Genomic DNA, 57,671 nt, shown 5'->3' with positions numbered 1-57,671 from the left:
GCGCTGCTGCTTGTTGCACTGGAGAGCGGTTACCTAAAAGCGGATTGCGCAGCATGATATCAATAAACGGGCTACGCGAGACGCTATTGGCACTGGTGATGGCAAGCGTGGCATCACCCATCACGATGCCAGGAATGCCAAGATTGTTGTACGGGCGAGCAAGCGTCGCATTGCGAAAAGCGGGATTGTTGGGTGGTGGCTGACCATTGCCAGTCGGTGAGGTGTTCGTGAAAGTGATAGGCGTACCCGTGCTACTAAATCCACCAAGTTCAATTCTGCCACTGGCAAGAACGGTGTTCGTGCCAACGCTAACAGCCGCCCCGAAGCCGGGCTCTGCGATAATCGGCATCTGGAACTTAGATTGACCGATGCCATTTTCACTCTTGCCATGTGCCTGACGCGCAATGAGTGCAGGATAACTATTGACTTGACCAGCCTCATAGAGTGAATTAGAAAGAAATCCTGCAGTGATGCTGTTGCCAATAGCGACATATCGGCTGGCATCAAAACTGCCAAGCGTGCCTGTGCCGGGCTCACCGCCTTCAGTTGGGAAGGTTCGCTCCGGTGTGCAACTCAGATAGGTTAAAGAAAAAGTGAAAAGTAGAACGGCGAGTAGAAGACGCTGCATAGACAGGTAGATAAAGTTATTGTGATCTCATTATCAAAGTTTTTCGGAACTTACAAAGCAAGAAGCACAAAATCAAAATCAAGTGACTTTTGTTAGCTCACGGTCACGTTGCTGGAAAAGACATCGAGCACACCGTCTTTCATTTGCAAGCATCGGTCGGAAAGTGAAGCGTAGCGAGCATTATGCGTGACGATAACAAACGATGTGCGACTCTCACGTGAGAGTCGTGCAATAAGCTCATAGAGTTTGTCACTGTTGTGTGAGTCCAAGTTACCTGAGGGTTCATCGGCAAGCACGAGCGGCGGTTGATTGATGAGCGCACGTGCAACCGCAACACGCTGCTGTTCTCCCCCTGAAAGTTCTGACGGCAAGTGATGCAAGCGGTCTTTAAGACCTACACTGGCAAGGAGATCTTCAGCATGTGCTTTTGCGCGCTTGAGGTCGCCGGTAGCGATAAATTGCGGCATGGCAACGTTTTCGAGTGCGGTGAAATCTTCAAGCAAATGATGAAACTGGAACACAAAGCCGATGTTGCGGTTGCGAAACGCTGCAAGTTCATCAGCTGAAAGCAAAGTGCGTGTGCCGCTGGTGATGGTCTTGCCTTGAAAGCGTATTTCACCACTGTCGGGAAAGTCGAGTGTGCCTAAGATGTTGAGCAGCGTGGTCTTGCCGCTGCCTGATGCGCCGACGATAGTGATGATTTCATTTTCGCCTACGGAGAGTGAAACACCTTTTAGAATTGCAATAGGCTCTCGCCCTTTAGGCAAATAAGTCTTGAAAATACCTTGGGCTTCTAAAATTGGGTGAGTCAAAGCTCTTTTACCTCCGCAGGTTTGGTCTCTTCAAGTTGTACCTCGCCATTTGGCAGGGCAGTAGCTATTGCTTGAGCAGCCTCACGCTTTTCTAAGTAACGACGCAGAACGGCGACAAGAAACGCTGAAAGTGGCACAGCCAGCAATACACCAAAAATCCAAAGAAATAGCCGAAGAGAAAAATTGCAAGGAAAAGCACAATCGGGTTGAGTTTGACACGATCGCCAATAATTTTCGGAGCAAGCACAAAGTTTTCTAGGGCGTGTCCTGCAGCGTAAATGATGGCAATGAGCAAGATGGTGCGCGCAACATTTTCTCCAAAGACAGCAACAAGCACGCTCGAGAGAAATGCAATGATGCCGCCGATGTAAGGTACAAAGGACATGATACCGTAAATGATACCGACCAAGAATGAGTAGCGCAATTTGATAAGCGAGAAGGCAACGGAGTAAAACATAATCAGAATAAACACGACGATAAGTTGACCGCGCAAGTATTGTCGGACAATGTCACCGCCAAGCGTGGCATAGTCCTGCGCCATATTGCGATACTGTGGCGGCACCAATTGCCGAATGGTCTCTTTGATGCCGGGCAAATCACTCAAAAAGTAATAAGCAAGGAAAGGAATTAATACAATATCAATGATGGCAGAGAGCAATTGCGGAAAACTGCTTGCGATAGCCGAAATAGCGTTTGCAGAAATTGAGCCAATATCATCTGAGCGTGTCCGTAGCCACTCAACCACCGACTCTTGTATGTCTTGACTGTTCAGACCAAGTTGTACAGCAAGTGGATGTGAGAGAATCTCTTGGACAAGCGCTTCGGCTTGTTCAGGCAAAGTCGAAAGTGAAGAGGCAAGGGCACTTAACTGCGCGGTAATGAGCGGTGTAATAAAAATAACTGCCAAAATCACACTGCCTACGCCAAAGAGGGTAATGATAAGTGCAGCCATGCTGCGTGTAATGCGCGCATGAAGGCGCATCAACAGCCCAATTAAAGGCTCAAAGAGATAGGCAAGCACAAAGCCAATAATAAACGGCGCAAGCAGTCCAGAGAGCGTTTTAGCAAACCACGCAACAAACAAAATCACACAAATCCAAATCAATCGATTGGCATAAAAATTCTCGCTAATCGGATAGAGCATGAACACAGCAAGGATAAAAATCAGCAACGGCGAGAGCACTTCGCGCACTTCGTAAGCAAAAAAGATAACAAGCAAACTTGCCAGAGCAAGCAAAAAGTATTGGGTCAATCTATCGGACATCTTTCATTTCTGGCACTGAATTACGAACAAAATGCATCAAAACTGTTAAGCCTGAAAAGGCATTGATGAAGCGAAGCCGGGCAAGTTCGAGGGATGAGCCACGCCACTTGGCATGGAGTCGGCGCATGCTGTCGAAACGATACACCGCTAAACTGCGCTCCACAAATCCACAGGCAGAACGACGACGAATTGAGATGGCAGCCTCATAACCAGCTTCTCGACATGCTTCAAGCACAACCTGATTAAACATACCAAATGGAAAGGATATTCTTTTGACCGGCACACCCAGTGCATCTTCTAAGTAGTGTTTAGACCCCAAGAGTCTTGACGAAGCGCATGGCGTGAGAGCGTGGTCAGAGCGCGATGTGTAGCGCCATGACTACCGATTTCCCAGCCTGCTGCAGCCAATTGCCGCAAGTGGCAAAGTGAAATATGCTGAAATGTACCGAAAAAATTGGCGTCCCAGTGGTTTGGCTTGCCAATCCAGTTGGTAATCACAAAAAGTGAGGCACGCAGCCCAAGCGCATCCAAAATCGGGTAGGCAACCTCAAACGTGTCTTCATAGCCATCATCAAAAATGATGTGCGGACGCTGTTCGCATGGAAGAGACGCTATCCAGCTGGCATCGTACTGGAAATCTTCAGGCGTGCGTGTGCAGATACCAAAATCAAGGTGAGATGTAATTTTGTGATAACAAAAAATCACGGTCGCATCGAGCAAAAAACTTATCATAAAGAAAAAAGAAAATTTCTTACCAGACAAACCGGCCTGAATGCCAAGCGCATAAAAAGCCTCTACAGGTGATGGCGCTGACAAACTTTCGGCAGCAAAAAATGCGTTTCGTATCTTGACGTTCCTAATAGACGCAACGACACAAAGTTCTATGCCAAAGCAATTTTCTGAGCAAAACGAGATGGAATTTTTAGATCATCTCGAAGAACTACGCTGGCGACTCATCAAAGGGCTAATTGCAGTAGTACTGATTGCTGCCGTATGCACTTACTTTGCAGACTTCATCGTGTCTGAGATTTTGATTGGACCGCTCAAACGCACAAGCCCAAACGCAAAGTTGCAAAACCTGATTCCTTACGGGCAAATTTCGCTGTATTTGCAAGCGATATTCTTTTCTGCTGTGGTCGCAGCATTCCCAATTTTTGCCTATCAAATCTGGAAATTTGTTGAGCCCGGCTTAGAACCACACGAAAAAAGTGCCACACGCTTCGCAGTAGCATTTGTTTCGCTATGTTTTTTTGCAGGCATCGCATTTGGTTACTTTATACTTCTGCCCGTCTCACTCAACTTCTTTGCAGGGTTTGGCACGTCGCTAATTGAAAATAACATTTCGGTCGATCACTATGTCTCATTTTTTGTGGGAACACTGCTCACATGCGGCTTAGTGTTTGAACTTCCATTTGTGTCGTATGTACTCTCAAAAATTGGATTTCTCACGCCCCCTTTTATGCGCCACTACCGCAGGCATGCCATTGTCGCCATTCTCATTCTTGCGGCAATCGTAACGCCTTCGACCGACATCGTTACGCAATTGGTCATTGCCGTGCCGATGATATTGCTCTATGAAGTGAGCATCTGGATTTCAGCTGTTGTGCAGCGCCAGCGTGAAAGAGCAGAACAAGCAGAAAAAGAAGCGGAGCCATACTTACAATCTTGAGACTTGCTCTGGCGGGGTGTTGGCATTGAGCAAGAAAGTGCACACAACAATTCACTGGTGCAGGTCAATCAAAGCGCACCGATTTTTTCGCCAGATTGAAATTGCTCAATAAACTCCTCTTTCCACGCCTTGAAGGTGCCATCGAGAATGCGTGCGCGTGCAGTGTGTGTGAGCCAAAGAAAAAATGACAAATTTTGAAGCGAACAGAGTTGAAGCCCTAAAATTTCATCGACATTGAAAAGATGACGGATGTAAGCTCGAGAAAAGTTTTGACAGACATAGTTCTCAAAGCCTTCGTCAAGCGGGCGGAAGTCTTCGGCATACTTGGCGGCACGAATGTTGAGGGCGCCATAGCGTGTGTAGACTCTACCATTTCTGCCTTCACGAGTTGGTAGAACACAGTCAAACATATCGATGCCACGCTCAATTGCATTGAGAATGTTGATAGGTGTGCCAACGCCCATCAGGTAACGCGGTTTATGTTCGGGCAATAACGGATGCGAGAGTTCTAAGACACGATACATTGCTTCTTCAGGCTCGCCAACTGCAAGTCCACCAATAGCATAACCCTCAAAATCCATTTCAACCAGACGCTTGGTGGATTCGGTGCGCAAATCATCAAATGTTCCGCCTTGCGTAATTGCAAACAGCGTTTGCTCGTAGCCGTAGAGGGGCGACGTTTTGGCAAAATGGGCTTGCGCTCGTGCTGCCCAGCGAATCGTAAGTTCACTTGAGGCTTTGATATACTCTCGCGCTGCATGGTGCGGTGGACATTCATCTAAGACCATCATGATATCGCTGCCGATGCATCGCTGCGCATCTACGACACTTTCAGGTGTAAAGAAATGCTTTGAGCCATCCAGATGCGATTTGAATATCACGCCCTCTTCGCTCATCTGACGCAGTTCTGAGAGTGAAAAAACTTGATAGCCACCGCTATCGGTCAGAATAGGTCTGTGCCAGCTGATGAAATTGTGCACGCCGCCAGCTTTGACGAGCAGCGCTGTTGAGGGTCGCAAATAAAGGTGATATGTGTTGGCAAGAATGATTTGGGCACCAATCTCAAGAAGTTCACGTGGCTCAACGGCACGTACGCTGCCACGCGTACCAACAGGCATGAAGACAGGCGTTAGAATCTCCCCGTGCGCCGTCGTAATTTTGCCCGCTCGAGCCGCCGAATGGACGTCTTTTTTTTGCAGTTCAAATTGCATATCACATGTTTTGAAAATGCCCAAAGATAATGCAATAGCAAGAGCCCTTTTATGAATTGAAAATCTCAGATAATAAATTGCAAAAAGATGCACGGCACACTTACCTGCACAAAGCTAAGTTCTGCAGAAACTCATACCCTGCAATATCTGATGCTGAAGCAGCCTGCAGTGTCGTTGCTATTGATGATTGTTCAGAGCAATTCCTCATAATAAATCTTACTTTTGTATATTGCCGGAGTGCAAAAATGTTAAGCATTTAGAGCGTTTAGAAGTTGATGAAGCGAGTAATTATCGACGGCTATAATCTGGTGCATAAGTTGGGTAAAGCGCTTTCCCCGCAAACATTATCACTTGTTAGAGAAAAACTTGAACAGAAATTGTACCGTTATGCGGCAAAGCATAAGACTGAGATAACGCTTGTGTATGATGGACGAGGCGTACTGGGCAGTTCAGAAAAACAGGGATACTTAGATATTATCTTCACAGCAAGCGGTGAGAGTGCGGATGCATACATCAAATCGCTCATAGACAAAGCACATTCGCACAAGCTCTTGATTGTGAGTTCTGACAGAAGCATTCGCGATTATGCGCGTGTCTCTGGTCTAAAGAGTGCTTCAAGTGAAGAATTTTTGTCCTGGTTGTCAGAAGCAGAGCCAAAAAGCGAGCAGGCACACGGTGCAACAGCAAATCGTAAAGAGCGTGATGACAAAAAGCCTGCAATGCTCTCGGAACATGAAATAGAGGAGTGGAAAAAACTGTTTGGCGCATAATGCCGTGCAAGCAAAATGCGTGACAGAAGCCCTAAGAAGCAAACGCACAGCAATTATCTATGAAAAGTGCCCAAGCTATCTTGTTTAGCCTCGATGTGCTAACAAGGCAAAAGACCGAGTGCGAGGAAACAAACGAACTCTATATGGATATTTCTGCTCTGCAATTTCCTCATCTGCACCAACATCTTACCCTTCACGACATTCAAAAAATTGCCGAATCGTCACTCATTGTCTTCAATGCCTGTGTCGAGCAAACAATGTTGCGTGAGCTGCAAACTCCGAACTTTGCATTTGTGGTCTCTCGTGCTATCGCACAAGCCTTGCAGCGCGAGCCGAGCATCGATGAAATCTCCGAAATTATGATGGTGCTGCGCCGTATGACAAATCTATCAATCTCGCGCAGACTCTCCGCTTGCTTGATTGCCTTGCAACGCAGCGGCTATATGCTTGGCATTCTTGCCAATACCCCGCTCTCGGCGTTTATTTTGGCAGACGCGCTGGACGATCTTGGACTTGTGCGCCGATTTGAAACCATCATCACCTCGAGCGATGCAGGATACTTCAAGCCAAACCCAAAAGTGTTTGAACTTGCCATTGAATCGATACGATGCGAGCCAGAGAATGTCATTGTCGTCGGCTCAGACTTAGAGCGCGATTTGCTGCCCATTGAACATCTCTCAGTAAAAAAGTGTATATCAACAATCACCGCAAGCGCCAAAAACTGCCAAAAGGCTTTTATCGTATATCCACGCTAGAAGAATTGCCTGAACTCGACCTCAAAAAAATTCTGCGCGGCGACTAAGGTTGCCTATTCACATTTAACGCCCTGAACATGATGCAGATATTCTGGCGTGTAACTTCAAAATTATTGTTCTTGCTCTTTATGCTCGGCACTGTTGCACTGGGCTTTGCGTACATGTATCTGTTCAAATCCTCACTGAATTCTGGACGCTATGATGAGCCCAAACTGGTCAAAATTCATCGTGGCATGACTTTTATGCAGATTGCAAACGAGTTGCAAAAAGAAGGTGTCATCAAACACACTTTGCCCTTGCAAATTGTGGCGCGCTTCATGCCAGAACTTACAAACATCAAGCCTGGGCGATACTACATCCCAAGCGGAATGACCAGTGCGCAATTGCTGCGCTTTATGTGCACTCGCAAACAAGATGAAGTCAAAGTCCGCATCCCTGAAGTCTCGCGTGGCACACAAGTGGCTCAAATCATTGGACAAAGTCTCGACACCGATTCGGCGACATTTATGAAAGCCTTCTCTGATTCTGCATTACTCAAGGAACTGGATGTGGATGCCCCGAACTTCGAGGGCTACTTTTTGGCAAATACTTACACGCTGCCGTGGTCCATGACTGCCGAAGATGTGATTCGCTATTTTGTTAAGGAATTACGAAAAGTGTTCAACGATAGCCTACGCGAGCTGGCACGTAAGCGTGGCTTGAGTGAAGTCGAAGTGCTTACCTTAGCCTCGATTGTGGAAGCTGAAACCGGATTAGCTTCAGAGCGAGTGCTTGTGGCAGGGGTCTATCTCAACCGTTTAGAAAAAGGCATGCTGCTGCAAGCCGACCCGACTTTTATCTACGCTGCCATTCTGGATAATGACTACGATGGCAATCCTAACAACCCTAAACATCGCAAGCGTGATTCACCTTACAACACCTATCTTTATCGCGGATTGCCACCTGGACCTATCGGCAACCCTACAAAAGAATCTATCTTAGCCGTACTCAATCCAGCTAAAACAAAGTATCTCTATTTTGTGGCAACAGGCTACGGTGGGCATCGCTTTGCCGAAACTGCTGAGCAACATGCCGTCAATGCGGCACTCTACTACGCTCGCCGAAAAGAACTGCGCGACAGTCTCAAAGCGGCAGCACAACAGTCGCTCAAAGAATAACCCTTAAACCAAATCGCCATGGCTCGCTCACTCTATCAAGAAGATTGCATTTTCTGCAAAATCGCAGCAGAACGCATTCCATCAAAGAAAGTGCTTAGCACCGACAAAATTTTCGCCTTTCACGACATTAACCCTGTAGCCCCAACGCACATTCTCATTGTCCCGAAAGTCCATATCGAGACGCTCAACGACCTTACAGCAGATGATGCTGAACTGGTCGGGCATCTTTTTGTGGCTGCAAAAGATATTGCAAAATCGCTTGGTCTGGATGAGCGTGGCTACCGGACCGTGATCAACTGCAACCGTGAGGGCGGGCAGACGGTCTTTCACCTGCATGTGCATCTGATTGCAGGTAAGCCAATGGGCTGGCCACCGTTCCCACTTGCCTAAGCACATAAATATTTTGCAAATACCCGCGAATTGCTATCTTAGCCGAAAACTTTAAGCATGAGTAATCCTCGCATCGTGCAGTTGAAAAAATTCTTGGAAAAGGATCCAACCGATTCTTTTTCACGCTATGCACTTGCGCTGGAATATGCGAATGCTGGGCTTGCTTAAAGAGGCGCAAACTGAATTTGAAACCCTTCTGCAAAACGACCCAAACTACACAGCAACCTACTACCACTTAGGTAAGCTTTACGAAAAGCAAGGTGAAAGTCTCAAAGCAAAAATGCTCTATGAAAAGGGCATTGCATTGACAGCAAAGCTTGGTCAGACGCACGCAAATAAAGAGCTGCGTGAAGCCCTGTTTATGCTGACAGGCGGCGATGACGACTAAGCCAATTCAAACAAATAAGGAGGAAAAAGATGATCCTGTGGCGCCTTTTAGGAACCCTTTGCTTTTTCTTGCTCCCGCTTGCTGGTGCACTTGCACAAGAGCGTTTGCTGAACATTACCACTTCACCAGCTAAAGAAGGCGAGCCCTTCGAAGTGCGCATCGAGCCACCGCAAAATGTCTCCATCAGCCGTGCCATCGTGCGTTTCCGTGTCTATGGCACATCAGAGTATCGTATTGTGGAAGCGCAGCCTGAAGGCAATCGTTATGTGGCGCGAATTTCAGGCGAGGAAGTCGAACCGCCAGCCATTGAATTCTATGTCATTGCACAATTGACCGATGGCTCGCGCCTAACTTTCCCTGCACTCACGCCTGAGACAACACCAGCAAGTATAACTGTTATGCCAAAGCCTGAAAACGATCAGCTCATTCTCATTTCGCCAGAGCGTGGTGCCTTTATCTCGGAAGATGAGCTTGTGATCTCTTTCTCTTTCTATCGCATTAGCTCGAAGATTGATAGAAGCAAACTTCAACTGTTTTACGACGGCACAGATGTAACGCCTCGCGCAATCATCTCAGAGAATATGATTACCTATGTGCCAGATAGACCGCGTCCGGGCAGAAGCAAGGTAACGGTTGTAGCACGCGATAGTAACAATGTTGTGATCACGACCAATAGTGTAACCTTTACGGTCATCAGCCGCCTTGATGTGGGCAAGCCTGTACGTTCAGAAATAGAACAGCGAAAACCGCGCTTTACCTCACAGAATGCTGCGGAAGTGCGCAGCGAACGCATCAACGACTCGACGATTAACTATGCGCGACTGAATGTCAATTTTGATGCTACACTCGATTTTCTCAGCGTTGGGGCGCAAGTCTATATCACAAATGAAAATCAAGCGTTTCGTCAGCCAGCCAACCGTTTCCTTGGACGCATCGGTCTGCCTTTTGTAGAAGTCAAAGCTGGTGATGTGTTCCCTGAATACACCTATTACCTGAGCAATGGCGTGCGTGTGCGTGGTGTAGAATTCAACGCCACGCCCGGATTCATCCGTACAACCGTGCTGGTGGGTAACGCCGCAGATGGATTTGATGCGCAATTTGTCGGTGGCAGAGTTACGATTCCAGTAAATTCGCCCAATCGCTCCGACTCTATCACAGCACTCTTGCAGCGTGGGTTTGTGCGCATTGACTCGAGTGCAGCAGGCGAAACGTTCCAGCAACGAACTGCGCTGGGAGCATTCTCGCGTAATATCTTTGCTGCGGTTGCAGGTGTCAAGACTGATCTGGTCAGTTTCAACTTGCAAGTGCTACGTGGCAGCGATGACATTACAGGCTTAAACCGATTTCAAATTCTTCAGCGCGGTGTAGCACCACAGCAGAATGTCGCTATCGGTGCTGGACTAAAAGTGATCCCAGTGGCAGGATTAGCAGAAATCTTTGCCGATGTGGGCTTTTCACTAAGCAACCGCGACATTACTAACGGCAGTCTGACACCGCAGCAACTCGATGAACTTACAGGTAACGTAGGAGTTGCAGAGCGGCTGCAGAGCATTCCAATCATTGGAAGCTATAACAATCTGACAAACCTTATCACCATCAACCAGAACCTAACACCGCTGCTGCCGATTGACCTCTCTTCACTGGCATTTCGCTTCGGTGGTGAACTTAACATCAGAGAAATTGGCAATACAACACGCTTCGAGTACTTGCGCCAAGGCTCACAATTTAACTCCTTCGGTCTGGCATTTTATCTGCCCGACGTGCAAGGCTTTCGCATAAGCGATAGGCTCCGCTTGCTTGACAGCCGACTGATTTTTACGGCGGCATTTGAATCGCTAAGCGATAACTTGCTGCGTCAGCGCGACCGCGTGCTCCGCGTAGGTGGCACATTGGATGCAACCACCACACGCTCGCTCTTCCGATTCGGCGCTGCAGCCTTCCCCGGTAATCAACTGCCTAATGTACGCTTGGAAGTGCAATTTCAGGGCAATAAAAACAACATTGGCGCAACATTCCGCGACAGCGTCGAGGTCAATTCAATCATTCAAGTTGCCACACTAAGCGGACTTGCTCTGCAAAACGACAATACGACATTTACGTTCTTAGGCGATATTCAAAAAGCATTTGACCTGCAAAATCAAATTACGCTTACGCTGGGACTGACAGGAATTTTTACCAACCGCAACGACAACCGTGATCTAAGCCTAAGCCGAACAGATGTGATTTATTCACCGCTGGATAGCCAGCAAGTCTCACAAAATTTTTCAAGTCGTGCAATCGTCCTCTCAAGCAGTTTTGCATTTGCAATTCCGCTTCGGCTCAATGTCAATTTCACCAATCAACAAAGCGAATTTTTTGTTCTAGACCCCGCTCAAGCTGGCAGTCGACCTGCTCCACGGAAACAGACACAAACTTTTACCGCAATTGATATTGGTGTCGGCTATGCCTTTCTCAACAGCACACTCCGCCCGACCATACGCACTGCCCTAAACTTCGGTGATTTTCCGCGCACGCAATTAGGGCTGAACTTAGCCTACGATGTAGCACAGTCCGTCCAGCTCTCTGGTGATGTGGCAGCATTTTTCGTACAAGCCACAAATGTCAACGGCGTGGTTATTCGGGCATCAACCGATATTGTGGCGGCACTCAGGCTACAAGCTAATTTTGGCAACTAAAGCCTCAAGGCAGCCAAGCTAGCTTGGATTTAAACCTCAATGCGAGATTTTCGTAAATTTTGGCACCGTGTTTAGCGCAGCACAGGAAACAAGATCTGGTTCTGTGCTGAAGGTGCCTGCGCAGTTATTCTGAGTGAGAAGAAAGGGAGAAACGACCATGAACTTTAATCCGAACAAATTTACTCTGCGTGCGCAAGAAGCATTTCAAGACGCAGTAGATAAAGCAAGCAAAAATCAGCATCAGCAAATTGAGCCCGAGCACCTGCTCTGGGCGCTGCTCTGCAAGCGAGAAAATATCGCCTTTCAGATTTGTGAAAAGATGGGCGTGCAGACCGAAATGCTCATCTCAATTTTGGAACGCGAAATTGACCGATTCCCAAAGGTAACAGGCGCATCGGTCTCAGGGCAGTATCTCTCACAAAATCTTGCCAAAATTCTCGATGGGGCCTCGAGCATTGCGGAAAGTATGAAAGATGAATTCATCGGCTCAGAGCATCTTTTTCTTGCTATGGTCGAGTCTGCTCAAAAAGTAGGTCGCATTCTGACGGATGCAGGCGTAAGCAAAGACAAAGTGCTGCAAGCCTTGGCAACACTGCGTGGCTCACAACGCATCACCGATCCGAATGCCGAAGACCGATACAACGCCCTCAAAAAATACTCGCGCGATCTCAATGATTTGGCACGAAGAGGCAAACTCGATCCGGTCATCGGGCGCGATGAAGAAATCCGTCGGGTCTTGCAAATTCTTTCGCGCCGCACAAAGAACAATCCCATTCTTATCGGTGAGCCGGGCGTAGGTAAAACTGCCATTGCTGAAGGTATTGCGCAGCGCATCGTGGCAGGCGATGTCCCTGAAAACTTGAAGAGCAAACGCATTCATGCACTGGATGTTGCAGCACTCGTGGCAGGCACAAAATTCAGAGGTGATTTTGAAGAACGCCTCAAAGCAATCGTAAGTGAAGTGCAGCAATCCGATGGCGAGGTGATTTTGTTCATTGACGAAATCCACTTGCTGGTGGGCGCAGGTGCAACAGAAGGCGGCTCAATGGATGCAGCAAATATCCTCAAACCAGCGCTGGCACGCGGCGAACTGCGAGCAATTGGTGCGACAACACTTGACGAATACCGCAAGTATATTGAAAAAGACGCTGCACTCGAGCGCCGCTTCCAGACCGTATTCGTGCAAGAGCCAAGTGTGGAAGATACAATTTCCATTTTGCGTGGCTTGAAAGAAAAATATGAGATTCATCACGGCGTGCGCATCACCGATGCGGCTATTGTGGCAGCAGCAGAACTCTCAAACCGATACATCTCCGACAGATTTCTGCCCGACAAAGCAATCGACCTTATTGATGAAGCTGCCTCCAAATTGCGATTGGAAATCGATAGCATGCCAGAAGAGTTAGATAAAATCAACCGAGAGATTCGTCGCCTCGAAATTGAGCGCGAAGCCTTGCGGCGTGAATTAGAAGTGCGCAACACCTAACAAACGTTGCAGGCTGCAGATAGATGGTGCGCGCTTCGCTTGAAATGGTGAGCGCATAAAAATCAGCAACAGTGTTTATCTATGAGAAGACCTGTCGGCGCTCGTCAGGGGTAAGCACTTTCCATTGACCAGCAGGCAAATTGCCAAGAGCAAACTTGCCAATCTGGATGCGAATTAGGCGCAAGGTCGGATAGCCAATCGCAGCGGTCATCCTGCGCACTTGGCGGTTCTTGCCTTCGACAAGTTCAAGGGCAATCCAAGCCGTGGGTATGCTGCGTCGATAACGAATCGGCGGCACACGTGGCGGAAAGGCTGGTTCCACATCAAGCAAATACGCTCGGCAGGGCAATGTTCTATACCCTTGAATCACAACGCCGCGCTCCAGCTTCGAGAGTGCTTCAGGCGTGGGAATGCGCTCCACCTGAGCATAATACACCCGCCGATGCGCCGCTGTTGGGTCTAAAAGTTTTTTTTATTGAGATGCTTTTCATCAGAAAGTAGCAGCAGCCCTTCCGAATCAGCATCTAAGCGACCAAGAGGATAGACATTTTTTGGAAATCCGAACTCAGCAAGCGTGCGATGCGGCGACCCATCAGGCGTAAATTGTGAGAGTGTGCCATAAGGTTTGTGAAACGCAATCAGCATGTGCGCAAGCCTAAATCGGAGCGACGCTTTAACGAAGCAGAATAAGCCCCAGTTTCTCCTACATCATTTGCAACGCGCTACTGCATCTCAAAGTAGGTCATGATTGTGTTAAGGTCTTTATCGCCACGTCCAGAAAGGCAGATAATGAGTATCTCATCGTGTTTCATCTTAGGTGCGGTTTGAATTGCGTAATGAACGGCATGCGCAGTTTCAATTGCGCAGATAATGCCTTCAGTGCGCGCAAGTGTTTTGAGAGCTTGCATGGCTTCATCATCGGTAGCACATTCGTATTGAACGAGACCTAAGTCCTTGAGGTAGCTATGTTCAGGACCGACGCCCGGATAATCTAAGCCAGCAGAAATAGAATGTGCAAGTTCAATTTGCCCATCATCGTTTTGCAGCAGATACATCATGGCGCCGTGCAGAACACCGGGCTTGCCTTTGGTCAGGGTTGCCGCATGGCGTTTGTCTAAGCCTTCACCAGCAGCCTCTACGCCAACGAGTTTGACCTGTGGCACATCGTTCAAAAAAGGATAAAACATGCCCATCGCATTGGAGCCGCCACCCACGCAAGCTGTGATAAGTGTCGGCAGTTTTTCCTCGCGTTCCAAAATTTGCGCGCGAGTCTCTTTACCAATCACACTTTGAAAATCACGCACCATCATGGGATAAGGATGCATGCCGACAACTGAACCGATAATGTAAAATGTCTCATCAGGGTTCGTTACCCAGTCGCGGATGGCTTCGCTGGTGGCATCTTTGAGCGTACGGCTACCCGATGAAACAGGTACAACTGTTGCACCTAAGAGTTTCATCCTTGCCACATTTGGAGCTTGGCGCGCAATGTCTTCCTCTCCCATATAGACGACACACTCCAAGCCAAAGAGCGCGCAGACTGTTGCCGTAGCAACACCATGCTGACCTGCACCAGTTTCAGCAATAATCCGCGGTTTGCCCATGCGTTTGGCAAGCAGAACTTGTCCAATCGCATTGTTGATTTTGTGTGCGCCTGTGTGGCAGAGGTCTTCACGTTTAAGGTAAATTTTTGCGCCGCCAAGTTCTTCAGAAAGACGTTTGGCATAGTAAAGCGGCGTAGGACGACCAACAAAGTGCGTGAGCAAATCCTCGTACTCCGCCCAAAATTCAGGGTCAGCTTTTGCACGAGTATATTCACGCTCTAAGTCCTCGGCATTTTTGATGAGGGTTTCTGGGACAAACTTGCCGCCATATATGCCAAAGTGCCCGCGCGCATCTGGGGCAGCATAAGAGAAGGGTTGAGTGATCATAAAACTTCGTTTGAATCCATTCTTTTGAGAAATCTCTTGAAAGACATTTTTTTGAGTAAGCCCTGCAAAAGGTTACTAAACTAAACAGGGCGTGTTTTCCAAGCTGCTTTCTGAATCTACAAAGAGAAACGCAATCTCTTTGCAGCGATACAGCGCAGTCTTAACATCTTCAATAGCATGATTAAAACACGGCTCAATCAATACATCGCAGAAAAGCACTCATGGCTCTGTGTAGGTTTAGACCCCGATATGGAAAAAATCCCATCGCTGTTTTTGAACCGTGCAGACCCTGTACTGGAATTTATGCGCGCAGTTGTCAGAGCAACAGCAGAATGGGCAGTGGCTTACAAACCTAATTTTGCCTTCTACGAAGCACTCGGACTTAAAGGATTGCGTGCGCTCGAGGCAATAATGATGGAATTACCCAAGCAAGCAATCTCGATTGCTGATGCAAAGCGTGCAGATATTGGCAATACTTCGCGCCTATATGCAAAAGCGTTTTTTGAGACATGGGGTTTTGATGCCGTAACAGTGCCGCCGTACATGGGCTATGACTCGATTGAGCCATTTCTTGCCTATAAAGAGAAACTGAGTTTTGTGCTGTGTTTGACATCCAATCGTGGCGCAGAAGATTTTGAAGAGCGCAGGTTACAAAGTGGAAAGCGGCTCTATGAAGCTGTGCTGCATAAAGCAAACGAGTGGAATCAATTTGGGAATGTGGGGCTTGTAGCTGGGGCGACACGCACCGAAGCCCTGCACGAAATCCGACAAGCCGCGCCAGAGTTATGTCTCTTGATACCGGGGGTCGGTGCACAAGGTGGCTCACTGACAGAAGCCATACGCTATGGTGTCGACAAAGAAAAGGCGTCAGCTGTCATCAATATCGGTCGTGCACTGATTTATCCTGAGGGAGAATACAAGACTGTATCTGCCTTCGAGCAGGCTATAGCCAAAAGAGCAGAAGAGCATGTGCAGAAAATGCGCCAAGCCCTTTGCGATTAAAAGATGGCAAACTAACGCATCGCAAAAAAGCATTTTTCTTTACCGTGCATTTTGCGTTATTTGCGCGCTGTTTTAGCATCACCGAAAACAAGCATGCTGAGCGTCTATCGCAACATTTTCAAACACTACTTTATCCGCCGAACGTGGTTTCTGCTCAAAGAACGTCTTGCCCCAGAGCGGTACTCAGACACTGCGTTTTTTTTGCTCTTCTCTGGTGCACCAGCCGAGCCCGAAGCATTTTTGGACTCCTTTGTGCGCCGCACGCAATACAACTTCTTCTTTAGCGCTGCAAACCGCAAAGATTTTTTTTTGCAATTGCTCATGCGCCTGCATCCACAACAGGAACTTGTGATGCAAGCCGAAAAAATTATGCGCGGCAAAATTGCACTGCTGGGCACAGAACATCAATTTGAGCAGGAGTGGAACTGGCATTTGGATTGGAAATCAGGTTACACATTTGATGCCGCATCATTCTATGCAAACATCTTGCTCAAAACCGATGGTGCAGACATCAAACTGCCTTGGGAATTGTCGCGTGCAAGTTTCATCTGGACACTGGGCAAAGCCTATTGGACAACAAATCGCACAAGCTACAAAGACAAATTCATGGAGCTGATTGAAGACTGGCAAAAGAAAAATCCCTTTTGCTACGGTATCAATTGGCTTAATGCGATGGAAGTGGCACTGCGTGCTGCAAACTGGATTGCTGGGTTTTACTTTTTCTGTGATGACAAAAATCATACGCGCTTCTGGATTGACTACCTCAAAGCGCTGTTTCAGCATGGCATCTATATTGAGCATAATCTGGAATACACACGCCGCAGTGGCAATCATCTCATTGCCGATGCAGTAGGATTGCTCATGCTCGGATTTTTCTTCAAGCAAAGCGCGCGCGCTCAAACATGGATTACGAGCGCTAAAAAAATTTTAGAGGAAGAAATTCTGGCACAAACCTACGACGACGGCATGGATTACGAAATGAGTCTGCCCTATCACGCTTTTGTAAGTGAGATGTTGCTTGCAGCGTTCATTTTAGCGCGCCTGAACAAAGCGCCTTTCTCGGAAGCCTTCAAAGCGCGGCTTGAGAAAATGTTCGAAGTAATGCTCTACTGCTTAAAACCTGATGGAACACTGCCGCTTATTGGCGATAGTGATGATGGCAAACTGTTTTGGTTCAATGCAGAAAGTGATTACAACGCACAGCGCGACCGACTGGTAACAGCCAGCATCGTGTTTCAACGTAGCGATTTCAAAGCCGCCGCAACAGACTTTTCTGAACATGCGCTGTGGCATTTGGGCATTGAAGGATGGGAAAACTTTCAGCGCATGGCGTCAGATACAGCGCCGCTGACATCAAAACTATTGCCAAAAAGTCAATTTGCAGTGCTGCGCTCCAAAAACATGCATATCGTTATCGATGCAGGCGAACTTGGCAAACATGGCTGGGGTGGGCATGGACACAACGACACGTTCTCCTTTGAACTTTGCTGTAATGGCGTAACCTTCATTACCGATTCAGGTACCTACTGCTACACATCTGACAAAGCACGGCGCAATCAATTTCGCTCCACGCGCGCACACAATACAATTATGATTGACGGCATAGAACTAGCTGAATTTGTCAGCCCCTTCAAAGTGAGGCGCGACCGTACCAATCCAAAATTTTGAAATGGCTGTCTTCACACGAATGCGATGACCTGCTCGTTGAACATAGCGCATATACCTTCCTTGCCAACCCCATAACGCATCGGCGAAACTACACGCTAAATAAAACGAAAGAGACATTTCAAATAAGCGACATGCTTCTGGGAAAGGGGCAGCACCGAGCCGAGCTTTATCTACACTTTGCACCAGACATTCAGGTCAGCAAGCAAAACAGAGAACAATTTATGCTGCAACATCTGGAAAGCGGCACTCAACTCGTGTTGCGCATAGACAATGTAGAGCATGTATATCTTGAAGACAGCGAAATTGCCCCGCGCTATGGAGTTTTACAACAGAGTAAGCGACTGAGAGCCGAAAAAATTTTCTCGAACGAGGCGCAAATTCAACTGACCATTTCAACCGAGCTTGAGAGAAAGTCTCTGTAAAACCAATGACTGTTCCTACGTGCGCTTTAGCATCTCGTTGTATCCGTTTCTTCTGCTTACTGCTTAGTCTTTGGCTTGCTGCCTGTCGCACATCTCAGGTGCAAATAGGCAAAGGTGATGCACCGCTGTCTGACTCGCTTAGCCTTGCACGCCCAACTGATGCGCTTGACAACAAAGATACTGTAGCCATCAAAGCAGATACGCCAGGCAAAGTGCAGGATACGCTGCAAGAGGCACGCACTTCCTTAGAGCGGCAGAAAGAAAAGACCGCACAACCCGACACTAGCCAACCGCAAGAAAAAAACGCAGCAAGCTGATAAAAAGCAATTAGACACACTTCAAGCATCGGCGCCTACTAAGCCAAGCGGGAAACAGGAAAAAATTCGAGCGCAAACTTTATCGAAAGACAGCGATACGGCACGTCGACTGGTGATTCAAAAGCCGACGGAAATACTGCGCGAAAAACCTTTACCGCTGCGAGAACAACGCCAAGTCGATCGCACCAAGCGTGCGGTAATTCTGCCGCTGCCTGCACCACAAGTGAGCTTCGTTGCCGATAGCATTCGCCTCGGCATCCAACCAATTGGACGAAGCATCTTCGGTAAAGCCACACTCGAAATCATCGATTCGCTTGAGTTCATTGAGCTCGCCAAGATGCGTGAAGGGGAGTTGGATACAATTGTCTTTTACAGTGCAAAAGATTCCGTCGTATTTGATTTGGAGACAAAAGAAATCAAACTCTATGGCGACACTAAAATTGACTATCAAGACTTTAAACTGTTAGCCCCCGAAGTGGTGATGCAGCCTGAAACCTACACGATCACTGCAAAGAGTGTGTATGATCAAAAGGGAGAGCCGATTATCAGTCCAAAGTTCCGTGATCCCACAGGTGAATACGACGCAGAGACCATGTCCTACAACTTCAAGACAAAGCGCGGTAAAGTCAAGTATGTTGAGACGGTCATTGACAACGGAATTTACCGTGGGGCAACAATCAAGCGTCAAGCAACTGGCGAGCTCAATGTGCAAGATGCATTTTACACCACATGCAATCATCCTATTCCACACTTCTTTTTCTATTGCAGGGAAATGAAAATCATTCCGGGCGATAAAGTCATTGCGCGTCCTGTGGTGCTCTATGTGGAAGATGTGCCTGTGTTTGCATTGCCGTTTGCATTTTTCCCAACACGTGCAGGGCGTTCGTCAGGCATCATTGTACCGCGCTATGGACGAGACAATTTCAAGGGGTGGAATCTGGCGCAGGGCGGTTACTACTTTGCAATTAGCGATTACCTTGATGCGCGCATTGTAGGCGATATCGGTTTTCGTGGCAGTTGGCGTCTGGGCGGTGCATTGCGCTATGTCAAACGCTATGACTTCCAAGGTACAATTACAGCAGAATTCGAGCGCCAACTCTTCAACGAAGCTATTGACCCAGATTTTAGGCAAAACGACGTGTGGAACCTTGGCATTCAGCATACACAAAACTTTGACCCCACGATGTCGCTTTCGGCAAACCTGAATTTTGTAAACGGTAACCAATTTAGTTTGCAAACCTTTAACCCTCAGAATATCTTGAGCCAGCAAGCTACATCGAATGCTACATTCCAAAAGACCTTCGGCGAAAACGAACGCACAATAAACATCGGCTACCAACGCACACAGAACCTCAGAGAAACAAATCTCACCAATAGCGTAACACTCAGTTTCAATCAAATCCAATTTTTCCCATTTCGTCCAAGAAAAAGCACAGGCAGAGGATTCTTGGAACAAATCGGTCTTGCACCAAACCTGACAGTGAGCGGTAGCTACAACAACACGGATACGACATTTTCAGCGACCGCTAATGCAAGTACCCAGTTTGGCTTTAATGTGCAGCAAGAGATCGCGCCGGGGATTGCAATATACGCTCTCGACGAATGTGTCTGTCTCAGGACAATATCAAAATGCACAAAGTATCAGGCAGTTTAATCCTGACCGTGAAAAGTCGGGGGTGCAGATTCAATATCCGATTAACTTTTCGCTGGTCTTACCGCGCTACACTACAAGTTTCAACTTCGGCTTGGCACTCAATACAAACTTGGTCGATCGCACCATTACAAAGTTTGTCAATCCTGCAACACAGCGTGATACCACCGTGGAGATACGCGGCTTTACAGGCTTTACGACCTACTCATTGTCTGCCGGTGTCAGTTCACGGCTCTTCGGTATACTCTTTACGCCGTTTCTTGAAGACTTCATTGGCTTAAAGGCGATTCGGCACACCGTGCAGCCGAATATCTCATTTGTCTTTAGCCCCGATTTTCAGCGCCCAGAATTCGGTAACTTTGGCACATTTATCAATGCGCAAGGACAAGAGCAGCGGTTTAATCGATATGAACGCTCACTCTTTAGCAGCGTGCCGGGCATCAGTCAATCCATCAACATTAGCTTGCAAAACATTTTTGAAATCAAGGTTGCAGTGCTGGACACCACGAAAGCCATTGATGACCCAGCACGCAATGAAATGGTGGTGCAAGCCCTAAACTTAGGCTTAAGCACTGGTTACAACTTTGCAGCACCTGAATTTAATCTTGCACCACTTTCACTTAACGCACAGAGTAATACACTGGCACCCTTACTCTCACTAAACGCCACAGCAGCATTTGATTTTTATAGTTATGATGAGCAGACGGGGCAGCGTGTCAATCGATTCTTGTGGAACGATGGCAAGGGCTTTCTTCGCCTAACGCAGGCTTCGTTACAATTCTCAACGAGCTTAGCAGGGCAGCGTCAGCAAAATCCTGAACGGCAAACCTTTGCAGATACCACGCAGCCGCAACTGCAAAACGCCAGTGCAACCATCTTGCCAAACGATTTAGGCGGGCTAGCACTCGGACGCAATGTCGACTACGATATTCCTTGGAACTTGTCGCTGAATGTGAATCTGACCGCCTCGCAGTTTAATGCAATTCAACCACTTGAACTGGATGCAACACTGAGCGGACAACTTGCCATTACGCCAACACCAAATTGGAAAGTCAGTGCCACAGCATCCTATTCAGTGCGCGAACGCCGCTTCCTTGCCCCACAAATCCAAATCAATCGTGATTTTCATTGCTGGGAACTTAGTGCAAACTGGATACCGATTGGACAGTTTTCAAGCATCTTTTTGCAAATCAATATCAAGGCACCACAGCTGCGCGACATTCGCATTGAACGGCGTGACACGCCGCAGAACATCTTCTTTTCACCCTAATGTGGTCGTATTCATGCCTATAGCGCAAGCCTACAATGAAGATGCGCTTGCAAAGTGTATTTTTGCATCGGTCAATCTAACTTGTAACTCTTATGAAGCCAGAACTGCTCGAAACGTTTGAGAATAAATTCCCTGACCGTGATTACACGATTGAAATTGTCAATCCTGAGTTTACATCCGTCTGTCCCAAGACTGGCTTGCCAGACTTTGGCACAGTTACCATTCGCTATGTGCCCGATAAAGTCTGTGTGGAGTTGAAGTCGCTCAAATACTACTTTCTCGAATACCGTAATGCTGGGATTTTCTATGAGAATGTAACCAACACGATTTTGGATCACTTGCAGGCGGTGTTAAAACCACGAGAGATTACGGTGATCACCGAATGGAAAGCCCGTGGCGGTATCACAGAAAAAGTAACAGCGGAATACAAAGGTAAGCCACAGCGCACGCGTACAGGCTTTGTGGTCGAGAGCCGTTCGCAGGATTAAGTGATGTATTCACCGATTTTTCTTTCGAACTCCATCACGCTCTCGCGTAGGCGTAAAGTTTCTTCATAAGAAAATTCGTATCGAATGTTGCCTTTGTAAAGGCAGCCAATTCTATCCGAGAGCATGATGATTTCTTCGAGTTCCGCAGAAATGAGCAAAATGGCAACGCCTTGCGAACGCACGTCCAAAATCCGTTGATGAATAAACTCAATGGCGCCGATGTCGACGCCGCGCGTGGGCTGCGCCAAAATGAGCAGTTTGAGATTTGGACGCGAAAGTTCACGTGCCGATACCACTTTTTGCTGATTGCCGCCTGAGAGATTCTCAATGCGCTCACTGGGCGAAATTCCTCTAGCAGAACGCACATCAAACTTTTGAATCATCTCATGGCAGAAGGCGTGAAGGGCATCGAGCCTAAACCCGAAGCGTGCTGAGAAACTCGGCTCATGGTGCCGTCCAAACACAAGATTCTCTGCAATCGTGTAAGAGGGTACAACCGCATAGCGTAGCCGATCTTCTGGTACATGTGAGACTCCAAGTTGCGCAATTTCTCGTGGCGTTTTGTCTAAGAGTGAGATGCCCGAGAGCAAAATCTCACCAGAGACACGCGCGCCCTCATCAATCATGCCCCAGAGAGTTTTGAGCAATTCGGATTGTCCATTGCCTTCAACACCAGCAATGCCATAGATTTCACCAGCCGCAATAGAAAACGATAACTGATCCAAACGCCGAACGCCCTTTGCATCAATGTAGGTAAGAGCATGCACATTCAAGACTGTATCGTTGGTCGCAGTGGCGGACTTGGAGAGACTAAACAGCACATCTTTGCCAACCATCAAGCGTGCAAGTGCGTGTTTGTCAGTCTCTTTGGTCGGAAGTGTCTTAACAAGCTCACCTTGTCGCATCACGCTTACATAGTCAGAGAAACTGAGAACTTCATCGAGTTTATGTGTAATGACGAGTATAGTGTTCCCTTTTGCAGCCAGCGCTTTGAGTGTAGAGAAAAGTTGCTGCACTTCGAGTGGCGTGAGCACGGCAGTAGGTTCATCGAGAATCAGAATGCGGGCATTGCGGTAGAGCAACTTCAAAATTTCAACGCGCTGTTCTTCACCGACAGAGAGAGAACTGACCAGTGCATCGGGCTCGACGAAGAGACCAAACTGGCTTGAGAGGGAGCGCAGCGTCTGGCGTGCTGTTGCAACATCGAGTCGAAGCTTATGCACAGGCTCACTGCCAAGAATGACATTTTCGAGGACGCTCAGCGTGGGCACCAGCATAAAATGTTGATGCACCATACCCACGCCCAATCGAATGGCATCGGCAGGTGAGCGTAAAATGGCGCGCTGCCCATCAATGAAAATCTCACCTTCATCAGGCAGATACATTCCGTAAAGAATTTTCATCAAGGTAGATTTGCCCGCACCATTCTCGCCAACAATAGCATGAATCGAGCCATGCTCAACCGTGAGCGAAACATGCTTATTGGCATAAAACTCACCGAACTTCTTCGAAATGTGCTTCAATTCTACAGCGGCTGACATCTTTTTGGTGTAAATGATGTGTTAAAAACAGTTGCTTCTTGCAAAAAGAAAAAAAATGTAAGTTTGCTACGATCCATTTTTTAACCTCAAAGCAGTATCGGAGGATTTGATGCGATTTAGCCACCACCTTTTTACCTGCACAAATACCGCAACCTGTGCTCAGTATGGCAGTGAAGAGATTCAGCAATATCTCAAAGCGCGATTGAAAGAACTTAAGCTGCACCGCGAGATTCGCGCTAACAAATCTGGTTGCCTTGATGCCTGCGGGTTCAGTCCAGTAACCGTCATCTATCCTGAAGGCATTTGGTATCGAATTACCACCGTCGAAGAAGCCGAAGAAATTTTGCGTCAGCACATTCTGGGCGGCAAACCAGTCGAACGCTTGATGGTACGAGACCTCAATCCACATTACAACTTCAGCAAAGAGCATACAACATCGGCAAGTGGCTCATAATCTGCAGGACAAGCTGGTTGAATCACACAGGCTCAATCGCATGGGGTTGGCTCAAAAATCTTGAAGCGCCAGATGCCTAATTTTTGCAATGCATATTGCATAGAAACGCCCAGCACACCAAAGCCGTAGGTGACACTGCGTCGAAAATTAATTGAAGACGCCTCAGCAAAATACTTGGTTGGGCATGTGACTTCTGCAATTTGAAAGCCTGCCCAGAAAATTTGGGCTACCATTTGATTGTCAAAAATAAAATCGTCTGAATTGGCGTGATAGTTGACTTTGAGCAGCACTTCACGAGAAAAAGCACGGTAGCCAGTGTGGTACTCCGATAGCTTTTGATTCATAAGCAGATTTTGAACCAGTGTCAAAAAGCGATTGGCAACATACTTGTAGAGTGGCATACCGCCCGTAAGTGCGCCTTTGCCTAAAATGCGAGAACCGAAGACCACAGGATAAAGCCCGCTGGCAATGATATGTGCCATGGGCGCAATAAGTTTCGGCGTGTACTGGTAATCAGGATGAAGCATAATCACCACATCTGCACCGAGCGAAAGCGCTTTGTCGTAGCACGTTTTCTGATTGCCACCGTATCCACGATTGCGTTCATGGCGAATGATATGACGAATCCCCAAACGACGAGCAACTTCAAGCGTTTCATCTTTGCTGGCATCATCAACCAAAATCACATCATCGACAATATCGGTTGGGATTTCACGGTAGGTTTGCTCTAAGGTACGCGCGGCATTATATGCTGGCAGAACCACGACAATTTTCTTGCCCTGAATCATGTCATAAAAGCCAGTTACATCGTTTCAAGATAGCTTTTTGCATTGTAAATTACCTGCTGTGTATAGAATCTGAAAGGTCTTCAATCTACAAGGTCTAAACAGCTCTGCATCAAAAGACCCTGCTGTGGGTTTCTATGACGAAAAACTATGAAGCCGATTTACTACTTTGCTGCTGCTGGACTTTCTATTGTGCTCTCAATTTACATGTTTGTCTTCGGTACGAGTCCAAATCATGAAGCGGTTGGTGTATTCATTGGATTATGGGCACCGACCATCATTGGGATCGGTATCTACAACGAGCTCATCAACATCTACGAAGAACTCTTGGTGCAGCGGCGCGAACGCGAAAAAGAAAGAGAACGCGAATACGAAAAAGTAAAAAAGTAATTGCGCAATGCTCATCCATACTTTCTCTCATCTCAAAAGACCCGAATAGTCACATATCGGCTAGGATTTCTGCGTAGGTCATTGAGCAGTGAATCCAGTGCTGCAGCTGTGCTGTTGAGATTTTTGTAAAGTGCTGCATCGCCAGTGAGTTTGCCGAGTGTGCTATTGGGATTGTCCAGCCGAGAAATTAAGGTGTCTAAGCGCTGCGTAACAGCATTGAGATTGTGATAAAACGAATCATCGACAAGAAATTTGCCTAATGTGCCATCACCTTTTTTAAGTGAAAGTGAAATGTCATTGAGGTTGCGTGTGATATTCTCTACATTGCCTGCAAGAGCACGGTCGTTGAGCAAGCGCGGCACCAGACCATTGCCTTGTGTAAGTGATGCTGTAGCACGCTCCAGATTCGACACTGTGTGATTTAGTCGCTGCAAGAGCTCATCAGACGTGAGCAGCTGACCCAGTGTGCCTTCTCCACGGTTGATTTTGGAGAGCAGTACGCTGACGCTATCAATCGTGTGTGAGACAGAGCCCAGCACAGTTTCCAACCCCATTGAGGCTTCATATTCCAAATAACTCCCTGCAGGAAGCGGTTTGCCATGCCCGGGTACAACAGCAACAAGTTTATCGCCTAAAACACCGCGTCCTGTAATCGTTGCCCGCGAGCCTTCACGAAAGAGATAGGCGTATTCTTGGTTGATGAGCAAAGTAACCTCGACGCCGATAGTTGTATCGTTAGGCGAGGCAAAGTCGAGCGCCAAGACTGTGCCAACTTTTTTGCCTGCAACCGAGACAAGGTTGTTTTCAGCCAGTCCACCAATATCTGGCACGAAAAGTTTGTAAGTAACTTTCTTCGAGAGTGCACTGGTATTTTTACCAATTACAAGTGCCAGCACAGCCATAACGGCAACACCAAGCGTGAACAAAATGCCCGTGCGCAGGTTGCGCCACTGGACTCTGTCTGAAGTGAAAGTGTTAGCTACTGTTTCTGCCATGGAAAGATGATAATGATTGAGTGCATGTGCCTACACTTCGGCATTTGCAAGAAACGACATAATAAACGGATGCGAAACGTCTTGCATCTTTTCAGGAGTACCGCAATAGATGATTTCGCCGCCGTAAAGCACGGCAACTTTATCGGCGACACCAAAGACATCGCTAATGATGTGTGTAACCATCACAGCGCCAAGTCCAATTTCTTCTTTCAAGCGTTTAATGAAATCGAGAATCTTTTTTGAACTGATAGGATCCAGACCAGCGGTTGGCTCATCAAGCAAGATAAATTCGGGATGAAAGATAAGTGCACGACCAATCGCCACACGCTTCTTCATTCCGCCCGATAAATGTTCAGGCAAAGCGTGCTCGTAGCTTCCAATCCAGCAAATTTGATTTGCTCTTTGATGCGGCGTTGTACTTCCTCTTCCGGCAATTTTAAATTCTCGCGCAGAAAAAAACCTAAGTTTTCACTGACGGTCATAGAGTCAAAAAGCGCATTGCCCTGAAAGACAATCCCCATTTTTTGACGAATTGGAAAAAGCTGCTTTTCCGTAAAGCGACTAATTTCCACACCATCGACATAAATCTCGCCTGATGTGGGTTTGATTAAGCCTAACATCAATTTGATAATCGTGCTTTTGCCGACACCCGAAGGACCGAGAATCATATGAATCACGCGGTCTTCAAAAGTAAGAGAAATGTTCTTGAGAATTTCCCGTGAGCCGTATCGGAGAGAGACATTGCGAAATTCAATCATAGAATTTCAAAGACAAGTTTTGAGATGTAGAAATTAAATACCATCACCAGACCACAAGAGACCACAATCCCTTTAATCGTTGAATTGCCAACACCAACGGTGCCGCCTGTAGCTGAAAACCCGTTGAAGCAGGTAACCAGCGTCATCAAAATTGCAAAGACAGGTGGCTTAAGAAAGCCGACATAAAAATCTTTTGGCACGAGATAGCTCATCACAGGATTCCAGTAAAATGCGGGGTCTAAACTGTGATAGCCAATTGCCATAAATGCGCCAGCAAGCAATCCTGCCGCATCGCAGAGCGCAGTAAGCGGCGGAAACATAATCAGCGCTGCAACAAGGCGCGGCACCACAAGTTTAGCAATCGGGTCTGTGCCAAACGCACGCAGTGCATCGATCTGTTCAGAAATTTTCATAGCGCCAAGTTCTGAGCCATTGCGTGCCCCAACACGCGCTGAGAGCATAATGCCTGTCAGCAATGGTCCTAACTCGCGAATAATTGAGAAAGCTGTTGTGCGCCCAATCAAACCTTTTGCGCCAAATTCTGTGAGAATATTGCCAATCTCAAAGGTCAGTAATCCACCAATCGAGACGGCGCTAACCAATACAATCAGCAGCGACTCGGTACCACTGACATACATTTGATAAGTAACATCTTTCCAATAGCGTCGAGTAGCCCCAAGTGCACCAAATGTGCGCATAGAAAACTCGAAGAACTCCTGCATGGTGAGGAAAAACGCTTTGAGCCGAGCATTGAGTCGTTCAGCATAAGATGGCAAGGTGTTTTGCATTGCGTTCAAGCCTTTAGAATCATGCGAAAATACAGATTTCTAAGCGCTAACTAAATCTTGTCGGAAGTAGTGCCGAGCATGCTATCAAGCAGAGCGTTGACGCAGTTCTTCAGCTCGCACCATAGCCACAACAAAAATGCCCGCAGTGTCTACACGCAAAATCGTTTTGCCAAGAGAAATCTCAATAAAGCCTGCACGATGCGCTGCCTCAACTTCTTCTGGTGTAAAGCCACCTTCGCTACCAATTACAAACAACACACCTTTACCTGCAAACTCTATTTGAATTTTTTGACGCGAAAATTCATAAGGTAACACCCGCAACTCATCTGTGCGCTTCAACACTTCTTCAAAAGGCGTAATCATGTGTAGCTTCGGAATCCGATAACGCTGCGATTGCTTCGTTGCTGCAAGCAAAATATTGCGCCAACGCTTCAGTTTGCTGGGGTACTGCTCCGGTTTGGGACGCGCAACTGTGCGCGCTGTAAGCATCGGAATAATCTCGCTGACGCCAAGTTCAGTGGCTTTCTCCAAAAAATTCTCAAACCGATCATTTGTTTTGGTCAGCGAAATTGCAACCGCAATATGCGACAGAGGCGGCGGCTCAACTTCAACATGTTCAATCTTGGCACTTAGCGAAAATTTCGTAAGGGCAGTAATACGCGTCGTGTAAAGCTGACCTTCGCCATCAATACAGTAGAGCACATCTCCGACTTTTTTACGAAGCACATGACTTGCATGATGAAACTCATCGCCAATAAGCGTGAGCGTATCAGATGAAATTTGCTCAGGCGGCGCATAAAATAAATCCATGGACGCTGTGAGTAGATTAACTCAAGGTTTTGCCTAAATGTTACAAAACTTTTCTAAAAACTATCCAGCGGTTACAGCCAGTGTTGCAATCGTGAGGTGTGCAAGACCAGCGTCAGCAAGCGCACGGGCACACGAGAGCATGGTAGCGCCAGTTGTAAAAACATCATCAATGAGCAAAAGACGCTTGTGAGTAAGAGCCATGGTTGCGCGGAAAACCCCCTTCATATTAGCTTCACGCTCAGAAAGATCTAAGCCTGTTTGCGTGCTAGTGTATCGCGTTCGCTCCACACAAGAAAGCAATGGCAAATGCATCACATCAGCAACCCCTGCCGCAAGCCGCTCGGCTTGATTATATCCTCGCTCAATGTATTTGAGCCGATGCAGTGGCATGAAAGTTACCGCATCAAAGTGAACATGAGGGCGTTCTGTCAAAATTTTATGACCGAGTTTTCTGCCATATTCCACAGCAACTTGCGGCAAGCTGTCATATTTGAACGCATGAATGACAGCTTGAATCTTACCCTCTTTGTAGAAGCGATAGAGCGAAATGGCATCTTGAATCACCGTTTGTGCGGGAAAATTCTTGTGCAGGCGACGCAACATCTCATCAGTGGATTCATTGGGAAGGCTGAAGATGTCAAAATCACGTTCGCAGTCAGCACAAACAAATTTTTCATCGGCAGCAAGCAAGCGACTTTCGCAAACTAAACATAGACGTGGGTAAAAAAGATGAAGTGCAGCATCAAGTGTCGTTTTGAGCGAAGAGAACATCGCAAATCCTATGTTGAATCTGGCAAGTAATTAGCGATAAAGAGCAAAAGTAGCAAACATGAGGAAAATATGCGCCGCAAAAAGTGATAAAAAAAGTAACACAGATAAAGATGAGAAAAGCTGAAAACGAATGGGTGAGCCGCTACCCATTGAGCGGCTCACCCGAGCCTACTTACAAGGAACAGGTTTTTACTTACTATGGGGTAAAACCTAAAACAACTTAGTAAGGCAAAAACGTTCCGATGATAAATCCTAAGATCATCAAAGCGCCAAACTTAGCATGCAGTTGCGCCGCACGCGCTACAATCATCGGGTCAACATTTGGCTGTGTCATGGCAGAAACTTCCTGCGAGAGCTTGATTGCCGAAGGTAGAGCCAACAGCGTCAGCAGCGAAAACCAAGTGAGCTTTGCAAAGGCAATCATCACGCCAACGCTAAGAAATGCCCCAAAGCACAAGACATAGTGAAACTTCTTTGCACTCTTTTCCCCAAGCCAGATTGCCAAAGTGGAAATCTGCGCTTTCTTATCAGCAGGAATATCGCGCAAGTTGTTGATGTGCAAAATGTCATCGACAAGCAAGCCAATCGGAATCGAGTAAATGATGGGTAGCCACGAAAAGGACTTGGTTTGCACATAATATGCGCCGAAAACCATGAGCATTGCAAAAGAAAGAACAACTTGCAAGTCGCCAAGCCCACGGTATTTAAGCGAGAGCGGTGGTGCGGTATAGAAGTACGCTGAGAGTGCGCCGAAGACAATCAAGTAAATCAGCACATCAGCTTTTGGACCTGCTTCAAAGATGAAATAGGCACCAATGGCTGCGGCGATCACAAAGGCAACAATCGTGGCGTTACGAACCTGTTCAGGCGTCAGGGCACCTTGCACGAGAATGTTCATCGCCCCAAAGTTATCCTTGTTATCGAGCCCAGTCTTATAGTCAAAGTAATCATTGACCAAGTTCGTTACGCTGTGAATGGCGACACAGCCAATGATGCACAAAATGAAATTGACAATGCTAAAGTCGAACTCAACAAGTCCCCTCGAGCGCATCCACAGCGCAATGACACCACCCATAATTGCAGGGATAACAGATGCGCTAAAAGAATAGGGTCGCAAGGCTATCCACCAAGTTTGCGCTGCAACCGGCTTTGCATCTTGAACAGATGATGTATTCATAGAGAAAAGAGATAGAGTTATTGAATAAAGATGGCAATTGCGTAACCAATAATCATTGCTAAACTGCCAAGCGTCACGACACCAATGGCTTGCGACATGGCAGGCTGGTACTGTGAAAGGTCGCTGTAATGCTGCGCAAGTTTAAGCATTTTGAGCGACATCGGCAGCGTGAGCAAAATGAGCAGACAAGAAAGAGGCAGCATGCCGAATACAACACAAGCTATTGGGAAAAGATAAGCAAGGATTGTAACGACAGTGAGCACTTTCACAGCTGTGGCTTGTCCTAACTTTACAGGCATCGTGAATTTTTTGTTCTTGACATCGTCATCATGGTCAAAGATGTTGCTCACGATACCGACATTCATCACGAAAATGCCGATGGGCACCGCTGCAAGAATCGGCGACCAATTAAACGACTGCGTCAGAACAAAATAGACGCCGAAGACGACCATAGGTCCGAACGCTAAAAAGAGCGAGGTTTCACCTAAGCCACGAAAGTTAAGGCGAACAGGCGGTGAGGTATAAAAGAGCACAATAAACGCACCAACTGCTGTGAGAATCAAGACAGGTGCGCCAACGTGCAGCAAAATGTAAAGACCAGCAGCCAGTGCAAGTGCAAGGCAGAGTAAAAACGCCAGCAGAACTTGATTAGCGCTAATGATGCCGCGCACGAGAGGGCTGTCGTGAAATTGTTGGTCTTTGTTGGCGAAGTTACCATTCTTGTAATCAAAGTAATCGTCAATGAAATCCGCTGCCGTGTGGGCGAAAATGATACCAAGAAAGGCAAGCAGAAAAATTGTCCAGTCAAATGCGCCGTGAGCGTAGGCAATCACACCGCCGAGAATAGCAGGCAGCGCGCTGGTCACAAGAAAGGGCGCACGTGCGGCTTTAATCCAAATGCCAATCCACTCACCAAGTGAAAATTGTTTTACCGTGGTACTCATAAGTCTTTACCTTCTGAATTGAGGAAAGAAGTTTCTAAAAAGAAGTTGTTAGGTCATAATAAAGCCGATGCTAACCAGCACGCCGAAGGTGATAAGCACAGCAATTGAGCGCACTGTTGCCCAGAGGTATTCATGCACTTCGCTGCGCTGACCTTCGACCGTGCGAACAACAGAAATCGCAAACGGAATAGAGAGCAGACCAAGGAGTGTCAGCATAGGTAAAATTTGCATGGCTACGCCTGCAATCAAGACAAGGTAGCCAGCCATGAGGAGCGATTTGATAACGCTGTTATTAAGTTTAATAACAAAAGAGCGACCTGCTTCCTCACGCAGTTCATAGCGCGCACCTTTGAGATACGCAACAACCGTAACAAAGCAGGCGACAGGCAACGACATCACCAAAGGTACAAGATTGAAGCTCGGATGAAGAGCGTAATAGACTCCCATCATAGAAAGCGGTCCAAAAGTGATGAAAATGACGACCTCTTTGTAGCCACGAAGCATCAGCGGTGTAAAGAAAATCGCAACCAAACCGCCCAAGAGTGCAAAGAGCAAAATTTCGTAGCCAATTTTATATGTGAAGTATATTCCAATCAAAGCATCAAGTACCAGACACAAAATGCCGGCGACGAGAGTCTGTTCATCTTTGAAAAGGTTATCGGCAAAGAAAGGACGCCAGCCAGCGAAAATTTTGGTATGCGCATCGCGCTGGTCGGTGTGGAAATTTGTGCCGTAGTAGTAGAGATAATCGCCGCCAGCTTGTCCGATAAAGAGACCCAGCGCAAGAAGCAGAAAGTGAAATGTCTCAAAATACCCTTGATGATAAGCGATGGCGCCCGTCACAATAGCAGGAATTATGGAGGCGCTGAAAAGCAAGACTTTGATGATGCGAATGGCTTTTTCTCTCTGAGGAGAAAGCGCAAATTGCGGCTCAGCTGCACTGCTGGTTTGTGCACCGGCAAGTGAAGTAGCCGATGGCTCTAAGGCGATGTTACTGTTTGGCATGTAGACTCCAAAAAAAGCGTTAGAAGTAAAAGCAGTTAAGCTATGACAGGTGCGGTAAGGAACTTCGACCGACCCGTCAGTCGGCTCTAAGAACAGGAGGAGAATAAAATTCGTTCATTCGTATATCTTTTTTGACACAAACTTTTGAAATCATTTTCTGTACAAATGATACAACGACAGACTTTGCTTGATGCAATCGTATCACAATCTCTTCAACACGCAAGGTTGCTGTTCGCTATAATCGCTATAAGTATCTGTCTTCACTTAAGCCTATCGCAAGAAGTGTGGGCGCAAACTGCACTGCCTGATGCCTTCAAGTGTGCGCGCCTGAAATACTCAGGTGGTGGCGATTGGTATAACGATCCTTCCGCTGTGCCAAATCTTATGAAGTTTATCCGCGAAAGAGTAGGTGTGCTAGCGCCGCTCAAGGAAGAAATCGTTGAGGCTTCAAGCCCAGCGATATTTCAATACTCTTTCGTCTTTATGACTGGACACGGCAACGTGCGCTTTACCGAAGCAGAGCTTGAAAACATTCGTAACTATCTCAAATCAGGCGGATTCATTTACGCTGATGATGATTACGGAATGGACAAAAGTTTTCGACGTGAAGTCAAGCGAATTTTTCCGGGTACAGACCTCGTAGAATTGCCATACACGCATCCGATTTATCACATCTATTACAAGTTCCCAAACGGCTTACCCAAAACGCATGAACATGACAACAAGCCGCCGCAAGCCTTTGGACTCTTCTACAATGGCAGGTTGGTGCTGCTCTACACATACGAATCCAATCCAAGTGATGGCTGGGCAAATCCTGATGTGCATAACGATCCGCCTGAAAAACGCGAAGAAGCCTTAAAATTCGGTACAAACATCGTACTCTACGCAATCAGTAACTGACGCTTTGCCTTTACGAAACTTTGAGATCTGACATGTCAAGCGCTTCGCTGCTGCTGTGCAATGTGCAGATTGTGCATCCGAGTGGTACGCTAACAGCATATCGTGCGCTGGAAATTCAGTCAGGAAAAATCGTGCGTTTCTTTGTAGAGCCTGAACCAAAGCAGGTTAAAACAGCACATTGCCTTGATGCCAAAGGCAGTTTGCTGCTGCCTTCGTTCTGCGATAGCCACACGCATTTTTCAGAATACGGACTCCAACTGACGCAACTGAACTTGTCTGGACTTTCATTGCCCGAAGCCTTAGAGAAAATTCGCAAAAAGGCAGAACAAACTCCGAAAGGCAGATGGATTACAGGTAGTGGTTGGACGCGCCATGCGTTTGGCGCGTTCCCAACTGCCCAGCTGCTTGATGAAATTTCAACTGAACATTTCATTGCGCTGCGCAGTGCGGATTGGCATGCAGCATGGTGCAATTCACCCGTTTTGGAGAAACTTCATCCGAACGAATTTTCCGCAGAAGAATTGCCCAGAGAGGAGTGCGGACGATTCAAAAGTGTGGCGTTTGAGCGTGCTGCAAAAAAAGCTATGGCATTAGTGCAAATTTCAGCCAAAGAGCGGCAAGCGGCAATTGAGCTAGCACAAAAAGAATTCTTCAAACTCGGCATCACTGAAACAGTGACGATGGAAGATGCAAGTGCGCTGACGGACTACCATGCTTTAGAGCGCAAGCTCAAACTGCGCGTGCGTGTTGTGGTCTATCTTGAATCACTTGATGCTGCAAAAAATTTTATGCCGCACATCCTGATAGCGGCACAACACTCGAGGCAGCAAAACTTTTTCTCGATGGCTCGCTGGGCTCTGAGACATGCTCTATGCTTGAGCCTTTTGAAGGGCAGCACTTGTCGGGCATGGATTTTTACGCTGATGCGGATCTGGTTAAACTCTTCAAGCTCATTGAGCGTGAAGGGCTTTCAATTTCGGTTCATGCTATTGGCGATAAAGCGGTGCGTCGTGCTCTGAATGCGTTTGAAGAGCTGCATGCTTTGCAGAATTCTCATAGAGCAAAACGGTTAGCACATCGCATTGAGCATGCTCAAACCATTCACGATAGCGATGTAGGGCGCTTTGCAGCGCTTGGTGTTGTGGCATCCATGCAACCGGTTCATATTCGCGCCGATATTGCACCAGCACAAAGACTATTGGGGACACGCACCGATCGACTCTACCGATTTCAATCGTTGTGCGCCTGTGGTGCGACACTCATCTTCGGCAGTGATGCGCCTGTTGAGACGCCAAATGTACTTGAGGGATTGCGCTATGCCGTAGCAAGATGTGATGTACAAGGTCAAGTGTGGCATGCACAAGAGCGGCTTGCACTTCAAGATGCACTTAAAGCCTACACGAGCACGCCACGAGAGATAATCGGTGCGTGTCGTGGTGTGCTTCAAGTCGGCAGCGAGGCTGACTTGGTGCTGCTCTCTGAAAATATCTTTCAAATGCCTGCGCAAAGCCTGACACAAACGCAAGTTTTAGCAACTATCTTGGATGGTGAAGTCGTCCATTCAATTTTGTAAATTCGACCTTCGAAATTGAAACCACACACTTGTGAAGCCATACATTCGAATTGCGTCTGGACAGGGGTTTTGGGGAGATTTGCAGCGTGCACCACTCGATCAAGTTCGGCTCTCCAAGGGCGACACCGCCATTGATTACATGATGCTCGACTACCTTGCCGAAGTAACAATGAGCATCATGCAAAAGCAGCGTCAGAAAGACCCAACGCTGGGCTATGCACGCGATTTCCCTGACTTACTTGCACAAATTTTGCCTGAGCTTTTGGAAAAAAACATCAAAGTGATCACCAATGCAGGCGGTGTAAATCCGCTGGCATGCCGTGATAAGGTTTTTGAAGTAGCAAAGAAGCTTGGTATCAAGGGGTTAAAAGTTGGGGTAGTGATGGGTGATGATATTATGGATAGGCTTGATGCACTGCTAGCTTCGGGCGAGGAGTTGCGCAACATGGAAACTGGCGAGCCACTTTCTGCGATTCGAGACCGAGTGCTTAGTGCAAATGTCTATTTTGGTGCGCAGCCGATTGCACAGGCGTTGTGCCAAGACGCGCAGATTGTGATAACAGGTCGCTGCACAGACACGGGACTGACACTTGCACCGATGATATACGAGTTTGGTTGGAAAGAAACCGACTGGGATTTGCTGGCAGCAGGCACCGTAGCAGGACACATTTTGGAATGTGGTGCACAAGCCAGTGGCGGCAATTTTCTTGGCGACTGGGAAAGTGTGCCAAACCTTGAAAACATTGGTTTCCCTATTGCAGAAATGCATGCCGATGGCACATGTTTCATTATGAAGCATGAGGGTACAGGTGGACTAATCAATCAAGCCGTAATTAAAGAACAGCTATGCTATGAGATTGGTAATCCTGCTGAATACATCACGCCCGATGGTGTTGCCGATTTCACAACGATTCACTTGGAAGATGCCGGCAAAGATCGTGTCAAGGTCTTTGGTGTGAAAGGCAAACCTGCAACAGCGTTTTACAAGGTCTCAATATCTTATGCTGATGGTTGGGTAGCCTTTGGCAGTTTGACCTACGCGTTTCCGGATGCGCTCAAAAAAGCAAAACGTGCCGATGAGATTCTGCGTGCGAGGTTGAAAAATTTGGGGTTAGTGTTTGATGAAATTCATACGGAGTTTGTCGGTGCAAATGCCTGTCATCAACATTTAGAGTCGCTGGAGCATGTCAATGAAGTGCAATTGCGCGTCGGGGTGCGTAGCCACGATAAAAAAGCTGTCGAACGGTTTGGCTACGAAATTGCGCCATTGATTCTGACAGGTCCGCCAAGCGTAACAGGCTTTGCAGGCGGTCGTCCAAAGCCGTCAGAGGTGATTGCTTATTTCCCAGCGCTAATTGACAAGAGCAAAATTGCACCGCAGGTCGTCGTAGAAGAGATTTAAGAAAAACTTTTTTTGTCAATTTAGACTTCGAAAACATGCAAATACCCAGAAACCCAACTCAACATATGCTCAAGAAATCTGTTTGCCTGCTCTACCTTTGGCTGTTGACAACGGCGACGACGTTCGCGCAGCAAGGTAAGTTGATTGGTCGTGTAACGGATGATGGTGGCAATCCATTGCCAGCCGTTTTAGTAGCAGTTTCAGGCGCATCGGCAACTGAAGCGGCGTTCTCTAACGCACAAGGCTACTATGTCTTTCTCAATATCCCGCCCGGAGAATACAGTATCAAAGCAAGCAAGAAAGGGTTAGCAAATTGGAAAGGGCAAGTAAATGTGAGCGCTGGTACGACCAATCGGCTCGATATTCGCATTGGCAGTGATGAAAAACAGGTTGCTGCAGCGCAGCCAAAGAAAGAGACATCAAAACCAACTGAACCTAAACTAGCTGACACGAAACCCACAGAACCTAGGCGCTCTGAGCAAAAGCCCACAGAAAAGCCTGAAGAATCTAAACCGACTCAGCCAGCTGTAGCTGAAAAGTCAGAAGATGAAAAAGCTGCAGAGCAAGCCGTTCAAGCAGCATCTCAGTTGCTCTCCGATGCAGATGTTTCTGCATTAGAATCAATGTCGCCTGCAGAGGTCGTGGGAGGAATTGCGTCAGTCTATAAAAAACTTGAAGTATCCAGATTTTGCACGTCGGCAAAAATTGCAAGGACAGGTAGTTGCAAAAGTCTATATCGACAGTGAAGGCAATGTGGCAAAAATTCAATTGCTGAAAACGGCTCACGAGGTCTTTAATGAAGAAGTCTTCCGCACACTGACCGAAGAAGTAACCTACAAACCGGCTACAATGAACGGCAAACCTGTCTCAAGCTCACTGATTGTGCCTGTAAAGTTTGAGCTAAAGTAATGTAGTTAGGTTAAGATGATATGATGGTCGCACAAGGTGCAAGATATCAACGTCTTGTGTACAAAGGTTAAAAAGTGGCTTTCTCATGCCTGTCTTTCTAACTTGCTTCTTTGAAAAAGATACTCGAGGCACAGTATTCGGAATGAACCCTGACAACAAAATAAAATCAAGTAGCCCAACACATGAAGCGATACGAATCAAGGGGCGACAAAGCCACGCGCGCGGGGTTTGGCGAAGCACTCCTAGAAATTGGTAGCCAAGATGACCGTATCGTGGCACTATGTGCCGACCTTACGGAATCATTGCAAATGAAAAAGTTTGAAAAAGCCTTCCCACATCGCTTCTTCAATACAGGTATTGCCGAAGCTAACATGATTTCCATTGGTGCAGGACTTGCACTTGCAGGCAAGATTCCCTTCGTGGGCACCTTTGCCAATTTTGCAGCAGGACGCAGTTTCGACCAAATTCGTCAGTCGGTCTGCTACTCCGAAATGAATGTCAAAATTTGTGCTTCGCACTCTGGTCTGACACTCGGCGAAGATGGTGCAACACACCAAATTCTCGAAGATATTGCACTGATGCGCTCACTGCCAAATATGACCGTGGTTGTCCCCTGCGATTATAGCGAAACGAAACGCGCTGTGCATGCCATTGCACGGTACAAAGGTCCCGTATATCTGCGATTTAGCCGACCGGCTTTACCTGATTTTTCAACTGAAGACAAGCCATTTGAACTGGGCAAGGCAATTGAGCTCTGCGAAGGTAGTGATGTTACGATTATTGCTTGTGGCGTCATGGTCTGGCGCGCACTGCAGGCAGCCGAACAACTTGAAGCAGAAGGTATCTCGGCACGTGTGCTCAACATGCACACCATTAAACCGCTCGATGAATCAGCAATTCTCAAAGCGGCAAGAGAGACAGGTGCAATTGTAACTGCCGAAGAACACCAAATCAATGGCGGACTGGGTGATGCTGTGGCAAACGTGGTGGTGCGTCATTTCCCGGCGCCCGTCGAAATGGTAGCCGTGATGGATAGCTTTGGCGAGTCGGGCACACATCTGCAACTGCTGGAAAAATACGGTCTGACAGCCGAACGCATCGTTGAAAAAGTAAAGTCTGCTTTGAAACGCAAAGCGATGGCGGCGTTATGATGGCTATTCTCAAGTATCTATGGACATTTCCTTCTACGCTGTTAGGGCTGACGTTTGTGCCGCTTGCATACTGTTCAGGTGGCGGCGCACAAGTGGTGCAAGGCGCGCTCGAAGTCCATGGCGGTCTGGTATCTGCTTGGCTAAAACTATGCCGTGCTAACGCCATGACAATTGGACATGTTATTTTAGGTCGCAACAAAGATGCACTTCAAGCCTCTCGCCAACATGAGCATGTCCATATCCGTCAGTATGAAGCGTGGGGGATATTTTTCATTCCGGCTTATTTATTATCATCGCTTGTGGCTTGGCTCTGTGCAAAACATCCATACTACGACAACCGCTTTGAGCAAGAAGCATTTGACAAGACGCACGATTAGGACACTTGGCACAGACAAAACTTTTGGAGAGCGCAAAAGATTATCGCATATTTTTATTGCCATTCAATTTGTAAAAAGGGAATCCTATGATCTCTATCAAAAAAATTCTCTGTCCTGTAGATTTCTCTGAAGTCTCTCACAATGCCATACGCTATGCGAAAGAATTTGCCTGTGCCATGAATGCAGAGATCATTCTTTTGCATGTGGTTGAACCGATTACGATGACAGCAGAAACCGTCCCGTATGTCTCTGAAGCCGAGTTAGAACGCAATGCCAAAGAGGAGTTGGCAGCAATTGCAAATAAAGAATGCCCGAGCACGCTAACAGTAAAGCAACTTGTCAAAATCGGCATTGCGCCAGATACGATTATCAAGGTAGCAGAGCAAGAGGATGCAGATATTTTGATTATGGGCTCGCATGGTAGAACGGGATTAACTCGACTGTTGTTAGGCAGTGTTACCGAAGCTGTGATGCGCCAAGCAAAACTTCCGATTCTCGTGGTCAAGCAAGAGGAAAAAGAGTTCGTAAAATAAGTTTTTCAAAAAACATAGCTCTGGCTAACCTGCGCTCAATGCTTCCGTTTTGCATTGAAGTAGCGCAAGTCTCTTCCGAAAGTGTAAGTCAAGACGTGATAGTCCTCAAGGTAACGTAAAACACATTCAAAAGTTTCTCATTTCAAGAAGATTAAATTTTGTGAAGTGCGTTGCAAGAATAGTTGCGCTGAATTACGTTATCGCAAAATTCCTTCAAGCTAAATCTCCAAATGAATAACCATGCACAGCATTCCTGTTTGGTCACTGACGCCATTTGTGCTGATGTTAGGTGCAATTGCTGTCTTTCCCTTGACCTTGAATCACTGGTGGGAGCACAACCGAAATAAACTCATTATTGCGATTGCGCTATCTGTGCCGATAGCGATTTGGCTTGTTGCTGCAGGTCATTGGCATGAATTAGAGCATGCCCTGATTTTTGACTATGTGCCTTTTGTGGTGCTCTTGGGTTCGCTGTTTGTGATTACAGGCGGCATTCGAGTAACGGGTGACATTGAAGCCAAACCCCTCATTAACACCACTTTTCTGGCAATTGGTGCCGTCCTTGCCTCGTTTATTGGCACGACTGGTGCAGCAACGCTGCTCATTCGTCCAGTTCTGCAAACCAACAAGGAGCGAATCTTCAAAGTCCATACCGTGCTGTTTTTCATTGGTGCAGTAGCTAACTGTGGAGGCTTACTGACGCCGCTGGGTGATCCGCCGCTCTTCATTCTTTATTTGCGTGGTGTCCCATTTGAGTGGTTCTTAGAGCTTTTGCCGCAGTGGGCGATGGTCAATCTGCTTTTGTTAGTGATTTATTTCAGCGTCGATACCTATTTCTATGACAAAGAACCAATTGAAGCTATCAAGCGCGACATCACGGAAATTACCCCAATTCGCATTCGGGGGACACTAAATTTTGTGTGGCTACTTGGTGTCATTTTGTCAGTTGCCTTCCTCAATGAGCAGTACATTCCAGCCTTCAAGGAATTGCCAGCCGCCAAGTTTGTGCGTGAAGCAATTATTGCAGGACTAGCTGCACTCTCACTTTACACGACACCTAACGAGGTGCGCGAAGGCAATAACTTTACTTGGGCGCCAATTGAAGAAGTGGCCTATCTCTTTCTGGGCATTTTTATCACGATGGTGCCGTGTGTGATGTATCTCGAGGCAAATGCGCAATCGCTGGGGGTAAGCAACGCTCCGCAATTCTACTACGCAACAGGCGCGCTAAGTGCAGTGCTGGACAATACACCGACGGCACTTACGTTTTACTCACTTGCAGTGGGTCTTGCTCTCAACACGCCACAGATGATTGCAGGCGTACCTGATGAGATTCTAAAAGCTATCTCAGTATCGGCAGTATTCTTCGGCAGCCTGACTTACATCGGCAATGGACCAAACTTTATGGTCAAAGCCGTCGCCGAAGAAAACGGCGTAAAGATGCCAGATTTTTTGCATACATCTATAAATTCTCGCTGTTAGTCTTACTGCCGATTTTCCTGATTGTACAATTTATCTTTTTCTGAATGCAAGAAGCGTCAGCAGAAAAAGTCTGTTTTATCACAGGTGCAGCTGGACGTCTTGGCAAAGCTATGGCGCTGGCGCTAGCACAGCGTGGCTATGCTATTTGCTTTACCTATCGTGCTTCACTTGCAGAAGCGCGAGAAACGCTCAAAGCCTTACGCCAGCATTCGCCAAAATCGCAAATGGTGCGCTGCGATATTGCCAAAGTGCGCTCTATTGAAAACGCATTCAAATTTTTTGAGCGCCGATTCTCCCGCCTCGATCTCTGCATCGCCAACGCATCAAACTTTTTCCCAACACCCTTGCCTCATGTCAGCGAAAAAGATTGGGACACGCTGGTCGATACTAACCTCAAAGGGACATTCTTTACCATGCAATATGCGGCACGCATTATGATGAAGCAGCCTTTCAATGCCCGCATGATTACGATGGCAGATGTAGCGGCAGAATTGGTGTGGCGACGCTATGCACCATACACGGTCTCAAAAGCAGGCATCGTACATCTGACCAAGATATTTGCAAAAGAATTTGCCCCGAAAATTCTTGTCAATGCAATCGCGCCGGGTACCATGCTCCTGCACCCTGAGCGCGACAAGCCATATGAGCGTGAGATTCTCCAAAAAATCCCACTCAAACGATTAGGGACGCCCGATGAGGTTGTCAAAGCAATGCTGTTCCTTGTGGAAAGTGAGTATATGACGGGGCAAGTCGTAACCGTTGACGGCGGGCGAGTGTTATACTAAATGGTCGTGGCAAGTAGGTAAATAAAAAAGCCCTGTTTCAACAGGGCTTTTGGGCAAGCATAGCACAATTGGGCATTTGCTTGCTCGAGCGTGCTAACCGCTATACTTCTTGGTTAGACGTTATTTTGATTTCACCGCATCCGACGCGCTGCTCAGGCTCTTAGCAATCCAGCCAGCCAGACCCGACTTATCGACGATGGTTCTGGCAACATCACCAGATTGTACGATAGCGAAATAAGGCAGCGTGATGGTCGCTAAAATAGGTGCTCCAATAAGCATCGTGATAAATTGCGTAAGGCGATCTTTGTGCGTAAGATCGCTAATAAGTGCTGTAACGCGGTAGGTGCCCATCAGAGGCAGGAACGGCGTCATCATCACGTTGGTAACGGCTTTAGTAGCGCCATCGACGAAGGCATCGGGTTTGAATTCTTTTTCGGACTTGTCGAAGCCAGCACCCAGCACTTCTGGCACTTGGTCTGCCATAGCGAGGAAGGCTTTGTCAATGCCTTTTTCGCGAATACGCGCAGAGGTGAAATTGGCAGCTTCGTATAAGCCCATCAACACGTTGAGCGGTGCAGTGAGAATCAGAGACAGAACACCAGCCACCCACTTTTGCGATTCATCACCATTCTTAACGAAATCAGCCCCGAGTTTGAAGCCGCGATAAATACCTAAAATTGGGATGTAGGGCCAACTGGTGCTGAGTACAATCCATGCTGTCAGCCAGTCGTTCATGCGGCGCTGGGCAGGATCGTCAATATGTTCATATTTTAATTTCCCACTGATGTAATCGCCAAACATCTCGAAGGCGTTTCTGCCTGTGTCTTTGATTTCTACCTTCATGCCGAGTGATTCGCTGACTTCAGGCAGGAATTCAATCGTGTGTGGCAGTGTAAAGTGATAGGCGAGTGCGGTTGGCAAAACGCGGATAGCGTCCGCTCCCGTTGCATTTACAGCCATAGTTTTTCTCCTTTGCGATTAAGGTTAGCGAAACAAGAGTCATTCAAAACTTGCAGCTTTGAAACGAGATGATTGGCGAGAGCCGCCGAGTCAAATCGTTTGTGCGCATAAGTGCGCCTGCCTTGTGTACTGCACTGTCTTTTGCCTTACTGCTACTGTGAATTTAGCACATGTGAATTGGTATTTCAAAAAAAAATTCACCGTCCAAATCGGCTTTATGTAATCTTGTCCAAACCGCTTTTTGGCATATCTTTGCAAAAGTATGTCGCTATTGTCTAATCAAATTAGTGTTCGAACTTGAACCCACGAGAAATTTTCAAGTCACCTCTCGACGACAGTGAAGGCGTTATCAACGTGCGCAAGTATAGACCTGAGGCGGCATCAAAAACAGTTAAAGTCGAGCTTGAAAGTTTCCCTGACCAGCCACTTGAAAGTATGCCGCAGAGTGCAGGGTCGCTCAATGAAGAAATTGGTGCGGCGCTCTCTGAAATTTTAGCCATTATCAAAGAAACAGTTCAAGCACGTACTGTAGCCTTCTGCTGGGTAAATCGAGCCAAAAAAAAATTTATCGTCTCGGCAGTACAAACGGATTCGGAAAACTTCACACAGGAAAAATCCTGGGCGTTTCAGAGTGATGCTGTAACACAAATTGTCATTGCGCAAAAAGCGCAACTCTACACTGAAATCAGCCCAAGCGATGAGCCTGCGCTCGTGCCGTACTATCAAGCACCTAACACCATCAAAGCCTTTATGGGCGTGCCAGTCTTCTACCGCGATGACATCTTGGGCGTGCTATTTGCCGATAGCCTTGTAAAAGGTGCATTTGGACACGACGATGTACATCTGCTTAGCCGATTCGGTAGGCTCTGCTCTGCCTTTATTGAAAAATATGACCTCAAATCAAGCTACATTGAAAGCACACGATTTGCAGACGCAGCGCAGTTTCTAACGCATGGCCTCTACCGCACACTCGATCTGAATGACATCTTGCAGCGTTTCTGCGAGAGTGTCTCACAAGCCATAGACTTTGACCACTTAGCACTTGCGTTACTCAATCGCAAGTCTGAACTGATTGTAAGAAAATCTATCAGTAAATCTCAATACATTGCCGAAGGGCAGGCTATTGATCTTGAGCGCTCGGCTGTGGGACATGCGGTAACCAAAGGAAACTACGGTGCAATTGACGATCTGTCACAACTTGGCGAAACCCCGCGTTTTTATGTCGGGGAAACCATCAGCACCTCAGCATCGAGTGCAACGGCAAAGCAAGGCTCTATGTTGATTCTCCCGATTCGTCTTGGTGATCTTACAGCGGGCGTACTTACGCTGGAGCATAGAGAAACGCGTTATTTCAACGCAGAACTTTTCCGGAAGGCACGCTTTTTTGTTGAAACGCTTGCACTTGCCTTGCACCGACTGTTGCTCGATGACCAGCGCCGCACACTGACGCCAATTGACGAAGAGACAGGCACACTTTCACTGCGAACCTTCTATACCCGACTCAGCGCAGATATCAACCGCTGCTTGCGTCATCAACAAGCCTTAGCATTGATTCTCATTGAGTTTGATAATCCTGACGCACTACGCGCCCGATACGGCGCAACTTCACTTTCAATGATGATGCAACAAGCAGCAAGAATTATTGCTGCCAATACGCGCAGTTACGACCTACTTGCGCGCTTTGGCGAACTCAGTTACGCTGTCTGCCTTACAGGTATCAGCGAAACCCATGTACGTTTCTGGGCTGAGAAAATTCGCGAACAAATCTTAAATTTCGCATTCGAGACAGAAGATAAGTTCAAGAACATCATTGCAACCGTGAGTATCGGAATTGCCCGCCTCCGTGAAAATGAGCCCGAAATCGAGACGCTTGTTGCCAATGCACAGAAAGCCTTAGAGCATGCAAAGCTCTCAGGCGGCAACGTGGTAAAAATTTTTTGAAGAAGGAATGAAAAAGCTAAGAAAAAGTGTTTGCACTCGTTAGCCATAAAGGTAAAGCAACACGCACACATCCTGTGCGTTAGAGCATCTTACGATGAAATGCCGCCGTAGAAATCACCTTTGCACTTCGGCGGCAAAAAGCATGAAGAAAAGCACAGTGGCGATTGTAAACCTAATCGTTTTAACAAGAAGATGAGACAACTGAAAATCAGCCGACAAATCACCAATCGTGAGAGCGCTTCGCTCGACCGATATCTGCAAGAGATTGGGAAGTTCGAACTTTTAACTGCCCAAGATGAAATTGAACTGACGCGCAAAATCAAGCGCGGTGAAGGCAAGTCTGTCGATTCTAAAGAATACAGAGAGGCACAGCGCGCATTAGAAAAACTCATCAAAGCAAACTTGCGCTTCGTTGTCTCTGTCGCAAAGCAGTACCAAAACCAAGGCTTGTCGCTGGGCGACCTAATCAATGAAGGCAACTTAGGCTTAATCAAAGCCGCAAAGCGCTTCGATGAAACACGTGGTTTCAAGTTCATCTCGTATGCGGTGTGGTGGATTCGTCAATCTATTTTGCAAGCCTTAGCCGAGCAATCACGCATTGTGCGTCTACCGCTCAACCGTGTGGGCACACTCAACAAAATTGGTAAAGCCTTCAGTCAACTCGAACAAGAATATGAGCGTGACCCAAGCACGGAAGAACTGGCACAAATTTTGGACATGAACGCCGGGGAGATTACCGACACGCTCAAAATCGCAGGGCGTCATATCTCTGTCGATGCCCCCTTCGCACAAGGCGATGACAACCGCCTGCTCGATGTCTTGCAAAACGACTCGCATCGACCTGACCATGGGCTTATTCGTGAATCGCTCTGTGTGGAAGTCGAGCGTTCGCTCTCAGCTCTGACACCACGCGAAGCCGACGTGATTCGCTCCTACTTCGGTATCGGCATGGAAAATCCTCTCACACTCGAGGAAATTGGTGAAAAGTTCAAACTCACACGCGAGCGCGTGCGCCAAATCAAAGAAAAAGCCATTCGCCGCCTGCGACACTCACCCTACAGCGCAGTGCTCAAAGAATACATCGGCAGTTAAAGCACAACTCAAAACATAAGCAGAAGTCAAAAGCCGACGCAAGTCGGCTTTTTGTTTGCACTTTGCAAGACAACAAAGCGGCCTATCAATTTCGGCGAAGTACAGCACGACGATACCCAAGCTCCCAACCGACAGCAAAAGTCAAACGAACAATTTTCGCCATTTTCTCTAAGTTGATTTTCTCGAAATCGTCTGTCGGTTCATGGTAATCAGCATGTGTACCGTTGAAGAAGAAAATGACAGGAATGCCATTTTTGGCAAAGTTGTAGTGATCGCTGCGGTAGTAGAAACGGTTAGGGTCATTGTCGTCATTGTAGCGATAGTCGAGCGTGAGATTGACACTCAGGCGATTTTGCTCTTGCAGCACGGCATCAAGGTCTTTTGAAATTTTGTCTGAGCCAATCACATAAACATAGTTTGGGTTACCGAGCTCTTCATACTTTTCATCGAGTCGACCAATCATATCGATATTGAGGTTTGCAATCGTTTGTTTGAGCGGAAAGCGGGGATAGTCGGTATAGAACTTGGAGCCAAGCAGTCCTTTTTCCTCACCAGCAAAAGCCAGAAAAATGATAGAACGTGGTGGACGCATGCCATTTTTAGCAAAGGCTTCCGCTAAAGCCAGCACCGCAGAAGTGCCAGAGCCATCATCATCGGCGCCGTTGAAGATATTGCCGCTAATGCCAACACCCACATGGTCGTAATGCGCTGAATAGACAATTGCTTCGTTTTTCAAAGTCGAATCGCTGCCTTCGAGCATTGCGCAGACATTTTCACTTTGCAAAATTTCCTCAACGAAGTCAATTGTAAGGCTTGCCGTAACCTGTTTGAGTTCAAAAGACATGGGCTTTAGCGGTCGGGATGTGAAGGAAGCTGCAAGCTCATCGACGGTTTTACGAAGTGGTGCAAGCATGGTGTTAGCAACTTGCGCCGAAATAAAAATGAGTGGCACGCTGGTTGATCTTGCATCGGGTGTGGTGGGTTGGTTAGCTTGGGCAAGCGCCATGCTGCTCATGGCAAGTTGATCTTTGCGCGATTCGAATTGCTCTTTAAGACTCGGCATGCCGCTGTGCCCAAGCACAATGAAAACAGCAAGCGGTCGGGATTCAAGTGCAGCCAGATATTTGATGTAAGTGTCGTTCCACTTTTCAAAAGCAGGTTCGCTCTCTGCACTTTTAGGCACACCAGAAAGTAAGAGCACGATTTTGCCCTCTGCGTTGATACCGTTGTAGTCGGAATAGCTGAGTTTTTTGTCACGAATACCGTAGCCGCAGAAGGCCACACTGCCGCTAAGTTTCGCAGCTTGCGTACCGCGCAGTGAAAACGCAAAATCCTCGAAAATTTTGTGGAAAGAATAGGTGCTATTGCCAACTTTAAGTGCAATTTCATTTGATGAGCCAAGCCGACGCTCTCTGACAAGAAACTTTTGGAAATATGTACCGCTATCTCCAAGCGGTTTGAGCCCTAAGCGCTCAAAGTGGGAAGCGATATAGCGAGCGGCAATTTTCTGACCACGTTTTGCGGTCTCTCGACCCTCGAGCTCATCGCTTGAGAGAAAACGCAGATGTGCGCTAAGCAGTGAAGGCTCGATGAGTTGGTAGCCGATTTGCTCTACAGCTGGCGGGGCACTCGGCGTGCGAGCAGCAAGTAGGAGCAGAGATAGAACCAAAAGAAACAATCGCAAATGCATATTAAAAAAGCAAGGCGTTGAAGAAATCAAAAGAGCAGAGCAAAATGTGCAAAACAGTCGATTGAGAAAAGTGCGTGTGTTATTCCACAAAGAGGCGCTGCACGCGTGGAGAAATTGCGCAAAGCATTTCGTAGCCAATCGTACCAATGCTTTCTGCAAGGTGATTGACTGAAAGAGAGCTATCACCACCAAAGAGCGTAACGCAGTCGCCTACCTGAACCGATTCATCTTGACCCAAATCGACCATCATTGCATCCATTGTAATAGCGCCGACTTGTGCAAAGCGTTTGCCCCTAATGACCACATGGGTTTTGTTGGACAGAGCACGCGGATAGCCATCTGCGTAGCCAATAGAGATGGTTGCAATGCGTGTACGCTGTGGTGCCTGCCATTGTCGAGCATAGCTAATGGTTGTGCCAGCTTCTACCCATTTGGTAAAAACGACATGCGCTTGAAGATGCATGACGGGCTCAAGAGCCAAAGTTGGCGCAAAGTCTGAACTTGGCGGATAGCCATAGAGCAAAATGCCCGGGCGCACCATATCTAAGTAGGTGGATTTGTCAGTGAGAATTGCGCCACTGTTGGCGGCGTGTCGCAGCACGCGTGCACCTGTACTGTGTTCGAATTCACGAACGAGATGAAGATAACTTGCCAGTTGCTGACGTGTGAAAGCAGGATCGCTACCACTTGCGGCAAAATGCGTGTAAAGGGCTTTAAGTGAAAGATGAGGGGAGTGGTGGATTGCTTCAGCAAGACGCAGTGCTGCAGTAGGCTGAACGCCAAAGCGACCCATGCCTGTATCAATTTTCAGATGCACGCTAAGCGGTTTGCCAAGACTTTCAGCCACGCGTTCAGCAAGATGAAAGATGTCAAAATCGCTGATGGAAAGTTCTATCTCATGCTGAGCGTAGAGCGGGAGCTGATCGGGCAGTGCTGAAGCAAAGGCAAGAATGCAGACGGGTGTTGTAACGCCACTTTCACGTAGGGCAGTGCGCAATAGCACGGCTTCGTGGATATTAGCAACACCAAAATCGCGAACCCCTTCCTCAACCAATGTTTTGGCAACACCGTGCACGCCGTGTCCATAACCATTGGCTTTAACGATAGCCATGATGCGTGATTTACCTACAAGTTGCTGTACCGCGCGTGCATTGCGACGCAATCGTCCCAAAGAGATTAGAGCTTTTGAAAGATGAACTGGAGGCGACGTGCGCAAAAGACCATCAGGTGCGGCAAGCGTGCTAAGTGTGTCTGTTGGCGTATGTTGAAGCAAATGGCTATGGGCTAGGATGATGTTTAGCGAAAGTTAACGATGTGGCAAAAATAAAGATTTGCATCATTTTGCAAAGCGCAAATGCTGCCGAGGATATGCTAAAAAAACGCTATCTTTACACAATGATTCTTGCGCGCAAGAACTGCTCTAGGCAATAAAGTAACAAAATAACTTCGCAGTATGGAACTTACCTTTATCTTCGCAGCAAGCACAGTTGGCTTGCTCTTTGCGCTATTGCTGACACGACAAGTACTCTCCAAAGAAACCGGCAGCGATGCGATGCGGCGGATTTCTGAGGCCATCAAAGAAGGTGCAGAAGCATTTCTTTCACGCCAGAACCGCACCATTTTCTACCTTGCTATTCTGACGGCGCTGCTGCTATTTGTGCTCTATGCCTTCTTGCGCGCAACCACCGAGCACGACCCCGTTCAAAATCCGATTGCACTAGCACTTTGGACGATGCTGTCTTTCGCAATCGGTGCTACATGTTCGGTGGTATCAGGCTACATTGGCATGTGGGTCTCAATTCGGGCAAATATTCGCACGGCTGCTGCAGCGACGCGCTCTTTGAATGATGCCCTCACTGTGGCGCTCAAAGGCGGCGCGGTTTCGGGCTTTCTTGTTGTAACACTTAGTCTGTTAGGCATCGGTCTGCTTTTTTTTGTGATTAAATCGCTTGAAATTACATCGCCACTAAAAATCCCTCTGCTGATTGCAGGTTTTGGATTTGGGGCATCGTTTGTAGCGCTCTTTGCACAATTGGGCGGAGGCATTTATACCAAAGCTGCTGATGTCGGTGCAGACCTTGTCGGCAAAGTCGAAGCCGGTATTCCAGAAGATGATCCACGCAATCCAGCGGTGATTGCAGACCTCGTGGGAGATAATGTCGGCGACTGTGCAGGACGTGGTGCAGATCTTTTTGAATCCATCTCTGCTGAAAATATCGGCGCGATGATTATTGCTGCTGGGCTTTACGCATCAAATCAAACCCTGTTTGAACAAGCACAGATCTCCGTTTTAGGCTTGTTGCTCTTGCCGCTGGTTGCTAATGGATTTGGGCTGATTGCATCGCTTATTGGCGTGCTAATTGTGCGAGCAAGCGAAACCGAAAATCCAATGAATGCACTCAACCGTGGCTATTATATGGCAACTGCACTCTCGGCATTAGGGTTTTTCTTTGTAACGCGCTGGCTGCTAGGCGACTACTGGCTGAATTTCTTTCTCTGCGGTATCGTGGGTTTGCTGACCGCTCTGGTGTTCGTATATCTAACACAATACTACACAGAATACCGTTATCGTCCTGTGCTCTCTATTGCGGAATCGTCAAAGACAGGACCAGCAACCAACATCATCGGCGGCATTGCTGTGGGGTTTGAGAGCACGGCATTCCCCATTCTGACGATTTCTACTGCAATCATTACGGCGTATTACTTAGGCAATGCATCAGGGCTAAACAATGCAGGACTATTTGGCACGGCAGTAGCTACGCTTGGTATGCTTGGCACAGCCGCCTACATTTTGGCAATGGACACCTTCGGACCTATTACAGACAATGCAGGCGGCATCGTGGAAATGTCAGAGCAGCCAGAATCAGTGCGTGAGAAAACCGATAAACTTGATGCCATGGGCAATACTACTAAAGCCCTCACGAAAGGCTACGCAGTTGGTTCAGCTGGACTGGCGGCGTTTCTACTCTTCAGCGCCTACCTTGATGAACTGCGCAATTACGGTGCACCGCTAGAAGCAGTCAATCTCTCAAAGCCCGAAGTCTTTATTGGTGGAATGGTGGGTGCGATGCTGGTCTTCGTATTCAGCTCGTTTGCAATTCGTGCGGTGGGTAATGCTGCGCAAGCTGTTATTATTGAAGTGCGTCGGCAATTTGCGGTGCTCAAACGCACCGCAAGTGGCGAGATTGAATTTACAACAGAGTTCAAACCAGATTACCGTACTTGTGTGGATATTGTAACCGCATCGGCATTGCGCCAGATGGTGGTGCCCGGTGCTTTGGTCGTGCTGACGCCCATTGCTGTCGGTCTTATCTTCAAATTGCTCTATAACCTCAATGGCAACAGTGGTGCAACTGGCGCAGAAGCCGTCGCTGGTCTTCTGATGATTGGCACCATTGCAGGGATTCTGATGGCGCTCTTTCTTAACAATTCAGGCGGCGCATGGGATAATGCAAAAAAGTATATTGAAACTGAAAAGCGCGATAAAGCCGCAAACACAGGTAAAGGCTCTGACAAACACAAAGCCGCCGTCGTGGGCGATACTGTCGGCGATCCATTCAAAGACACTGCAGGACCCTCATTGCATGTGCTGGTGAAACTGCTTTCAACCATTACGCTGGTGCTGGCGCCATTTTTTATTTGAGATGCCACCGACGTGCGCTGAACAAACTAAAAGCGCGTTAGCATGAAGATGTGACAGCGTGCACAGACATGGCGCCATGCTTTGATGATGTGAAGAGAAACATGTAGCTTGTAAATAAAGAGTGCTCTCTAACTCTAAGAGATAAAATGAGATAAAATTCTGCTAATTTGATATGCACACTCGTATTGTCTTTCTTGCTCTCGTCCTTGTTGGAGTATTTGCTGCTTTAGTGCCTGCGCAGGAACGCACATCGCTGCGCGCAAGCAAAATAAAGGCATTGCGCCATGCTTCCTCAGCCACGCTGTCAGACATGATGGAGGGTATTGTGGTGGTCAAACTCAAAGGCGAGAGTGCTAGGCCGTTTGAGGTGCAAGCGACACGAGCAAAAGTAGAACGTGGGCTTGCGACGCTTCAAGCTACCATGCGCTCACATGGCTTGTGGAAGATCGAGCCACTGTGGAAAGCCGAGTATGAAAACAAACTGCGTCAGACGCTGGCAACACGCATCGGTACAGGCGAGCTTGGTGAAGCCATACTTACTGCAAGAACGCCAAGCGAAGCAGCGGCACGACTCTGCAGCGATATTTCGCGCATTTACTACTTGCACTATTCTGGTGGCACAAATCCCGCTGCAGTGGCAGCAGAACTCTCAAAACTTCCGGAGGTCGAGTACGCTGAACCCAGTTACATTTACTCTCTTTCACTTGTACCCAACGATTCTGCCTATGGCACGCGCGGTCAAGATTTCTTTGATTACCATAACATTCCACAGGCTTGGGATGTGAGCACAGGGAGTGCTAATGTCGTGATTGCCATTTTAGACACAGGCATTGAATTCGATCATCCTGACTTGCAAGACAAGATTTGGACAAATCCAGGTGAGACAGGCACAGATGCGCAAGGGCGAGATAAACGCTCTAATGGTATAGATGATGATGGAAATGGATTCATTGATGATTGGCGAGGCTGGGATTTTTGGGAGAGTGGGACGACAACAGCGACACGCGACAATAATCCACTCGATGAATTTTCTGGACATGGTACAGGCACCGCAGGACTGGCGGGTGCAAGCACAAACAACGGGATTGGCATTGCAAGTACAGGGTTTAACTGTCGGGTGATGGCGGTCAAACTAGGTGGTACACGCGAGCGTGTGCGTAATGTAGCGTTCATTGACCAAGGCATTATTTATGCTGCAACCAACGGTGCAAACATCATCAACAGCAGTTTTGGCGGACCGAATCGCTCACGTGCAATTGAAGATGCCGTAAATTTTGCAACCAACGCTGGTGCGCTGGTTGTCGCCGCCTCTGGCAATAGCGGCAGTGAAGCGCCCAGTTATCCAGCCGCCTACACGAATGCCCTGTCGGTCGGAGCCGTGCTGCATTCAGGTCCAAATATCGGACAGCGGGCACCGTTTTCGAACTTTGGCTCAACTGTCAATGTCTATGCCGCTGGGAGCGCCATACTTACGACCGTGCCCGGACGCGCTGTTGATGTCAAGGATGGTCGTTTTGCAAGTGAGCTCTATATCCAGCTCTCCGGTACATCATTTGCGTGTCCAATCATTGCAGGCATTGCAGGTTTAATCAAAGCGCATCATCCAACATGGAGCCCACAGCGCATCGCAACACAGCTTCGTGCAACAGCTTTTGGTCCAGCCTCCCTGCGTATCTTAGACGCTAATGCAGCACTGCGCCGCACAGTGCCCGGGCTTGTAGCTTTCGATTTGCGCTACGATGATCAAAGCAGTTCTATTATTGCACGCATTGCAAACTATAACGCTCCAACGGCTAACGCCGAGTTTCTGCTCTCGACAACTGTCCCCGGTGTCAGCATCCCAACGCCGCGCATAACGCGTGGAGTGATCAACACAGGTGATACGATTACACTGTCGTTTCAAGTAAGCCTGCCAAGCACAATTGATTTTACAACGACCACAGCGCTCTTCCGCTTGGATATGGTGGATAACCCTTCAAACTACAGCGATGCGGCATTCCTAGACTTAAGCCGTCCAGCGTGGCTAGAACAAGTGCGTCTGGCACAGTTTAGCACAGATTTTCATGCCGTCAAGTTAGTCAACCGCAACGTCGCATGGGCATGTGCGGATGCTGGGGTAGTTATCCGCACACTTGATGGCGGTCGCACCTGGACGCGCGTGGCGTCACCCACCAGCAACAATCTCTACTGTATCAATGCGCTAAGTGAAAATATCGCAATCGTCGGCGATGGACCAGACAGTGGACCAGCAAAACTGTATCGCACAACCGATGGGGGGCAGACCTGGCAAGAAGTCAACGCCAGCGGAAGTTTTTGGAATGCTATTCATTTCTTTGATGCGCAAAACGCTATCGCACAGTCTGATGCGGTCTCAGCAACAGATGGATTTGTACTAGTCAAGACAACAGATGGCGGTGCAAGTTGGGCGCCTATCTCACAAACGGTTTCAGCAGGCAGTGGAGAGTTTGGGCTGGTCGGCTCCTTTCAGTTCGTGGGCAATTCAGGCTGGTTCGGCACCAATAAAGGACGAGTCTTATACTCCACCGACGCAGGAAACACATGGAATAGCGCGACAGCCGCCGGTAGCAACGATTGGCTGATTGCGATTGCCTTTTCTGCAGCCAATACAGGTGTTGCAGGTGGCTATACGCTACAGAATCAACAAATTGCCAACAGTGTCCTGCGCCGCAGTGCAGACGGTGGGCGAACTTGGACAACACCAACAGCCCCAAGCGCCTTGGCATTTTTTAGTGGCGCAGGCGTGCCAGAAGTGGGGCAACTTTGGCTAAGCGCGTTTTCATCGCAAGGTCCCGTGATTTTCACCAGTCGTGATGCCGGCTTAACTTGGCTAGTGCATAACAGCACACCGCTCACAGATGCCGTTACATCGTTTTCTTTCGTAGTGGAAACCGATACAGTGTTTGGCTTGGCTTTGACCAATGACGGTCTGCTACTGCGATATGCGCAGCCAGCGCGGGCTTCATCTGTTCGTGAAATCGGCACAGAACGACCGCAAACTTTCAAACTGGAGCAAAACTATCCAAATCCCTTCAACCCGACAACCACAATTGTCTATCAACTGCCTGTAGCAAGTGAGGTAAGCTTGAAGGTCTATGATATACTGGGCAGAGAGGTAGCGACGCTCTTCAGGGGCAGACAAAACGCAGGGCGCTATCAAGCACAGTTTAATGCTACGCAACTCTCAAGCGGCATGTACTTCTACCGATTGCAGGCTGGTAACTACGTGGAAACAAAGAAAATGATACTCATCAAGTAAAAATCAAAAAGCTACAGAAATTCTGAAATTTAGTTAAAGCAAGACTTACTGCTGAAATGCTGTGTTCAAAAAACTGCCTTTAAATGCGTACCGCTCTAAAGAACTCCTGGTGCATCGGGACCATGATACTGATCGTGTGCATATGCTGTAGAACGCAAGATGTACTTGCTCAAACAAGAAGAGTAGATAGCTTGATTGCGGCATTAGAGTTGGCGAAATCTGACAGTCTGAGAGTAGCTTGTCTATGTGCCATAGCCGAAGAGTACAAAAAATTCTCACCCGACAGTGCACTTTTCTATGCAAAGCAAGCAGAGGGTTTGGCGCAACGTATGGGCGACATCTACTTCACTATTCAATTACTCAACCTGCAAGGTCATATTACACGAGATAAAGGTGCGTATGCCGATGCAATTTTGACCTACAAGCGTGCGTTAAGTCTGTGCGATTCTGCAAAGCAAGTAAAAGAAAAAGCAAAACTCTTCAATAACCTCGCAATCGTCTACTCACGGCAGGGCAACTACCCGCAAGCGTTGGACGCTCACTTTCAATCCTTGAAAATCAAAGAAGAACTGGGCGATAGCCTTGGCATGACAAATTCTTTAGCAAACATTGGACTAATCTACAAAAAGCAAGCGCAATACAGCGACGCCCTGAAGATGTATGCGATAGCACTGCAAAAATTCAAAGCCCTCAATGATGATGTTGGAACAGCAGCAGTACTAAACAATATCGGTGCTATCTACCGCATTCAAGGAAATTATGATTCTGCACGTGTCTACTATGAAGCCTCGCTGGAAGTAGAACGCCGCATTGGCAAAAAATCTGGCATTGAGAATCCACCAGATATAGCTACTGCGCTGGTGAATCTTGCTGATGTCTATGCCTCACAAAACAAACTCAACTTAGCTCGTAAAGCTGCTGAAGAAGCTTTCAGACTTTTCCAGAGAGTCAATGATCAAAGCGGACTGATTACAGCAACACGAATGCTCGGCATAATTGCAAGCAAAGAGCAAAAGAGCAAAAAAGCCATTAGCTACCTTGAACGCAGTATTGAAATTGCAATATCGCTGGGAGAACCAGAGGAACTCAGAGAGTCATATCTGGCACTGGCAGAGGTCTATGAAAGAACCGGCGACTTTGCAAACGCTTTTGCCGCCTACAAAAATTATCATGCACTGTATGACACGCTCCTGAATTTGGAGAAAGCTAAAACGGTCAACGCTCTCAAAACACAATTTGAGACTGAAAAAAAAGAAAAAGAAATCGTACTCTTAAAGCAAGAAAAAGAGCTTCAGGCTTTAGCGCTCTCAAGAGAAGAGCTGTTGCGCAATTCCTTTATTGGCATTTCAGTCTTGGCACTGGCGCTGGCACTCACTGCATTTCGTGCGTTTCGCATCAAGCAAAGGTCAGAGCAGATGCTTCAAGAAAAAAATCAGGTGCTAGATAATGCACTCAGAACTGCTGAAGAACAGCGTAAGATTGCCCAAGAGCAGCGACAAATTGCTGAAGAAGCTAACCGCATCAAAACAGAGCTGTTAGCAATTGCAGCACATGACTTGAAAAATCCACTTCAATCCATCTCTGGCTTTGCTGAACTGTCTAGAGAAAACTTGCAGAGCCTTAAAGCAGAACTTTCTTCTGCTTTGCAAGCTCGAGTTACTCTCGTAGAGTCATTCCTTATGCGCATTTACAGCTCATCGCAGCGTATGGGAGAACTTATCAAGAACCTGCTTGAGACGGCAGTGCTGGAAGCAAACAAAATTACGCTGAACAAAGACTATGCAGACCTAAGCTCTCTAGTGAACTTAGTCGTCTCCGACTTTGAAGTACAAGCACAGCGTAAGCAGCAGCGACTTGAAGTCCAAACCGGGCCAGACTGCAAAGCCCAAATCGATACTTCACGAATACGCGAAGTGATCGAGAACTTGATAACGAATGCAATAAAGTATAGTCCCGAGGGCAAAACCATCCGAATTCGTTGCAAACGCCAGGATTCGACAAATGCTATGCATGCAGCTCAGCCCTCAATTCTCATTGCCGTGCAAGATGAAGGACAAGGACTCACAGAAGATGATAAAGGCAAGCTCTTCAAAAAATTTCAGCGTCTATCAGCGCGTCCAACAGGCGGAGAAAGTTCAACGGGATTAGGCTTGTGGATTTGTAAGCAGATCGTAGAGCTGCATGGCGGTCGAATATGGGCAGAATCAGCTGGTAAAAATATGGGCACAACGGTCTTCGTGGAATTGCCTGCCGCTCCCGTTGTGCAGTCAAAGTACAGTGCAACTTTGCAATGAAGCAAAGAGAAAAAATCCAACATGACGCGCAACATCCTTTCGTCAATGATATTCCTCTCTGCGATGTGTAGCCAGCTCGAAGCACAACAAGTGCAAAGAATAGTTTCACAAATTTCACAAAACGACAGTGTGCAGATGGCAGTTGTCGGCACACTGAAACGCTTTGAGAAGTTCCCCTCGCAGTATATTGAAGCGCGCCATGTAGATGTGTGGCTGCCACCTGACTACGAGACCAAGACAAGCCAACACTACGCTGTGCTCTACATGCACGATGGACAGAATCTGTTCGATCCAAAACAGTCCTTCATCGGTGTCGACTGGGCAATGGATGAGACAATGACCAAATTGCTGGCTGAGCAAAAAATTCGACCGACCCTTGTCGTCGGCATCTGGAACTCGCCGAAGCGGCGCGCAGAATATATGCCCGAAAAGGCTTTTGCACTGCTCTCGGAGGCAGAGAAAGCTAAGTTTGTAGAACAACACGGCAGCGCACCGTTTTCTAACCGCTACCTGCAATTTCTCGTCTCCGAACTCAAGCCTTTTATTGACTCGACTTTTCGAACACTGCCCGAACGCGAAAACACATTCATCATGGGCTCGAGCATGGGCGGACTGATTTCACTCTACGCCATTTGTGAATATCCACATATCTTTGGCGGTGCAGGCTGTCTGTCTACGCATTTCCCAATTGGCAACGGTATCATGATTGACTACATGAAAACGCATTTGCCAGAGCCCGCTACACACAAAATCTATTTTGACTACGGCACAGAGACGCTCGACAAAGACTACGAGCCCTATCAACAAAAAGCCGATGCAATCATGCGCGAAAAAGGCTTCACGGAAAAAAATTGGATAACGCAAAAATTTATCGGCGATGAACACTCTGAGCGTGCATGGCGAAAGCGCGTACATCTGCCACTGCTGTTTTTGCTCGGGCGAAAAATTTAAAGTGTCTTGATTCATGCAGAGTGTTCAGTGCCGCCATGCAATTCTTGCGCAATTTCCAATTGAAATCACAGTAAGTTGCTCACGATTGGTAACGCTCTAACTCAGCAAGCCTTTTGAGGTCGTCGAAAAACTTTGGAAAAGCTTTGACTTTCTCGCTTCCCTCAAATTCAGTTTCAGAAAGTACATAACAGCCGTCTGTATCGGTTTCCACAATCGCACGTCCTTTTTTGATTGACCCCTTGGACTTGAATTTCAGGGTTTGGTCTTCATCGGGCGTGGCAAAAAATACTGCGATATGTTTTTGCGAAGGGTCTTGAGAGAGTTTGAGTTTCCAATATC

Annotated in this window: 53 protein-coding genes and 3 pseudogenes (1 of these 56 running past the window's edge); 34 read left to right on the top strand and 22 right to left on the bottom strand. The window is 47.4% G+C overall.

Translation table 11 applies throughout. The features are described 5' to 3' along the window. From CMR00_04835 to CMR00_04815, 5 genes are all read right to left on the bottom strand, one after another. Positions 1-628, bottom strand: the 5' portion of a protein-coding gene (locus CMR00_04835) for a hypothetical protein (protein ID PIO48445.1). Its footprint begins 1,043 nt before the window's first position; 628 of the gene's 1,671 nt are visible here — the first part of the coding sequence; its start codon is at positions 626-628; its stop codon lies beyond the left edge, outside the window. A 92-nt stretch (positions 629-720) separates the two neighbouring features. After that, a complete protein-coding gene (locus CMR00_04830; GenBank protein ID PIO48484.1) occupies positions 721-1,428 on the bottom strand; it encodes a lipoprotein-releasing system ATP-binding protein LolD in 708 nt (235 codons plus the stop codon). 103 nt (positions 1,429-1,531) lie between these two features. After that, a complete protein-coding gene (locus CMR00_04825; GenBank protein PIO48444.1) occupies positions 1,532-2,704 on the bottom strand; it encodes a hypothetical protein in 1,173 nt (390 codons plus the stop codon). After that, a complete protein-coding gene (locus CMR00_04820; protein ID PIO48443.1) occupies positions 2,694-2,954 on the bottom strand; it encodes a hypothetical protein in 261 nt (86 codons plus the stop codon). Before CMR00_04820 ends, CMR00_04825 begins: the two co-directional genes overlap by 11 nt. 47 nt (positions 2,955-3,001) lie before the next feature. After that, the gene (locus CMR00_04815) at positions 3,002-3,520 is read right to left on the bottom strand and encodes a hypothetical protein (protein ID PIO48442.1); all 519 of its coding nucleotides are present in this window, start codon (positions 3,518-3,520) and stop codon (positions 3,002-3,004) included. A 97-nt stretch (positions 3,521-3,617) separates the two neighbouring features. Here CMR00_04815 and tatC point away from each other — a divergent pair, with 97 nt between their 5' ends. Then, positions 3,618-4,373, top strand: a complete 756-nt coding sequence (gene tatC, locus CMR00_04810; protein PIO48483.1) for a twin-arginine translocase subunit TatC — start codon at positions 3,618-3,620, stop codon at positions 4,371-4,373. 68 nt (positions 4,374-4,441) lie between these two features. Here the strand turns inward: tatC and CMR00_04805 are convergent, their stop codons facing one another. Then, a complete protein-coding gene (locus tag CMR00_04805; protein PIO48441.1) occupies positions 4,442-5,584 on the bottom strand; it encodes a tRNA guanosine(34) transglycosylase Tgt in 1,143 nt (380 codons plus the stop codon). Positions 5,585-5,859: 275 nt separating this feature from the next. Here CMR00_04805 and CMR00_04800 point away from each other — a divergent pair, with 275 nt between their 5' ends. From CMR00_04800 to CMR00_04770, 7 genes are all read left to right on the top strand, one after another. After that, positions 5,860-6,354: a hypothetical protein gene (locus CMR00_04800; GenBank protein PIO48440.1), complete on the top strand. Its 495-nt coding sequence runs from the start codon at positions 5,860-5,862 to the stop codon at positions 6,352-6,354. A gap of 59 nt (positions 6,355-6,413) precedes the next feature. Beyond that, the gene (locus CMR00_04795; GenBank protein PIO48439.1) at positions 6,414-7,109 is read left to right on the top strand and encodes a hypothetical protein; all 696 of its coding nucleotides are present in this window, start codon (positions 6,414-6,416) and stop codon (positions 7,107-7,109) included. A 77-nt stretch (positions 7,110-7,186) separates the two neighbouring features. Next, on the top strand, positions 7,187-8,266 hold the full coding sequence (locus tag CMR00_04790) for an aminodeoxychorismate lyase (protein PIO48438.1): 1,080 nt from the start codon (positions 7,187-7,189) through the stop codon (positions 8,264-8,266). Between the two features lie 18 nt (positions 8,267-8,284). Further along, positions 8,285-8,656 carry a histidine triad nucleotide-binding protein gene (locus tag CMR00_04785; GenBank protein ID PIO48437.1) on the top strand — a complete coding sequence of 124 codons (372 nt, stop codon included), beginning with the start codon at positions 8,285-8,287 and terminating at the stop codon, positions 8,654-8,656. A gap of 151 nt (positions 8,657-8,807) precedes the next feature. Beyond that, a complete protein-coding gene (locus tag CMR00_04780) occupies positions 8,808-9,044 on the top strand; it encodes a hypothetical protein (GenBank protein ID PIO48436.1) in 237 nt (78 codons plus the stop codon). A gap of 29 nt (positions 9,045-9,073) precedes the next feature. Next, positions 9,074-11,719 (top strand): hypothetical protein, encoded by a 2,646-nt coding sequence (locus tag CMR00_04775; protein ID PIO48435.1) that lies wholly within the window; start codon positions 9,074-9,076, stop codon positions 11,717-11,719. Positions 11,720-11,876: 157 nt separating this feature from the next. Beyond that, a complete protein-coding gene (locus tag CMR00_04770; protein ID PIO48434.1) occupies positions 11,877-13,205 on the top strand; it encodes a chaperone protein ClpB in 1,329 nt (442 codons plus the stop codon). 79 nt (positions 13,206-13,284) lie between these two features. Here CMR00_04770 and CMR00_04765 read toward each other — a convergent pair. Beyond that, positions 13,285-13,850, bottom strand: a pseudogene (locus tag CMR00_04765) (pseudouridine synthase). Between the two features lie 77 nt (positions 13,851-13,927). Next, the gene (gene trpB, locus CMR00_04760) at positions 13,928-15,136 is read right to left on the bottom strand and encodes a tryptophan synthase subunit beta (GenBank protein ID PIO48433.1); all 1,209 of its coding nucleotides are present in this window, start codon (positions 15,134-15,136) and stop codon (positions 13,928-13,930) included. Positions 15,137-15,313: 177 nt separating this feature from the next. On the opposite strand from trpB, the gene pyrF reads away from it, so the two are divergent. The 7 genes from pyrF (at position 15,314) to CMR00_04725 (ending at position 21,954) form a co-directional block, all read left to right on the top strand. Further along, on the top strand, positions 15,314-16,138 hold the full coding sequence (gene pyrF / locus CMR00_04755; protein PIO48432.1) for an orotidine-5'-phosphate decarboxylase: 825 nt from the start codon (positions 15,314-15,316) through the stop codon (positions 16,136-16,138). A gap of 51 nt (positions 16,139-16,189) precedes the next feature. Then, the gene (locus CMR00_04750; GenBank protein ID PIO48431.1) at positions 16,190-17,806 is read left to right on the top strand and encodes a hypothetical protein; all 1,617 of its coding nucleotides are present in this window, start codon (positions 16,190-16,192) and stop codon (positions 17,804-17,806) included. Then, on the top strand, positions 17,755-18,228 hold the full coding sequence (locus tag CMR00_04745) for a hypothetical protein (protein ID PIO48430.1): 474 nt from the start codon (positions 17,755-17,757) through the stop codon (positions 18,226-18,228). Before CMR00_04750 ends, CMR00_04745 begins: the two co-directional genes overlap by 52 nt. A gap of 5 nt (positions 18,229-18,233) precedes the next feature. Continuing rightward, positions 18,234-18,545 (top strand): hypothetical protein, encoded by a 312-nt coding sequence (locus CMR00_04740; protein PIO48429.1) that lies wholly within the window; start codon positions 18,234-18,236, stop codon positions 18,543-18,545. Between the two features lie 112 nt (positions 18,546-18,657). Beyond that, complete coding sequence (locus CMR00_04735; protein ID PIO48428.1) at positions 18,658-20,199, top strand: hypothetical protein; 1,542 nt, start codon at positions 18,658-18,660, stop codon at positions 20,197-20,199. Then, positions 20,150-21,466, top strand: a complete 1,317-nt coding sequence (locus CMR00_04730; protein ID PIO48427.1) for a hypothetical protein — start codon at positions 20,150-20,152, stop codon at positions 21,464-21,466. The genes CMR00_04735 and CMR00_04730 overlap by 50 nt, the downstream gene beginning before the upstream one ends. Positions 21,467-21,558: 92 nt before the next feature. Beyond that, complete coding sequence (locus CMR00_04725; GenBank protein ID PIO48426.1) at positions 21,559-21,954, top strand: NADPH-dependent 7-cyano-7-deazaguanine reductase QueF; 396 nt, start codon at positions 21,559-21,561, stop codon at positions 21,952-21,954. On the opposite strand, the gene CMR00_04720 is transcribed toward CMR00_04725, so the two are convergent. After that, on the bottom strand, positions 21,951-23,495 hold the full coding sequence (locus CMR00_04720; protein ID PIO48425.1) for an ABC transporter: 1,545 nt from the start codon (positions 23,493-23,495) through the stop codon (positions 21,951-21,953). The genes CMR00_04725 and CMR00_04720 overlap by 4 nt on opposite strands. A gap of 109 nt (positions 23,496-23,604) precedes the next feature. Here CMR00_04720 and CMR00_04715 point away from each other — a divergent pair, with 109 nt between their 5' ends. After that, on the top strand, positions 23,605-23,949 hold the full coding sequence (locus tag CMR00_04715) for a ferredoxin (GenBank protein ID PIO48424.1): 345 nt from the start codon (positions 23,605-23,607) through the stop codon (positions 23,947-23,949). Positions 23,950-23,981: 32 nt separating this feature from the next. Here CMR00_04715 and CMR00_04710 read toward each other — a convergent pair whose 3' ends face one another. After that, positions 23,982-24,737 carry a glycosyl transferase family 2 gene (locus tag CMR00_04710; GenBank protein PIO48423.1) on the bottom strand — a complete coding sequence of 252 codons (756 nt, stop codon included), beginning with the start codon at positions 24,735-24,737 and terminating at the stop codon, positions 23,982-23,984. 147 nt (positions 24,738-24,884) lie between these two features. On the opposite strand from CMR00_04710, the gene CMR00_04705 reads away from it, so the two are divergent. After that, on the top strand, positions 24,885-25,124 hold the full coding sequence (locus tag CMR00_04705; protein PIO48422.1) for a hypothetical protein: 240 nt from the start codon (positions 24,885-24,887) through the stop codon (positions 25,122-25,124). 32 nt (positions 25,125-25,156) lie between these two features. Here CMR00_04705 and CMR00_04700 read toward each other — a convergent pair whose 3' ends face one another. The 8 genes and pseudogenes from CMR00_04700 to CMR00_04665 form a co-directional block, all read right to left on the bottom strand. Beyond that, the gene (locus CMR00_04700; GenBank protein ID PIO48421.1) at positions 25,157-26,119 is read right to left on the bottom strand and encodes a hypothetical protein; all 963 of its coding nucleotides are present in this window, start codon (positions 26,117-26,119) and stop codon (positions 25,157-25,159) included. A 30-nt stretch (positions 26,120-26,149) separates the two neighbouring features. After that, positions 26,150-26,877: pseudogene (locus tag CMR00_04695) on the bottom strand (ABC transporter ATP-binding protein). Further along, positions 26,874-27,665, bottom strand: coding sequence for an ABC transporter permease (locus CMR00_04690; protein PIO48420.1), 792 nt, complete (start codon positions 27,663-27,665; stop codon positions 26,874-26,876). The pseudogene CMR00_04695 and the gene CMR00_04690 overlap by 4 nt, the downstream one beginning before the upstream one ends. Before the next feature lie 84 nt (positions 27,666-27,749). After that, on the bottom strand, positions 27,750-28,475 hold the full coding sequence (locus CMR00_04685; GenBank protein ID PIO48419.1) for a 16S rRNA (uracil(1498)-N(3))-methyltransferase: 726 nt from the start codon (positions 28,473-28,475) through the stop codon (positions 27,750-27,752). Positions 28,476-28,535: 60 nt separating this feature from the next. Continuing rightward, on the bottom strand, positions 28,536-29,246 hold the full coding sequence (locus tag CMR00_04680) for a phosphoribosyltransferase (GenBank protein PIO48418.1): 711 nt from the start codon (positions 29,244-29,246) through the stop codon (positions 28,536-28,538). 220 nt (positions 29,247-29,466) lie between these two features. After that, positions 29,467-30,423 (bottom strand): 1,4-dihydroxy-2-naphthoate octaprenyltransferase, encoded by a 957-nt coding sequence (gene menA, locus CMR00_04675; GenBank protein ID PIO48417.1) that lies wholly within the window; start codon positions 30,421-30,423, stop codon positions 29,467-29,469. Positions 30,424-30,440: 17 nt separating this feature from the next. Further along, positions 30,441-31,367, bottom strand: a complete 927-nt coding sequence (locus CMR00_04670) for a hypothetical protein (protein PIO48416.1) — start codon at positions 31,365-31,367, stop codon at positions 30,441-30,443. A gap of 48 nt (positions 31,368-31,415) precedes the next feature. Further along, complete coding sequence (locus CMR00_04665; GenBank protein ID PIO48415.1) at positions 31,416-32,372, bottom strand: hypothetical protein; 957 nt, start codon at positions 32,370-32,372, stop codon at positions 31,416-31,418. Between the two features lie 165 nt (positions 32,373-32,537). Between CMR00_04665 and CMR00_04660 the strand changes: the two genes are divergently transcribed. From CMR00_04660 to CMR00_04610, 11 genes and pseudogenes are all read left to right on the top strand, one after another. Continuing rightward, positions 32,538-33,272, top strand: coding sequence for a hypothetical protein (locus tag CMR00_04660; protein PIO48414.1), 735 nt, complete (start codon positions 32,538-32,540; stop codon positions 33,270-33,272). 32 nt (positions 33,273-33,304) lie between these two features. Continuing rightward, a complete protein-coding gene (locus CMR00_04655; GenBank protein PIO48413.1) occupies positions 33,305-34,291 on the top strand; it encodes a hypothetical protein in 987 nt (328 codons plus the stop codon). Further along, positions 34,144-34,845: a hypothetical protein gene (locus CMR00_04650; GenBank protein ID PIO48412.1), complete on the top strand. Its 702-nt coding sequence runs from the start codon at positions 34,144-34,146 to the stop codon at positions 34,843-34,845. The genes CMR00_04655 and CMR00_04650 overlap by 148 nt, the downstream gene beginning before the upstream one ends. 31 nt (positions 34,846-34,876) lie before the next feature. After that, positions 34,877-36,247, top strand: a complete 1,371-nt coding sequence (locus tag CMR00_04645; protein ID PIO48411.1) for an ATPase — start codon at positions 34,877-34,879, stop codon at positions 36,245-36,247. Positions 36,248-36,282: 35 nt separating this feature from the next. Then, entirely contained in the window at positions 36,283-36,993 is a 711-nt protein-coding gene (locus CMR00_04640; protein ID PIO48410.1) for a hypothetical protein, read from the top strand. Next, on the top strand, positions 36,878-37,156 hold the full coding sequence (locus CMR00_04635) for a hypothetical protein (protein PIO48409.1): 279 nt from the start codon (positions 36,878-36,880) through the stop codon (positions 37,154-37,156). Before CMR00_04640 ends, CMR00_04635 begins: the two co-directional genes overlap by 116 nt. A gap of 182 nt (positions 37,157-37,338) precedes the next feature. Continuing rightward, entirely contained in the window at positions 37,339-38,307 is a 969-nt protein-coding gene (locus tag CMR00_04630; GenBank protein ID PIO48408.1) for a transketolase, read from the top strand. Further along, on the top strand, positions 38,304-38,684 hold the full coding sequence (locus tag CMR00_04625; protein PIO48407.1) for a hypothetical protein: 381 nt from the start codon (positions 38,304-38,306) through the stop codon (positions 38,682-38,684). The genes CMR00_04630 and CMR00_04625 overlap by 4 nt, the downstream gene beginning before the upstream one ends. An 86-nt stretch (positions 38,685-38,770) precedes the next feature. Then, positions 38,771-39,217, top strand: coding sequence for a universal stress protein UspA (locus tag CMR00_04620; GenBank protein ID PIO48406.1), 447 nt, complete (start codon positions 38,771-38,773; stop codon positions 39,215-39,217). Between the two features lie 240 nt (positions 39,218-39,457). Continuing rightward, positions 39,458-40,743, top strand: a pseudogene (locus CMR00_04615) (sodium:proton antiporter). Beyond that, positions 40,744-41,484 carry a short-chain dehydrogenase gene (locus CMR00_04610; protein PIO48405.1) on the top strand — a complete coding sequence of 247 codons (741 nt, stop codon included), beginning with the start codon at positions 40,744-40,746 and terminating at the stop codon, positions 41,482-41,484. A gap of 120 nt (positions 41,485-41,604) precedes the next feature. On the opposite strand, the gene CMR00_04605 is transcribed toward CMR00_04610, so the two are convergent. After that, the gene (locus CMR00_04605) at positions 41,605-42,444 is read right to left on the bottom strand and encodes a hypothetical protein (GenBank protein PIO48404.1); all 840 of its coding nucleotides are present in this window, start codon (positions 42,442-42,444) and stop codon (positions 41,605-41,607) included. A gap of 297 nt (positions 42,445-42,741) precedes the next feature. Here CMR00_04605 and CMR00_04600 point away from each other — a divergent pair, with 297 nt between their 5' ends. Both CMR00_04600 and CMR00_04595 read left to right on the top strand, forming a co-directional pair. Next, the gene (locus tag CMR00_04600) at positions 42,742-44,385 is read left to right on the top strand and encodes a hypothetical protein (protein ID PIO48403.1); all 1,644 of its coding nucleotides are present in this window, start codon (positions 42,742-42,744) and stop codon (positions 44,383-44,385) included. Positions 44,386-44,577: 192 nt separating this feature from the next. Beyond that, on the top strand, positions 44,578-45,477 hold the full coding sequence (locus CMR00_04595; GenBank protein ID PIO48482.1) for an RNA polymerase subunit sigma: 900 nt from the start codon (positions 44,578-44,580) through the stop codon (positions 45,475-45,477). 85 nt (positions 45,478-45,562) lie between these two features. Here the strand turns inward: CMR00_04595 and CMR00_04590 are convergent, their stop codons facing one another. Beyond that, positions 45,563-47,167: a peptidase M28 gene (locus tag CMR00_04590; protein ID PIO48402.1), complete on the bottom strand. Its 1,605-nt coding sequence runs from the start codon at positions 47,165-47,167 to the stop codon at positions 45,563-45,565. Between the two features lie 79 nt (positions 47,168-47,246). Further along, a complete protein-coding gene (gene alr, locus CMR00_04585; protein ID PIO48481.1) occupies positions 47,247-48,383 on the bottom strand; it encodes an alanine racemase in 1,137 nt (378 codons plus the stop codon). A gap of 237 nt (positions 48,384-48,620) precedes the next feature. Here alr and hppA point away from each other — a divergent pair, with 237 nt between their 5' ends. From hppA to CMR00_04565, 4 genes are all read left to right on the top strand, one after another. Next, positions 48,621-50,810, top strand: coding sequence for a sodium-translocating pyrophosphatase (gene hppA / locus CMR00_04580; protein PIO48401.1), 2,190 nt, complete (start codon positions 48,621-48,623; stop codon positions 50,808-50,810). Positions 50,811-50,982: 172 nt separating this feature from the next. After that, positions 50,983-54,087: a hypothetical protein gene (locus CMR00_04575; GenBank protein PIO48400.1), complete on the top strand. Its 3,105-nt coding sequence runs from the start codon at positions 50,983-50,985 to the stop codon at positions 54,085-54,087. An 83-nt stretch (positions 54,088-54,170) separates the two neighbouring features. Beyond that, positions 54,171-56,381: a hypothetical protein gene (locus CMR00_04570; GenBank protein PIO48399.1), complete on the top strand. Its 2,211-nt coding sequence runs from the start codon at positions 54,171-54,173 to the stop codon at positions 56,379-56,381. 21 nt (positions 56,382-56,402) lie between these two features. Then, on the top strand, positions 56,403-57,332 hold the full coding sequence (locus tag CMR00_04565; protein PIO48398.1) for an esterase: 930 nt from the start codon (positions 56,403-56,405) through the stop codon (positions 57,330-57,332). A gap of 79 nt (positions 57,333-57,411) precedes the next feature. On the opposite strand, the gene CMR00_04560 is transcribed toward CMR00_04565, so the two are convergent. Beyond that, positions 57,412-57,671: hypothetical protein (locus CMR00_04560; GenBank protein PIO48397.1), on the bottom strand; the 260-nt coding region annotated here is incomplete at its 5' end.

Source organism: [Chlorobium] sp. 445, from assembly GCA_002763895.1.
Classification (GTDB): Bacteria; Bacteroidota; Chlorobiia; order Chlorobiales; family Thermochlorobacteraceae; genus Thermochlorobacter.
Note: the sequence above shows the minus strand (reverse complement) of the source record. Positions and strands in the feature narration are given on the sequence as shown.

What these genes read in the sequence shown, in the direction of transcription:
- pyrF (PIO48432.1), top strand. Translation starts at nt 15,314, where the DNA reads ATGATTAAAACACGGCTCAATCAATACATCGCAGAAAAGCACTCATGG.
- CMR00_04710 (PIO48423.1), bottom strand. Translation starts at nt 24,737, where the DNA reads ATGATTCAGGGCAAGAAAATTGTCGTGGTTCTGCCAGCATATAATGCC.
- CMR00_04720 (PIO48425.1), bottom strand. Translation starts at nt 23,495, where the DNA reads ATGTCAGCCGCTGTAGAATTGAAGCACATTTCGAAGAAGTTCGGTGAG.
- CMR00_04640 (PIO48410.1), top strand. Translation starts at nt 36,283, where the DNA reads ATGCAAATACCCAGAAACCCAACTCAACATATGCTCAAGAAATCTGTT.
- CMR00_04700 (PIO48421.1), bottom strand. Translation starts at nt 26,119, where the DNA reads ATGGCAGAAACAGTAGCTAACACTTTCACTTCAGACAGAGTCCAGTGG.
- CMR00_04805 (PIO48441.1), bottom strand. Translation starts at nt 5,584, where the DNA reads ATGCAATTTGAACTGCAAAAAAAAGACGTCCATTCGGCGGCTCGAGCG.
- CMR00_04770 (PIO48434.1), top strand. Translation starts at nt 11,877, where the DNA reads ATGAACTTTAATCCGAACAAATTTACTCTGCGTGCGCAAGAAGCATTT.
- CMR00_04725 (PIO48426.1), top strand. Translation starts at nt 21,559, where the DNA reads ATGAAGCCAGAACTGCTCGAAACGTTTGAGAATAAATTCCCTGACCGT.
- tatC (PIO48483.1), top strand. Translation starts at nt 3,618, where the DNA reads ATGGAATTTTTAGATCATCTCGAAGAACTACGCTGGCGACTCATCAAA.
- CMR00_04655 (PIO48413.1), top strand. Translation starts at nt 33,305, where the DNA reads ATGTCAAGCGCTTCGCTGCTGCTGTGCAATGTGCAGATTGTGCATCCG.
- CMR00_04630 (PIO48408.1), top strand. Translation starts at nt 37,339, where the DNA reads ATGAAGCGATACGAATCAAGGGGCGACAAAGCCACGCGCGCGGGGTTT.
- CMR00_04650 (PIO48412.1), top strand. Translation starts at nt 34,144, where the DNA reads ATGCTTGAGCCTTTTGAAGGGCAGCACTTGTCGGGCATGGATTTTTAC.
- hppA (PIO48401.1), top strand. Translation starts at nt 48,621, where the DNA reads ATGGAACTTACCTTTATCTTCGCAGCAAGCACAGTTGGCTTGCTCTTT.
- CMR00_04595 (PIO48482.1), top strand. Translation starts at nt 44,578, where the DNA reads ATGAGACAACTGAAAATCAGCCGACAAATCACCAATCGTGAGAGCGCT.
- CMR00_04825 (PIO48444.1), bottom strand. Translation starts at nt 2,704, where the DNA reads ATGTCCGATAGATTGACCCAATACTTTTTGCTTGCTCTGGCAAGTTTG.
- CMR00_04715 (PIO48424.1), top strand. Translation starts at nt 23,605, where the DNA reads ATGCGATTTAGCCACCACCTTTTTACCTGCACAAATACCGCAACCTGT.
- CMR00_04680 (PIO48418.1), bottom strand. Translation starts at nt 29,246, where the DNA reads ATGTTCTCTTCGCTCAAAACGACACTTGATGCTGCACTTCATCTTTTT.
- trpB (PIO48433.1), bottom strand. Translation starts at nt 15,136, where the DNA reads ATGATCACTCAACCCTTCTCTTATGCTGCCCCAGATGCGCGCGGGCAC.
- CMR00_04740 (PIO48429.1), top strand. Translation starts at nt 18,234, where the DNA reads ATGACTGTTCCTACGTGCGCTTTAGCATCTCGTTGTATCCGTTTCTTC.
- CMR00_04780 (PIO48436.1), top strand. Translation starts at nt 8,808, where the DNA reads ATGCTGGGCTTGCTTAAAGAGGCGCAAACTGAATTTGAAACCCTTCTG.
- CMR00_04800 (PIO48440.1), top strand. Translation starts at nt 5,860, where the DNA reads ATGAAGCGAGTAATTATCGACGGCTATAATCTGGTGCATAAGTTGGGT.
- CMR00_04575 (PIO48400.1), top strand. Translation starts at nt 50,983, where the DNA reads ATGCACACTCGTATTGTCTTTCTTGCTCTCGTCCTTGTTGGAGTATTT.
- CMR00_04690 (PIO48420.1), bottom strand. Translation starts at nt 27,665, where the DNA reads ATGCAAAACACCTTGCCATCTTATGCTGAACGACTCAATGCTCGGCTC.
- CMR00_04705 (PIO48422.1), top strand. Translation starts at nt 24,885, where the DNA reads ATGAAGCCGATTTACTACTTTGCTGCTGCTGGACTTTCTATTGTGCTC.
- CMR00_04785 (PIO48437.1), top strand. Translation starts at nt 8,285, where the DNA reads ATGGCTCGCTCACTCTATCAAGAAGATTGCATTTTCTGCAAAATCGCA.
- CMR00_04660 (PIO48414.1), top strand. Translation starts at nt 32,538, where the DNA reads ATGATACAACGACAGACTTTGCTTGATGCAATCGTATCACAATCTCTT.
- CMR00_04570 (PIO48399.1), top strand. Translation starts at nt 54,171, where the DNA reads ATGCGTACCGCTCTAAAGAACTCCTGGTGCATCGGGACCATGATACTG.
- CMR00_04795 (PIO48439.1), top strand. Translation starts at nt 6,414, where the DNA reads ATGAAAAGTGCCCAAGCTATCTTGTTTAGCCTCGATGTGCTAACAAGG.
- CMR00_04670 (PIO48416.1), bottom strand. Translation starts at nt 31,367, where the DNA reads ATGAGTACCACGGTAAAACAATTTTCACTTGGTGAGTGGATTGGCATT.
- CMR00_04775 (PIO48435.1), top strand. Translation starts at nt 9,074, where the DNA reads ATGATCCTGTGGCGCCTTTTAGGAACCCTTTGCTTTTTCTTGCTCCCG.
- CMR00_04790 (PIO48438.1), top strand. Translation starts at nt 7,187, where the DNA reads ATGATGCAGATATTCTGGCGTGTAACTTCAAAATTATTGTTCTTGCTC.
- CMR00_04820 (PIO48443.1), bottom strand. Translation starts at nt 2,954, where the DNA reads ATGTTTAATCAGGTTGTGCTTGAAGCATGTCGAGAAGCTGGTTATGAG.
- CMR00_04625 (PIO48407.1), top strand. Translation starts at nt 38,304, where the DNA reads ATGATGGCTATTCTCAAGTATCTATGGACATTTCCTTCTACGCTGTTA.
- CMR00_04685 (PIO48419.1), bottom strand. Translation starts at nt 28,475, where the DNA reads ATGGATTTATTTTATGCGCCGCCTGAGCAAATTTCATCTGATACGCTC.
- CMR00_04565 (PIO48398.1), top strand. Translation starts at nt 56,403, where the DNA reads ATGACGCGCAACATCCTTTCGTCAATGATATTCCTCTCTGCGATGTGT.
- CMR00_04620 (PIO48406.1), top strand. Translation starts at nt 38,771, where the DNA reads ATGATCTCTATCAAAAAAATTCTCTGTCCTGTAGATTTCTCTGAAGTC.
- CMR00_04665 (PIO48415.1), bottom strand. Translation starts at nt 32,372, where the DNA reads ATGCCAAACAGTAACATCGCCTTAGAGCCATCGGCTACTTCACTTGCC.
- menA (PIO48417.1), bottom strand. Translation starts at nt 30,423, where the DNA reads ATGAATACATCATCTGTTCAAGATGCAAAGCCGGTTGCAGCGCAAACT.
- CMR00_04610 (PIO48405.1), top strand. Translation starts at nt 40,744, where the DNA reads ATGCAAGAAGCGTCAGCAGAAAAAGTCTGTTTTATCACAGGTGCAGCT.
- CMR00_04605 (PIO48404.1), bottom strand. Translation starts at nt 42,444, where the DNA reads ATGGCTGTAAATGCAACGGGAGCGGACGCTATCCGCGTTTTGCCAACC.
- CMR00_04590 (PIO48402.1), bottom strand. Translation starts at nt 47,167, where the DNA reads ATGCATTTGCGATTGTTTCTTTTGGTTCTATCTCTGCTCCTACTTGCT.